Annotated in this window: 60 protein-coding genes, 1 tRNA gene and 2 pseudogenes (2 of these 63 cut by a window edge); 36 read left to right on the top strand and 27 right to left on the bottom strand. The window is 66.1% G+C overall.

Going from position 1 to position 54,133, the window contains the following annotated elements; translation table 11 throughout:
* Positions 1–309, top strand: partial view of a 30S ribosomal protein S3ae gene (locus NDI56_RS07175; RefSeq protein ID WP_310918755.1) — the 3' end only. The gene continues 333 nt to the left of window position 1, outside the view; the window shows 309 of its 642 coding nt (coding positions 334–642); its start codon lies beyond the left edge, outside the window; the stop codon is at positions 307–309.
* A 154-nt stretch (positions 310–463) separates the two neighbouring features.
* On the opposite strand, the gene NDI56_RS07170 is transcribed toward NDI56_RS07175, so the two are convergent.
* The 6 genes from NDI56_RS07170 to NDI56_RS07145 form a co-directional block, all read right to left on the bottom strand.
* Complete coding sequence (locus tag NDI56_RS07170) at positions 464–919, bottom strand: plastocyanin/azurin family copper-binding protein (protein ID WP_310918754.1); 456 nt, start codon at positions 917–919, stop codon at positions 464–466.
* A gap of 219 nt (positions 920–1,138) precedes the next feature.
* The gene (locus NDI56_RS07165; RefSeq protein WP_310918753.1) at positions 1,139–2,074 is read right to left on the bottom strand and encodes a methyl-accepting chemotaxis protein; all 936 of its coding nucleotides are present in this window, start codon (positions 2,072–2,074) and stop codon (positions 1,139–1,141) included.
* A 251-nt stretch (positions 2,075–2,325) separates the two neighbouring features.
* Entirely contained in the window at positions 2,326–2,859 is a 534-nt protein-coding gene (locus NDI56_RS07160; protein ID WP_310918752.1) for a heme NO-binding domain-containing protein, read from the bottom strand.
* Positions 2,860–3,015: 156 nt separating this feature from the next.
* On the bottom strand, positions 3,016–3,624 hold the full coding sequence (locus NDI56_RS07155; protein WP_310918751.1) for a pyridoxamine 5'-phosphate oxidase family protein: 609 nt from the start codon (positions 3,622–3,624) through the stop codon (positions 3,016–3,018).
* 238 nt (positions 3,625–3,862) lie between these two features.
* Positions 3,863–5,014, bottom strand: coding sequence for a 5-(carboxyamino)imidazole ribonucleotide synthase (locus tag NDI56_RS07150; protein WP_310918750.1), 1,152 nt, complete (start codon positions 5,012–5,014; stop codon positions 3,863–3,865).
* 46 nt (positions 5,015–5,060) lie between these two features.
* Complete coding sequence (locus NDI56_RS07145; RefSeq protein ID WP_310918749.1) at positions 5,061–7,001, bottom strand: flippase activity-associated protein Agl23; 1,941 nt, start codon at positions 6,999–7,001, stop codon at positions 5,061–5,063.
* Positions 7,002–7,091: 90 nt separating this feature from the next.
* Here NDI56_RS07145 and ribH point away from each other — a divergent pair, with 90 nt between their 5' ends.
* Both ribH and NDI56_RS07135 read left to right on the top strand, forming a co-directional pair.
* Positions 7,092–7,496, top strand: a complete 405-nt coding sequence (gene ribH, locus NDI56_RS07140; RefSeq protein WP_310918748.1) for a 6,7-dimethyl-8-ribityllumazine synthase — start codon at positions 7,092–7,094, stop codon at positions 7,494–7,496.
* The gene (locus NDI56_RS07135) at positions 7,493–8,653 is read left to right on the top strand and encodes a pyridoxal phosphate-dependent aminotransferase (protein WP_310918747.1); all 1,161 of its coding nucleotides are present in this window, start codon (positions 7,493–7,495) and stop codon (positions 8,651–8,653) included. Before ribH ends, NDI56_RS07135 begins: the two co-directional genes overlap by 4 nt.
* 8 nt (positions 8,654–8,661) lie before the next feature.
* On the opposite strand, the gene NDI56_RS07130 is transcribed toward NDI56_RS07135, so the two are convergent.
* Positions 8,662–9,408 carry a hypothetical protein gene (locus tag NDI56_RS07130; RefSeq protein WP_310918746.1) on the bottom strand — a complete coding sequence of 249 codons (747 nt, stop codon included), beginning with the start codon at positions 9,406–9,408 and terminating at the stop codon, positions 8,662–8,664.
* 230 nt (positions 9,409–9,638) lie between these two features.
* On the opposite strand from NDI56_RS07130, the gene NDI56_RS07125 reads away from it, so the two are divergent.
* The gene (locus tag NDI56_RS07125) at positions 9,639–10,133 is read left to right on the top strand and encodes a hypothetical protein (protein WP_310918745.1); all 495 of its coding nucleotides are present in this window, start codon (positions 9,639–9,641) and stop codon (positions 10,131–10,133) included.
* Here NDI56_RS07125 and NDI56_RS07120 read toward each other — a convergent pair.
* Positions 10,130–10,561: an FAD synthase family protein gene (locus NDI56_RS07120; RefSeq protein WP_310918744.1), complete on the bottom strand. Its 432-nt coding sequence runs from the start codon at positions 10,559–10,561 to the stop codon at positions 10,130–10,132. The two genes, NDI56_RS07125 and NDI56_RS07120, sit on opposite strands and share 4 nt — an antisense overlap.
* Entirely contained in the window at positions 10,558–11,055 is a 498-nt protein-coding gene (locus NDI56_RS07115; RefSeq protein ID WP_310918743.1) for a Mov34/MPN/PAD-1 family protein, read from the bottom strand. The genes NDI56_RS07120 and NDI56_RS07115 overlap by 4 nt, the downstream gene beginning before the upstream one ends.
* Positions 11,056–11,306: 251 nt before the next feature.
* Here NDI56_RS07115 and NDI56_RS07110 point away from each other — a divergent pair, with 251 nt between their 5' ends.
* Positions 11,307–13,220: a Hef-associated nuclease gene (locus NDI56_RS07110; protein WP_310918742.1), complete on the top strand. Its 1,914-nt coding sequence runs from the start codon at positions 11,307–11,309 to the stop codon at positions 13,218–13,220.
* Positions 13,221–13,235: 15 nt separating this feature from the next.
* Here NDI56_RS07110 and NDI56_RS07105 read toward each other — a convergent pair whose 3' ends face one another.
* Genes NDI56_RS07105 through NDI56_RS07095 form a run of 3 tightly spaced genes read right to left on the bottom strand, consistent with a single transcriptional unit; the run spans position 13,236 to position 16,713 of the window.
* The gene (locus NDI56_RS07105) at positions 13,236–14,912 is read right to left on the bottom strand and encodes a phospholipase D-like domain-containing protein (RefSeq protein ID WP_310918741.1); all 1,677 of its coding nucleotides are present in this window, start codon (positions 14,910–14,912) and stop codon (positions 13,236–13,238) included.
* A gap of 39 nt (positions 14,913–14,951) precedes the next feature.
* Positions 14,952–16,220 carry a HEAT repeat domain-containing protein gene (locus NDI56_RS07100; RefSeq protein WP_310918740.1) on the bottom strand — a complete coding sequence of 423 codons (1,269 nt, stop codon included), beginning with the start codon at positions 16,218–16,220 and terminating at the stop codon, positions 14,952–14,954.
* 46 nt (positions 16,221–16,266) lie between these two features.
* Positions 16,267–16,713 carry a hypothetical protein gene (locus tag NDI56_RS07095; RefSeq protein ID WP_310918739.1) on the bottom strand — a complete coding sequence of 149 codons (447 nt, stop codon included), beginning with the start codon at positions 16,711–16,713 and terminating at the stop codon, positions 16,267–16,269.
* A 93-nt stretch (positions 16,714–16,806) separates the two neighbouring features.
* On the opposite strand from NDI56_RS07095, the gene NDI56_RS07090 reads away from it, so the two are divergent.
* From NDI56_RS07090 to NDI56_RS07025, 14 genes and pseudogenes are all read left to right on the top strand, one after another.
* Complete coding sequence (locus NDI56_RS07090; protein WP_310918738.1) at positions 16,807–17,463, top strand: AIR carboxylase family protein; 657 nt, start codon at positions 16,807–16,809, stop codon at positions 17,461–17,463.
* 147 nt (positions 17,464–17,610) lie between these two features.
* A complete protein-coding gene (locus NDI56_RS07085; RefSeq protein ID WP_310918737.1) occupies positions 17,611–18,024 on the top strand; it encodes an NADH-quinone oxidoreductase subunit A in 414 nt (137 codons plus the stop codon).
* Positions 18,017–18,709 carry an NADH-quinone oxidoreductase subunit B gene (locus tag NDI56_RS07080; protein WP_310918736.1) on the top strand — a complete coding sequence of 231 codons (693 nt, stop codon included), beginning with the start codon at positions 18,017–18,019 and terminating at the stop codon, positions 18,707–18,709. The genes NDI56_RS07085 and NDI56_RS07080 overlap by 8 nt, the downstream gene beginning before the upstream one ends.
* A complete protein-coding gene (locus NDI56_RS07075) occupies positions 18,706–20,382 on the top strand; it encodes an NADH-quinone oxidoreductase subunit D (protein ID WP_310918735.1) in 1,677 nt (558 codons plus the stop codon). Before NDI56_RS07080 ends, NDI56_RS07075 begins: the two co-directional genes overlap by 4 nt.
* The gene (locus NDI56_RS07070) at positions 20,382–21,428 is read left to right on the top strand and encodes a complex I subunit 1/NuoH family protein (protein WP_310918734.1); all 1,047 of its coding nucleotides are present in this window, start codon (positions 20,382–20,384) and stop codon (positions 21,426–21,428) included. Before NDI56_RS07075 ends, NDI56_RS07070 begins: the two co-directional genes overlap by 1 nt.
* Before the next feature lie 40 nt (positions 21,429–21,468).
* On the top strand, positions 21,469–21,930 hold the full coding sequence (locus NDI56_RS07065) for a NuoI/complex I 23 kDa subunit family protein (protein ID WP_310918733.1): 462 nt from the start codon (positions 21,469–21,471) through the stop codon (positions 21,928–21,930).
* Between the two features lie 139 nt (positions 21,931–22,069).
* A pseudogene (locus NDI56_RS07060) lies at positions 22,070–22,153 on the top strand (NuoI/complex I 23 kDa subunit family protein); the annotation flags it as partial.
* 93 nt (positions 22,154–22,246) lie between these two features.
* The gene (locus tag NDI56_RS07055) at positions 22,247–22,429 is read left to right on the top strand and encodes a hypothetical protein (protein ID WP_310918732.1); all 183 of its coding nucleotides are present in this window, start codon (positions 22,247–22,249) and stop codon (positions 22,427–22,429) included.
* A gap of 192 nt (positions 22,430–22,621) precedes the next feature.
* Positions 22,622–22,891 carry an NADH-quinone oxidoreductase subunit J gene (locus tag NDI56_RS07050; RefSeq protein WP_310900844.1) on the top strand — a complete coding sequence of 90 codons (270 nt, stop codon included), beginning with the start codon at positions 22,622–22,624 and terminating at the stop codon, positions 22,889–22,891.
* Positions 22,888–23,292, top strand: a complete 405-nt coding sequence (locus NDI56_RS07045; protein ID WP_310918731.1) for a proton-conducting membrane transporter — start codon at positions 22,888–22,890, stop codon at positions 23,290–23,292. The genes NDI56_RS07050 and NDI56_RS07045 overlap by 4 nt, the downstream gene beginning before the upstream one ends.
* Entirely contained in the window at positions 23,292–23,597 is a 306-nt protein-coding gene (nuoK, locus tag NDI56_RS07040) for an NADH-quinone oxidoreductase subunit NuoK (RefSeq protein ID WP_310918730.1), read from the top strand. The genes NDI56_RS07045 and nuoK overlap by 1 nt, the downstream gene beginning before the upstream one ends.
* Before the next feature lie 2 nt (positions 23,598–23,599).
* A complete protein-coding gene (gene nuoL / locus NDI56_RS07035) occupies positions 23,600–25,705 on the top strand; it encodes an NADH-quinone oxidoreductase subunit L (RefSeq protein WP_310918729.1) in 2,106 nt (701 codons plus the stop codon).
* Positions 25,706–27,235: a complex I subunit 4 family protein gene (locus NDI56_RS07030; protein WP_310918728.1), complete on the top strand. Its 1,530-nt coding sequence runs from the start codon at positions 25,706–25,708 to the stop codon at positions 27,233–27,235.
* Positions 27,236–28,795 carry an NADH-quinone oxidoreductase subunit N gene (locus tag NDI56_RS07025; RefSeq protein ID WP_310918727.1) on the top strand — a complete coding sequence of 520 codons (1,560 nt, stop codon included), beginning with the start codon at positions 27,236–27,238 and terminating at the stop codon, positions 28,793–28,795. It begins immediately after the preceding gene.
* Here NDI56_RS07025 and NDI56_RS07020 read toward each other — a convergent pair.
* Complete coding sequence (locus NDI56_RS07020; protein ID WP_310918726.1) at positions 28,787–29,737, bottom strand: MBL fold metallo-hydrolase; 951 nt, start codon at positions 29,735–29,737, stop codon at positions 28,787–28,789. The genes NDI56_RS07025 and NDI56_RS07020 overlap by 9 nt on opposite strands.
* Positions 29,738–30,043: 306 nt before the next feature.
* Between NDI56_RS07020 and NDI56_RS07015 the strand changes: the two genes are divergently transcribed.
* A complete protein-coding gene (locus NDI56_RS07015) occupies positions 30,044–30,313 on the top strand; it encodes a DUF7553 family protein (RefSeq protein WP_310918725.1) in 270 nt (89 codons plus the stop codon).
* 46 nt (positions 30,314–30,359) lie between these two features.
* A tRNA-Val gene (locus tag NDI56_RS07010) sits at positions 30,360–30,434 on the top strand.
* Positions 30,435–30,843: 409 nt separating this feature from the next.
* Here the strand turns inward: NDI56_RS07010 and NDI56_RS07005 are convergent.
* Complete coding sequence (locus NDI56_RS07005; RefSeq protein ID WP_310918724.1) at positions 30,844–31,839, bottom strand: DNA methyltransferase; 996 nt, start codon at positions 31,837–31,839, stop codon at positions 30,844–30,846.
* Between the two features lie 97 nt (positions 31,840–31,936).
* Between NDI56_RS07005 and NDI56_RS07000 the strand changes: the two genes are divergently transcribed.
* The gene (locus NDI56_RS07000) at positions 31,937–32,500 is read left to right on the top strand and encodes a hypothetical protein (protein ID WP_310918723.1); all 564 of its coding nucleotides are present in this window, start codon (positions 31,937–31,939) and stop codon (positions 32,498–32,500) included.
* Here the strand turns inward: NDI56_RS07000 and NDI56_RS06995 are convergent.
* From NDI56_RS06995 to NDI56_RS06985, 3 genes are all read right to left on the bottom strand, one after another.
* A complete protein-coding gene (locus tag NDI56_RS06995) occupies positions 32,497–32,847 on the bottom strand; it encodes a TRAM domain-containing protein (protein WP_310918722.1) in 351 nt (116 codons plus the stop codon). The genes NDI56_RS07000 and NDI56_RS06995 overlap by 4 nt on opposite strands.
* Positions 32,848–32,899: 52 nt before the next feature.
* Positions 32,900–33,274, bottom strand: a complete 375-nt coding sequence (locus tag NDI56_RS06990) for a hypothetical protein (RefSeq protein WP_310918721.1) — start codon at positions 33,272–33,274, stop codon at positions 32,900–32,902.
* A gap of 63 nt (positions 33,275–33,337) precedes the next feature.
* Positions 33,338–34,384 (bottom strand): phytoene/squalene synthase family protein, encoded by a 1,047-nt coding sequence (locus NDI56_RS06985; RefSeq protein WP_310918720.1) that lies wholly within the window; start codon positions 34,382–34,384, stop codon positions 33,338–33,340.
* A 156-nt stretch (positions 34,385–34,540) separates the two neighbouring features.
* Here NDI56_RS06985 and NDI56_RS06980 point away from each other — a divergent pair, with 156 nt between their 5' ends.
* Positions 34,541–34,774, top strand: a complete 234-nt coding sequence (locus tag NDI56_RS06980; RefSeq protein ID WP_310918719.1) for a DUF7996 family protein — start codon at positions 34,541–34,543, stop codon at positions 34,772–34,774.
* 160 nt (positions 34,775–34,934) lie between these two features.
* On the opposite strand, the gene NDI56_RS06975 is transcribed toward NDI56_RS06980, so the two are convergent.
* Complete coding sequence (locus tag NDI56_RS06975) at positions 34,935–35,102, bottom strand: hypothetical protein (RefSeq protein ID WP_310918718.1); 168 nt, start codon at positions 35,100–35,102, stop codon at positions 34,935–34,937.
* Positions 35,103–35,136: 34 nt separating this feature from the next.
* Positions 35,137–36,228, bottom strand: coding sequence for a hypothetical protein (locus NDI56_RS06970; RefSeq protein WP_310918717.1), 1,092 nt, complete (start codon positions 36,226–36,228; stop codon positions 35,137–35,139).
* Between the two features lie 250 nt (positions 36,229–36,478).
* Between NDI56_RS06970 and NDI56_RS06965 the strand changes: the two genes are divergently transcribed.
* Together NDI56_RS06965 and NDI56_RS06960 are read left to right on the top strand one after the other, a co-directional pair.
* Positions 36,479–37,789, top strand: coding sequence for a glycoside hydrolase family 68 protein (locus tag NDI56_RS06965; protein ID WP_310918716.1), 1,311 nt, complete (start codon positions 36,479–36,481; stop codon positions 37,787–37,789).
* Between the two features lie 78 nt (positions 37,790–37,867).
* The gene (locus tag NDI56_RS06960) at positions 37,868–38,779 is read left to right on the top strand and encodes an FtsZ/tubulin family protein (RefSeq protein ID WP_310918715.1); all 912 of its coding nucleotides are present in this window, start codon (positions 37,868–37,870) and stop codon (positions 38,777–38,779) included.
* Between the two features lie 43 nt (positions 38,780–38,822).
* On the opposite strand, the gene NDI56_RS06955 is transcribed toward NDI56_RS06960, so the two are convergent.
* On the bottom strand, positions 38,823–38,957 hold the full coding sequence (locus NDI56_RS06955) for a hypothetical protein (protein WP_310918714.1): 135 nt from the start codon (positions 38,955–38,957) through the stop codon (positions 38,823–38,825).
* A 59-nt stretch (positions 38,958–39,016) separates the two neighbouring features.
* Positions 39,017–40,858, bottom strand: coding sequence for a hypothetical protein (locus NDI56_RS06950; RefSeq protein WP_310918713.1), 1,842 nt, complete (start codon positions 40,856–40,858; stop codon positions 39,017–39,019).
* Positions 40,859–41,071: 213 nt separating this feature from the next.
* Here NDI56_RS06950 and NDI56_RS06945 point away from each other — a divergent pair, with 213 nt between their 5' ends.
* Positions 41,072–41,251, top strand: coding sequence for a hypothetical protein (locus NDI56_RS06945; protein ID WP_310918712.1), 180 nt, complete (start codon positions 41,072–41,074; stop codon positions 41,249–41,251).
* A gap of 64 nt (positions 41,252–41,315) precedes the next feature.
* On the opposite strand, the gene NDI56_RS06940 is transcribed toward NDI56_RS06945, so the two are convergent.
* Positions 41,316–42,419 (bottom strand): hypothetical protein, encoded by a 1,104-nt coding sequence (locus NDI56_RS06940; protein ID WP_310918711.1) that lies wholly within the window; start codon positions 42,417–42,419, stop codon positions 41,316–41,318.
* An 81-nt stretch (positions 42,420–42,500) separates the two neighbouring features.
* Entirely contained in the window at positions 42,501–42,998 is a 498-nt protein-coding gene (locus NDI56_RS06935) for a FlaD/FlaE family flagellar protein (protein ID WP_310918710.1), read from the bottom strand.
* Positions 42,999–43,170: 172 nt separating this feature from the next.
* On the opposite strand from NDI56_RS06935, the gene NDI56_RS06930 reads away from it, so the two are divergent.
* The 6 genes and pseudogenes from NDI56_RS06930 (at position 43,171) to NDI56_RS06900 (ending at position 47,880) form a co-directional block, all read left to right on the top strand.
* Positions 43,171–44,064, top strand: coding sequence for a ParA family protein (locus NDI56_RS06930; RefSeq protein WP_310918709.1), 894 nt, complete (start codon positions 43,171–43,173; stop codon positions 44,062–44,064).
* Positions 44,061–45,179: a chemotaxis protein CheW gene (locus NDI56_RS06925; RefSeq protein WP_310918708.1), complete on the top strand. Its 1,119-nt coding sequence runs from the start codon at positions 44,061–44,063 to the stop codon at positions 45,177–45,179. Before NDI56_RS06930 ends, NDI56_RS06925 begins: the two co-directional genes overlap by 4 nt.
* 88 nt (positions 45,180–45,267) lie before the next feature.
* Positions 45,268–46,100: pseudogene (locus NDI56_RS06920) on the top strand (ion transporter).
* Between the two features lie 76 nt (positions 46,101–46,176).
* Positions 46,177–47,442 (top strand): cytochrome P450, encoded by a 1,266-nt coding sequence (locus NDI56_RS06910; protein WP_310918706.1) that lies wholly within the window; start codon positions 46,177–46,179, stop codon positions 47,440–47,442.
* Positions 47,443–47,479: 37 nt separating this feature from the next.
* Complete coding sequence (locus NDI56_RS06905) at positions 47,480–47,635, top strand: hypothetical protein (RefSeq protein ID WP_310918705.1); 156 nt, start codon at positions 47,480–47,482, stop codon at positions 47,633–47,635.
* Positions 47,635–47,880: a DUF7861 family protein gene (locus tag NDI56_RS06900; protein ID WP_310918704.1), complete on the top strand. Its 246-nt coding sequence runs from the start codon at positions 47,635–47,637 to the stop codon at positions 47,878–47,880. The genes NDI56_RS06905 and NDI56_RS06900 overlap by 1 nt, the downstream gene beginning before the upstream one ends.
* Position 47,881: 1 nt before the next feature.
* Here the strand turns inward: NDI56_RS06900 and NDI56_RS06895 are convergent, their stop codons facing one another.
* On the bottom strand, positions 47,882–48,409 hold the full coding sequence (locus NDI56_RS06895; RefSeq protein WP_310918703.1) for an HTH domain-containing protein: 528 nt from the start codon (positions 48,407–48,409) through the stop codon (positions 47,882–47,884).
* Between the two features lie 93 nt (positions 48,410–48,502).
* Here NDI56_RS06895 and NDI56_RS06890 point away from each other — a divergent pair, with 93 nt between their 5' ends.
* On the top strand, positions 48,503–48,859 hold the full coding sequence (locus NDI56_RS06890; RefSeq protein ID WP_310918702.1) for a DUF5658 family protein: 357 nt from the start codon (positions 48,503–48,505) through the stop codon (positions 48,857–48,859).
* A gap of 82 nt (positions 48,860–48,941) precedes the next feature.
* Positions 48,942–50,738 (top strand): L-aspartate oxidase, encoded by a 1,797-nt coding sequence (locus NDI56_RS06885; protein ID WP_310918701.1) that lies wholly within the window; start codon positions 48,942–48,944, stop codon positions 50,736–50,738.
* Positions 50,739–50,807: 69 nt separating this feature from the next.
* On the opposite strand, the gene NDI56_RS06880 is transcribed toward NDI56_RS06885, so the two are convergent.
* Positions 50,808–51,818 (bottom strand): hypothetical protein, encoded by a 1,011-nt coding sequence (locus tag NDI56_RS06880; RefSeq protein ID WP_310918700.1) that lies wholly within the window; start codon positions 51,816–51,818, stop codon positions 50,808–50,810.
* 187 nt (positions 51,819–52,005) lie between these two features.
* Between NDI56_RS06880 and NDI56_RS06875 the strand changes: the two genes are divergently transcribed.
* Positions 52,006–52,617, top strand: coding sequence for a translation initiation factor IF-2 subunit beta (locus NDI56_RS06875; RefSeq protein ID WP_310918699.1), 612 nt, complete (start codon positions 52,006–52,008; stop codon positions 52,615–52,617).
* 6 nt (positions 52,618–52,623) lie between these two features.
* On the opposite strand, the gene NDI56_RS06870 is transcribed toward NDI56_RS06875, so the two are convergent.
* Positions 52,624–53,331: an SOS response-associated peptidase gene (locus tag NDI56_RS06870; RefSeq protein ID WP_310918698.1), complete on the bottom strand. Its 708-nt coding sequence runs from the start codon at positions 53,329–53,331 to the stop codon at positions 52,624–52,626.
* 91 nt (positions 53,332–53,422) lie between these two features.
* Here NDI56_RS06870 and NDI56_RS06865 point away from each other — a divergent pair, with 91 nt between their 5' ends.
* A complete protein-coding gene (locus NDI56_RS06865; RefSeq protein ID WP_310918697.1) occupies positions 53,423–53,815 on the top strand; it encodes a hypothetical protein in 393 nt (130 codons plus the stop codon).
* 10 nt (positions 53,816–53,825) lie between these two features.
* Here the strand turns inward: NDI56_RS06865 and NDI56_RS06860 are convergent, their stop codons facing one another.
* A protein-coding gene (locus NDI56_RS06860) for an LLM class oxidoreductase (protein WP_310918696.1) crosses the window boundary here: on the bottom strand, positions 53,826–54,133 show its 3' end. Its footprint extends 616 nt past the window's final position; 308 of the gene's 924 nt are visible here — the last part of the coding sequence; the start codon falls outside the window, past its right edge — the gene reads right to left on this strand; the stop codon is at positions 53,826–53,828.

Raw genomic sequence — 54,133 nt, 5'->3', positions numbered from 1 at the left:
TACCGCGTCCAGATTCAGCCGGTCGCCGTCACGACCAAGAAGGCCGACGCCTCCCAGGAGAAGGCTATCCGCCGCACGATGATAGACCTCGTCAGGGAGACGGTCAAAGAGCGGACCTTCGAGGAAGTCGTCGACAGCGTCGTCGAGGGCCGCCTCTCCTCGGCCATCTACGGCGAGGCCAAGGACATCTACCCGCTCCGACGCGTCGAGATTCAGAAGACGACGCTCGAAGCGCGTCCCGCCGAAGTCGCCGCCGAAGAGGAGACGGCCGTCGATGTCGACGAGGAAGACGTCGACGTCGACGCCTGAGACGGAACGCCGTAGATTGTTTCCGGATTGCACCGGCCCCGGGTCGGTGTCCACCGGGACAGCACTACGACGCGCCGTCTGATTCGGACCACACGACTCACTTTTTGTGGCCGAACGATCGTCGAGCGGCCGCTGTGCCGGGTGACCAGCCGCGTTAGCTGGTGGTCGTCCCGGACTCGGCTGTCTCCGTCGCCGGTCCCTCGGTCACGACGACGGTCCCGACCATGCCGCCCGACTCGTGTGGGATACAGAAGTAGGGGTACTCCCCGGGCACCTCGAAGGTGTGTTCGTAGGTCTGGCCCTCGAACAGCGTCCCGCTCGTGCTGTTGGCCCACGACTCCCGGGCGGCCTGCTCGCTGTCGAAGCCGCCGGAGGCGAAGTATTCGGCCCCCTCGGGGAGGCTGCTCTCGTAGGCAGTCACCGAGTGGCCCTGCTTGTTGGTGTTGAGCCAGGTGACAGTCGTCCCGGCCGTGACCTCGAGGGTCTCGGGGCGGAACACCTTCGCACCCATGCCCACGTCGTAGTCGGTGGGCTCGCTGCTCCCGATACAACCCGCGAGTCCGACCGCGGCTGTCGGCACCGCCGCCCGGAGGAAGGCCCGTCGCTCCATATACCGCCCTGTCCGGGCTGGATAGACATAGACCGCTCGGTATCGACCGTCGCCGGTCTCTGAGCCGTCTGCGAGGACGGGTGTAGCACGCGCCCACGCCGACGGACGGCTCTGAGGTGTCTCCCGAGGTCTACACAGACTGTGCCCGTGGACGCAAAGACGCATCCGGGAGCGACTGGCCCTCGAACTTTCACCGGCGATTCCGAACGCAGCGCGTGGTCAGTCCCCCGTTCCGTCCGCTTCGTTGCCCGTGGCACTCCCGGCCGAGAAGACGAGTTCGTGTTCGGACTCGGTGTCGAACCGGTCGAGGATAGCGTGGAGCGGCTTGGCGTACCGCTGGAGGTCGGCCGCTCGGCTCGACATCTCGCCGAGCTCCGCCGCCTGCTCTTCGGTCGCGGCGCTGACGATAGTGGTCTCGGTCTGTATCGTCTCACTGGCCTGTGCGACGTCCCGAACCTCGCTGGCTTTCTCTTCGAGCTGGGCCACCTGTGGCTCGAAGTCCGCGCCGGGGTGGCTCGCGGCGAACTGTTCGAGCGTCGCTGCCACTCCCTCCATCGTCTCCGATATCGCCTGCAACTGCTCTCTCTGGGCCTCCGCGTCGGCGGAGATGTTCTGCATGGCGTCGACGACGTCGCTGCTGGCTCTCCGGACGGTGTCGGAGCTCCGCTCGACCCCGACACCGGCCGACTCGACCTCGTCGACGTAGGATTTGAGCTGGTCGGTCGTCTTCTCCAGCTCCGCGACCATGTCGTTGAACTCCACGGCGATTCTGTCCATCGCCTCGTCTTCGCCCGTCGCCTCCATCCGCGTGGTGAGGTCACCGGCCGCACACTGCTGCATGATGTCGGCGTACTCCTCGGCTTTCCGCCGGGGGGAGTCGCTCGTCCCCTCGGCCACGGCACGGGGGAGTTCCTGTGACTGCTCGGTGTCTGCCTGGCCCGGCTCCGCGCCGTTCTGTCTCTGTTCTGTGTCTTCCAGTCCCGGCTCTGTGCTGTCGCGTCTCTGCTCTGAATCGTCCTGTGACTGTGCCACACCGTCCTGTCCGGCGTTGTCCCCTGACTGCCCGGCGTCGCTGGGCTTCCCCGTGAAAGCGTCGCGAATCGACGCGAAGCTGCGAGTCAACACGTTCGGTTTCGACCCGTCCTCTTCAGCCATCGCAACTCACCTCGGTGCCGGCAAGCTGTTTCGCCCCGGCGATATGGAAAACGGTCGCCCGACCCGTGTTTCTTCCTTCCGTAGGAAACAGGGCTGTATGTTCCGTGCACATGGATTTATATAAATAACACTATCTATGAGAAAAAAACTACCGGTTGCTGCACCATCTGTCACAGAGATGTCTCAGGCAGCTATCGTGACCGGTATTACGGTCGCTCACAGAACACCGTTCCGACGACGGCACTCGCCGGTCAGTCCGCCTGCCGCACCTCGATGCGGCAGATGTCGGCGCCGTCTTTCATGCACTGTGGCTCCTCGATCGTCAGGTTCGTCCCGTAGTGAGCGGCGCTCCCCTGTATCAGACCTTTGCCGAACTCACAGAGGTGCCGGTCGGAGCTGTACAGGACAGCCAGCCCGTCCTCACCGAACGGTTCAGTCTCCAGTTCCGGTGGGGTGAACCCGCTGTCGTTGCGCTGTTTGAGCGACTGGTGAATCGTCTCCTCGACGTTGTCGATCAGGTCGAGTACCCCCCACTCGTCGTCGAAGTAAATCTGGCCGTACATGTCCGCCAACTTCTCGAAGAGGAACTGACCGAACGTTCGCTGGAGCTCCGCGTCGCTCACGCCGGCGTCTTCTAGAAGTACCTCATATATGCCCTGGAACTCCTCGTCCGGATAGTCTTCCATCCGCGTGTACCAGTCCGTGTCCACACCTGCGACTTCCTTGACCTGCTCCCACCTGTTGCGACTGTGCTCTTCGATAACGAACGTCCTCAGACCTGTCATCACGACTCCGTGCATCTGACTACGTTTATAAATCAACAGTAAATTTAAAAATTTTTCTATAGTATATCAAATAATTCCGCGTGCGAAGAGCGCACGTCGCGGGACTGACCCGGACCGCTTCAGGCGTCTATCCCACCTCGGTTCGGCCGTGGCGTCCTAATCGACGAAGTAGTTGGCCTTCTTCACCTCCAAGTCGTCTATCCCCCACGGGGGGTCGAACTCCTCGATAGCGAGTTTCGGGACGTGTTTCGCGCAGTGGATGTAGGCCTCCTCGACCTCTAGTTCCACCCACAGCTTCGTCTTGTCCACGTCCGTCGGGTCGACCGCTTCGGGGAGCTGTTCGCGGAGAGTGACCTCGCCGTTGACGTGCAGGCCGACAGTTGTCTCCCACCAGTCGACGAACAGAAACGTCGCCTGCGAGTTCTCCTGCATGTTACCCAGCGAGGCCTGGACACCGTTACCCCGATACTCGGGGTACGCGAGACGGTTCTCGTCGAGCACGTTCACGAACCCCTGTGGCCCAAACCGGGGCGAGCAGTCGGTTTCACCCGCTCCGTCCGCTGTGGAGAGAAAAAACATGATTCGCTCGTCGATGAACGAGATCATCCGGTCGTTCAAACTCTCCTGCATGGCCCCGTCGTAGAACTGAAGTGCCCGCTCTTTGGTATTTAGCTCCTCCTGAATCTCGTGTTCGCCTTCACTACCGGGCAGCTCCTCGTCTGAACGCGACTCCTCGGTGCCCCCGAAATGGTCTTTTCCAGACATACGGTTGGCTTGTCAGGCATCGCTCTTAATTTTATGGATGATAAACTATAAACAATACCGGTGAGAACTGAATATACCGCCGATTGGCGGTGTTTCGTACAGTTCGACAAAGCGTGTCGGACGGTCGTGGTCGGACTCTCGATTCCGGGTGGCACAGCCCGCGCGGTCTGCAAAGGTGAGTGGTCACACTGGCGGGTCCGATATCGAGTTCCACGGTCCGGCGTGGGTCCGCGACGACTCAGTCCGACCGAAACGTCAGCCCGTCGCGCAGTTCCCGGAGGTCGGCGAGCAGTTCGCCGCAGTCGTCGCCGGTCATCGTGACGTGGCCCATCTTCCGGAGCGGGTACACCTCGCGCTTGCCGTACCAGTGGAGGTGGGCCCGCTCCGTGGCGAACACCGACTCCTCACCGGCCATGGTCGCGGTCCGGCGCTCGTCGACGTCGCCGAGGATGTTCGCGGAAACCGTCGGGTCCCGCAGCTCCGTGGTCCCCAGCGGCTCGCCCAGCACCGCCCGGATATGCTGCTCGAACTGGGAGGTGTGACAGCCCTCGATGGTCCAGTGGCCGGAGTTGTGGGGGCGGGGCGCGATTTCGTTGAGCAGGATCTCGTCGTCGGCCGTCTGGAACAACTCGACGCCGAAGACGCCCCGTCCCTCCATCACGTCCAGCACGTCGAGTGCCACTTCGCGAGCGCGTTCGCTGACGGCCTCGCTCGCCCGTGCGGGGGCGACGCTCTCTCTGAGAATCTCCTCGCGGTGGATAGTTTCGGTCACGGGGAAGGTGTCCCGTTCGCCGTCGCCCAGACAGCCCATCACGGCCAGTTCCCGCTCGAAGTCGACCATCTCCTCGACCATCGCGGGGCCGGCGATGTCGTCCATCGCCGCCTCGACCTCGTCCGGGCCGGAGACGGGAACGTTGCCGCGGCCGTCGTAGCCGCCGGTGCGGGCTTTCAGCATCGCCGGGTAGCCGAGTTCCTCGCAGGCAGCCCGGAGTTCCGCGGCGGTGTCGACGCCGCGAAAGTCGGGGACCGGGACGCCCGCCGCCGCCAGCCGGCGCTTCTGGACCAGTTTGTCCTGAATCAGCCGCAGCGTCTCCGGGGCCGGGTGGACCGGGGTGTCCGTCTCCTCGGCGACGCGTTCGAGCACGTCGGGGTCGGCAAGCTCTATCTCGAAGGTGAGCACGTCGGCTCGCTCGGCCAGCGCCCGGAACGTCGATTCGTCCTCGAAGCCGCCCACGAGCTGGTCGCGGACGACCGGGGTCGCCGGGCAGTCCGGCGTCGGGTCGGCGACGACGAGTTCGACGCCGAGTGGTGCGGCCGCTTCGCCGAGCATGCGTCCGAGTTGCCCGCCACCGACCACGCCGACGGTCGGGCCGGGGGACGTTCGTGTCATATCCGGGCCTACCGCTGGGGTCCGCTTAAGCCTTTGAGTTCCCGACTCACTGGGCTGTTCCGTTGCCGACGTACGCCTCGTTCGTCCAGACGGTAAAGCGGTTCCGCTGCCCGGTGGTGCGCATCCGGTAGGTGTCCCCGTCGTAGTCCGCGGCCTCCAGTTGCGCACGTGGGACCGTCGGGTCGAAGTTCTGGGTGATGAGTACCGGCGGCGGGTCGTTTCGGACGATGGATTCCAGGTTCCGCTCGTTGTTCTCGCAGTTTACGTCCATATCGCCCGCGGCGAAGTACCACGGCAGCGGCAGGGAGTTGTACCACATCATGCAGGTCGGCTGGTTGTTCCACCACGACTCGTCCCACTCGTCCCGGTTCGGCCCGACGTAGGCGTTGACGTTGTCGTGCTGGCCCCCGCTCTCCCCGTAGTAGACCAGCACGTCGCTGTCCCCGCTGTGGGCCGCCGCGAGGCGGTTCATCTCCTCTAACTCGCCTTTCAGCTCTTCGTTCGGCTGGGCGTACTGGACCAGCGGGTTCCCGTCCTGTGTCGTGTTCGTGTACACGAGGCCCACGGCCGACTGGGCCACGAGCGCCGAGAGCAACACCAGCACGATGGTTGCGCTGCCGAGACGGTTGATATCGCCCGCAGCCAGCGCCTGCGACCCCCATCGGAAGACCGCGGCGAGTGCGACGGCCGCCGGCACCGCTAGCGGGACGATCGCGTGTGCGGCGATCCACGGGGCGCCGATGTCGGTCCCGAGCGGGTAGCCGAAGACGGAGACGAACCCGGCGTAGAAGGTGAACGGAATCAGATGCCGCGGGGGGGTGTAGCCAAGTCGGTCGAGGGCGTAGCCGAGGCCCGCGAGCACCGCCACGGCCCGTGACCCCACCAGCAGCGCGTCGACGAACACCCAGAAGTGGCTGAGGTAGCTGTCGAAGGATTTCCCTTCGGCGGGTTCGAGCCAGTTGCCCCACTGGTCGACGACACGCTCGGTCGTCGTCCCGAGCAGTTGCCCGAACAGCGACGGGTTCGTTATGCCCTCCCAGAAACCGACGTAGCCGGGCGCGGTGGCCGCGACCGGGGGGTGTTCGATGCCGGCGACGCCGGCTCCGCGCGGCGCGTAGAAGAACAGCGAGACGAACCCGAAACACAGGAGCGCGAGGACGATGTGGCCGACGTAGCCGCCGGCGACGCGCCAGGCGGCGTCGTGCCGGGCGCGAAACGAGCGGACGAGGCCGACGACGCGTTTCACGTCGCCTCTCACCCGACCGACGACGCGGTCGCGTATCGCCTCGGCCGAGGGCGTGTCCGTGATGAAGAGGATCGCGTCCCGGAACCCGTTGGGCAGTACCAGCAGCTTCGCCAGCAGGAGGCCGGTCGCGCCGAGCCAGGTCACGACGTAGACGAGCGCGTTCTCCTTCGATGCGAAACCGAGAGCGAGGAAGACGGCCGCGGCGTACATGTAGCGGGCGTTCCGCGTGTCGTAGAGGCGGACCAGCAGCCCGAACGCGGTGAACATGAACGCCGCGACGAGGACGTCGCTGCGCATGAACCGCGAGTAGTACAGCAGGACGGGGTCGGCGGTAAAGAGGACCGCCAGCGCGACGATCTCGCTCCGCGAGAGATGTCGCCGGAAGAGCAGCGCGGACAGCGGGAGCAGCCCGCCGACGACGGCGACCGGCAGCCGCATCGCGAAGTCGCTCGGGCCGATGAGGGCGAACACCCACCGGTCGACGTGCTGGATGAACGGTCCGTGGATGATGTATCGGTAGGCGAAACTGCCGGAATCCCCGAAGTGCCACGCCCAGTAGGCCACCCGGCCCTCGTCGAAGTGAGCGGGCCGGGCGCCGAGAAACAGGAGGCGCAAGACGAGGCCAAGCAGCGTGATACCGACGACGAGCTTGACCGTCGCGTACTCGTCGGTCCGGAGCCACGACTCGCCACGGCGACGGAACTGCTGGAGGGCGGGCACCACACCGCTCGACGTTGCCATGTCGGGTGCAAGACGAGCGGGGATTAGAATCTTTCTGGTTTCCCGACACGGAACGGTAGTTCTTTAGGTGCGAACGCCACCCACTCAGGTATGGTGCAGCTCGGACTGGTCGTCGCTCAGTACGACAAACACGGGGACGTCATCGACGCGATGTCGGAGTCAGCTCGCACGGCCGCGGCCGACGCGGGTGCGACAATCGCAGATACACTCTCGGTCCCCGGGGCCTACGACACCCCGCTCGCAGCCGACCGGCTGGCACGCCGGGACGACGTAGACGCCGTCGCGGTGCTCGGCGTGGTCATCGAAGGCGACACCGACCACGACAAGGTCATCACCGACGCCGCCGCGAGGGGGCTGACCGACGTCTCGCTCTCGCGTGATACGCCCGTCACGCTGGGCATCATCGGGCCGGGCATGAGCAAAGACGAAGCCGAGGCACGCACGCACAAGGGTGGCTCGGCCGTCACGAGCGCCATCGAACTCGCAAAACTATGACTATGGATTTCGCTTCACGGGTCGGACGAGTAGAGCCGAGCGCGACACTCGCGATCAGCAACAAGGCCGCCGAACTGGAGGCCGAGGGCGAGGACGTCGTCGACCTCTCCGTCGGCGAGCCGGACTTCGACACGCCGGAGAACATCAAACAGGCCGCCAAGGACGCCCTGGACGCCGGCCACACCGGCTACACCTCCTCGAACGGTATCCCGGAACTGAAGGAGGCTATCGCCGAGAAGCTCCACGACGACGGACTGACTCAGTACGAGGCCGACAACGTCATCGTCACGCCGGGCGGGAAACAGGCGCTGTACGAGATATTCCAGACCGTCATCGACGACGGCGACGAGGTCGCCCTGCTGGACCCGGCGTGGGTCTCCTACGAGGCGATGGTGAAACTCGCCGGCGGCTCGCTCACCCGCGTCGACACCGCGGCCCACGACTTCCAGCTCGAGGGCGCGCTCGACGAGCTCGCCGAGGCGGTCTCCGACGACACCGAACTGCTCGTCGTCAACTCCCCGGGGAACCCACACGGTGCGGTCTACTCCGAGGAAGCGCTCGAAGGGGTGCGCGACCTCGCCGTCGAGCACGATATCACTGTGATATCCGACGAGATTTACAAGGAGATAACCTACGACGGTGTCGAGGCCGTCTCGCTAGGCACGCTCGATGGAATGGAAGACCGCACGGTGACGCTCAACGGCTTCTCGAAGGCCTACTCGATGACCGGTTGGCGGCTCGGCTACTTCGCCGGGCCGGAGGAACTGGTCTCCCAGGCGGGCAAGGTCCACTCGCACTCGGTCTCCTGTGCGGTGAACTTCGTCCAGCACGCCGGCGTCGAGGCCATCACGAACACCGACGAGGCAGTCGAGGAGATGCGCCAGGCCTTCGCGGAACGGCGCGAGTTCCTCATCGGCCTGTTCGAGGAGCACGGCGTCCACGTCCCCGAACCGCAGGGCGCGTTCTACATGATGCCCGAAATCGCACCGGACGGTGACGACACCGAGTGGTGTGACAAGGCCATCTCGGAGGCACAGGTCGCGACCGTTCCGGGGTCGGCCTTTGGGACGCCCGGGTACGCCCGCATCTCCTACGCCAACAGCAAGGAACGCCTCGAAGAAGCGGTCGACCGGCTGGCCGAACACGACCTCATCTGACACCGCATTCAGACAGCCTGTTTTCGTTTGTACAGATACCACCCGCCAAACAGGAGATAGGTTGGGGGAAGGAGGAACATAGAGGCAAACGCCACTCCAAGCGTCAGGCCGGGGTTCGGGTGCCACGTACTGGAGTTCAGCCGGACGTAGCTCGAATCGCGGTAGATGGCGTACGGGAACGGGGCCAACAGGATGACGCCGAGGCTCGCAAGCAACAGCGTGATGGGAAACAGCGCGTGTGGATACCAGTACGCTGCTATCTCGATGCTCAGTCCAGTACCGATGAGCGGCGTCGACAGCACAAGACTCCCCGCGGCGACAGCGCCCCACCGTCCGGTATCGACCCAGTCGGCGACGTGTTCGTGACGCTTGTAGAGGTAGTAGAAGGCAAGCGGTGGAAAGAAAAATGTACCGAGCCCGAACATATTCGGGTCCGGTTGCCAGTCGATATCCGCTGTTTCGAGGGTCTTGGCATCGGAGTAGACGGCAATACCGGTGGTCAGTGCCCCAGCCCCAAGCAGTGCAATCGCGAGGAGGGGAAGTACAAATAAACTGAAGAACAAAATAGTTCCAAATCCGATATATATACCGCCTATCAAAACATCTGAACCGGTGATGTACCCCAACGTGATCAGACCCCCCATCAACAACAACGGTATGGAGACGAAGACGAGCAACGCGATCGGCGTCATCAGCGCCCACTCCAGCACACGGTAGGCCCGCGATTCAACGTCCTCGACCGTGGCTCGATTCATCGGTGTTTCCCTGCGATATTGCACATTATTTATACACTCGAAAAGATATATAAATAAAAATTCCGCTCGAAAAAGCCGCGTTACCGCAGCACTCGGTAGCGATGATAGGGAACTAGCCGCCGACGAACGGGGCAGGCACCGAGACGAAGAGCGCGGACAGCAGCGCGGCGTCCGAGCAGGATATTATAAGAAAGCTAACTGTTTTCACCGCGGGACACGGAACGGTTGGTATGCCAAGCAGACGTGCGGTGCTGTCTCTGGTCGTCGGTGGGGCGGTCAGCTCTCTCGCCGGCTGTGGCGGGTCCGCCGAGGGAACCGAACGCGAGTTCGGGCTGACGACCACCGGAGCCGAGGGAGTCCCCGGGCAGGCGGTCGGTGTCGAACTGACGGCCCGCGGCGTCGGTGTCGTCACGTACCGCGTCGACGCCCTCCCCGCTGGCTGGCAGGTGACACAGGGTGATTTCGACCCCGGGCCGACCTCGGTCCGGGAGGTGTATCCGCCGGAACTGCTCTGGGAGCCCCCAATAGGGACGGTGACGGGGTCGTTCATCGTCGAGATAGGCACGAAAGCCGCGCCCGGAGACTACTCGCTGCCCGTCGAAGCCCGGGCCGGCGAGTCCGACGAGACCGTCGTCTCGACGGCGGTTATCACCGTCGCGGGACCGACCGGGAGTCCCTCGCCACAGCAATCGACGGACCGCCAATCGACGCGCGGGACGGACTAGTCGCTCCGTTCGGCCAGTATCTGGTCGATAATTCGGCCGGTCGACAGCAGTCGGTCGGGGTCCGACCGGTCCAGCGGGCTGGCCCGCCGAATCGAACAGTCGATGCCCCGCTCACCCAGCGCCGCCTGCAGGCGCTCCTCGTCGTGGTGCTGGTCGTACCCCAGCGCGATGACGTCCGGGTCGATGCGCTCGATGGGGACGAAGATGTCTTCGGGGTGACCCAGATGGGCCTCGTCGACGGGCTTCAACGCCGCCACCATCTCGCGGCGCTGCTCGTCCGGCACCACTGGCGGCGCCTTGTGCGTGACGTTCTCCGAGCGGGCGATGATGACGTGAAGTTCGTCGCCCATCCCCGCGGCGTCCCGGAGATAGTGGACGTGGCCGGGGTGGAGCAGGTCGAAGGTCCCCTGCGCGACGACGCGTGTCACGAGTCGAACTCCTCCTCGCGTAGCTCCCGGTCGATGTCGTGCTGGTCGAAGTCGAAGAACGTCTCCTCGGGCGGGTCGATGTCGAGCACCGGCAGGTCGACGGGCTCGCCGTCGTTGTCGAAGGCCTGCCAGTCGTCGGGCCCGTACGGGTAGCCGACGATGATGTGAACGTCGCCGCGGCCGAAGGTGGCCAGGTCGGCGTCGCTGGGCCGGAGCACGCCGTTGGGGTGGGAGTGAATCGACCCCGCGGCCCGCATATCGTTCGGTATCATGCTGGTCTTGACCGTCGCGCTCACCGGGTTCGATTCCGTTCCCGGAATGACCAGCACGTCGGTCAGGACGGTGCCGTCGCGGTCGAGCCCGACCTTCCGGGCCTTGTCGCCGCGCAGCATGCCCATGTACTCGTTCGGATGTGAGTCCTCGGACGCGACACGTGCGAACTCGAGTGCCGACTCGGCGATGCCGAGTATCTCGCCCGAGCGAAACAGCCCCATGTTCGGAGGTGGGTCCGGCCCGGTTCTAAGAGTTCCGCTCTCGGATTCAAACAGGATACTGCTGATGGGCACCACTCTTCAGAGTATAACCGCGGGAGAGTCCGGCCCCTTTCAGTCCCGGCCATGCCGGCTGCGGGCGGGGCTTTCTGGCGGTCGGAATCACTGTCGAGTGTGGCTCCCGTTCTGTATTCGGTTTTAGCTAGCCAGCGATTTCGAAGAGTACAAACCGCCGAGTGTCGAAGTGACGGCAAATGTCTTCGCCAACTGGCACCAACGACGGTGCCGAGGCTCCCGACGGGGGAGCCATCGTCTACGATCTCGCGTCCGGCTGTACCGCTGATGATGTCGAAGTCGGAGCCCGCTATCGGGCGACGGTCAACGGCGTCGTCGACTACGGTGTCTTCGTCGACCTCTCCGATGCCGTCTCCGGTCTCGTCCACGACTCGAATCTCACTGGGTCCTACGACGAGGGTGACCAGCTCGTCGTCGAACTCGGCGAGGTCCGGTCCGACGGCGATATGAGTTTCGAGGAGGTCCAGGTGACCGAGTTCGAGACGGAGCACGTCCCCCACGGGACCGCCGCCGACGTCGACGACCTCGACGACTCGACCGGTGACACCGTCGTCGTCGAGGGACAGGTCGTCCAGATCAAACAGACCGGCGGCCCCACTATCTTTCAGGTCCGCGACGGCACCGGCGTCGTCCCGTGTGCCGCCTTCGAGGAGGCCGGCGTTCGCGCCCATCCCGACGTGGAGATAGACGACATCGTGCGCGTCTCCGGCCGCGCCGAGGAACGCAACGGCGGCGTCCAGGTCGAAGTTGACGCGCTGGCACGCCTCGACGGCGACGAGGCGGCCGGCGTGAAAACGGTCATCGACGACGCCCTCGAATCGGCGGCCGAACCCGCCGACATCGACCCGCTCGTCGAGTGGCCCGCCTTCGAGAAGCTGTGGGACGACCTCCGGCAGGTCGCCACCGAACTCCGCAAGACGGTGCTCGAAGGCCGTCCGATTCGGATGCGCCACCACGCCGACGGCGACGGGCTCTGTGCCAGCGTCCCGCTGCAGGTCGCACTCGAACGGTTCATCGCAGACTACTACGAGGACGACGACGCCCCCCAGCACCTCCTCAAGCGGTTGCCGAGCAAGGCCCCCTACTACGAGATGGAGGACGTGACCCGGGACCTGAACTTCGCGCTGGAGGACCGGACCCGGCACGGTCAGAAGCTCCCGATGGTCCTGATGCTCGACAACGGGTCGACCGAGGAGGACACGCCGGCCTACCGGAACCTGCGACACTACGACATCCCCGTGGTCGTCGTCGACCACCACCACCCCGACCCCGAGGCCGTCGAGCCGCTCATCACCGAGCACGTCAACCCCTACCTCCACGACGAGGACTACCGCATCACGACGGGGATGATGTGCGTCGAGCTCGCCCGGATGATCGCACCCGACCTCACCGAAGACCTCCAGCACGTCCCCGCCGTCGCCGGCCTCTCGGACCGGTCCGAGGGCGAGGCGATGTCCGACTACCTCGCGCTGGCCGACGAGAAGGGGTACGACGAGAGCGATCTCCGCGACATCGGCGAAGCGCTCGACTACGCGACCCACTGGCTGCGCTACAGCTCCGGCGAACAGCTCATCACCGACGTGTTGAACGTCGACTGCGACGACCGCGACCGCCACGGCGAACTCGTCGAGTTCCTGGCCGGGAAGGCCGAACGCGACGTGGACGAACAGCTCGACGCGGCGATGGACCACGTCGAACACGAGCGCCTGGACAACGGCGCACACCTCTATCAGATAGACGTCGAGAACCACGCCTACCGGTTCACCTACCCCGCGCCGGGGAAGACCACGGGCGAGATTCACGACGCGAAGGTGGCAGAGACCGGCGACCCCGTCATCACCATCGGCTACGGGCCGGACTTCGCGGTGTTGCGCTCGGACGGCGTCCGACTCGACATCCCGCGGTACGTCACCGAACTGACCGAGGAGGTCTCCGGCGGCGGCGTCTCCGGCGGCGGCCACCTCGTCGTCGGCTCCATCAAGTTCGTCTCCGGCATGCGCGAGACGGTCATCGACGCGCTGGTCGAGAAGATGGCCGACGCGGAAATCGACGAGGAGCTCGCGAGCTCGACGGCCCTGCCCGACGACATCTGAGGCGACTGCGGTTTCTCAGGACGCGAACCGTACCCGCCGAGCGGCCAGTCCGGCGACCACCAGTGCGCCGACGACTGCGGCGAGGAGGCCGACCGGCACGGCGGGCTGCCCACCGGACCAGTCCGCGTCGAACACGCGCCCGAAGTAGTCCGCCGCGGCGGTGCCCTGCAGGACGAGGAGCACCTCGCGGTTCACCGTGGCGGCCTGCTCGTTCCAGTTCAGACTCCCCACGATCACGCGGTCGTCGTCGACGACGGCGCCTTTGGCGTGTATCTTCCCGTACCGGTCGCCGGGGTCCGCCAGTTTCGCCGACAGCGGCGCGCCGGTCCGGTCGGCCCACGACCCGAAGCGCTCGACCACCCGCTGATTCTCCTCGCGGACGTACCACGCCGAACTCAGGAGCACCCGGACCTCGACGCCGCGCTTTGCGGCCCGCCGGAGCGCTCGCAGCAGGGGTTCGTCCCACCCACCGACGGTCGGCTGGACGACATCGACCGAGTCGGTCGCGGCGTCGAGTTCCCCGACGAGCGCGCTCTGGGCGTTGTCCGGGGTCACGAGCAGGTCCGTCCCCTCGACCGGTATCGTCGTCGCGTCGAACCGTGCGGGATAGCTGCCGTTGGCCCGCTCACCGCGCTGGAACGACCGGCCCGCACGGTAGCTCTGCCAGTCGATAGCGTCGCGCCAGCCGGCGTCGGCGCGGAACGTCGCCGCCAGCCCGTCGACGACCCGCGGCTGGCTCGTCGCCACGCCCCAGCCACGGCTGCTCCGGCCGCCTGTCCCCGCCGGCTTCCAGTTCTCCGTCATGACGACCCCCCGCTCGTCGGCGACGGCGTACTTCGCGTGATGGTAGCGGTAGCGGGCTCGCGGACCCGCGACGACGCGGACCTCGATGCCTGACCCGCGCAGCCGGTCGAGCGTGCGGGCCTCGGTGCGGGTTCGCCCGCCGACGGGCTCCCCTTCGAGCAGGACGCGAACGTCGGCGCCGCGGCGCTGTGCGGCGACCAGCGCGTCGGCGACACGCGACGAAGACAGCGTGTAACCGGCCAGATACACCCGGTCGCTGGCGTTGCGGACAGGTGCCAGGGGCGCCTGCGGGGCATCCGGAAGCGTGAACGCCCGAACCTCGCCGGCCCGCCCCGTGACGACGGGGCGGTCGGTCGCGCCGAGGGGTCGCCAGTGGACTGTCGACCCGTCGATGATTCCGAGTTCCCCCTCCTCGGTGTCCGCGTAGCGAACGCTCGCGACGGCGGAGCCGTTCCGGGTGAGTGTGACGGTGTCGCCGCCGTTGGCCAGTGCCGGCGCGCTGTCGAGGCCCACGACGGCGGCGTCAGTCAGGTTCCGGACCCCGTCGGGGGCGCCTGTCAGCGCGACGCGCCCGCTCGCCGTCCGGTTCGGAAGGCGGGCCGTCGTGTCGCCGTCCGTGAGCGCGTAGCGGCCCAGGGCGGTGCCGTTCGGCACGTCGATGACGACGAACTCGCCGCGGTCGCCGCCCCTGACGGGGTCGGGGTAGACGGCGTGGAGGGTCGGCTCGCTGGCGCGTGCGCCGGTCGCGGGGTCGGTGAGCGGCTGGGACTGAGCACCCGCCACCGGCTGTGACGGAACGGACTCGGGGGCCGTGGCTGGACCCAGCAGGCCCGCGGTGGCGACGCTACAGAGGACGAGCGAGACGACGAGGAGACGGGGCAACCGCATCGGCGGGGCTGGCCCCGCGTTCGTACAAAAGGGTTCGGCCTACGCGCCAGCGGCCTTCTCGGCCTCGGCCTGCACGAGGTACGCGCGGTCGTCGGTGTACTGTGCGGCCTCTTCGAGGGCGTCCGCGGTGCCGATCTGGCGGAGCGCCCACGCGGCCGACGCGCGGACCTCGTCGCTGTCGTCGCTCTCCAGTACGTCCGCGAGCGGCTCGACGGCGCGGGTATCGCCCAGCAGCCCGAGCGTGCGGGCGCCCACCGAGCGAACCTCGTCGTTCTCGGTGGCGAGCTTGTTCGCGACGGGCTGGACCGACTCTTCGCTGCCGATGGCGCCCAGTGAACGGAGCGTCACCTTCTGGAGCGCGGGGTCACCGTCGCCCTCGATGAACTCGTGGAGCGTTTCGGCGGCGCGTTCGTCGCCGATCTTCCCCAGCACCTTTATCGGCCCCTTGTTCCGCTTCTGGGCCAGCTCGTGCATCTCCTCGAAGACCGGCTGGGCGTCGCTGCCGAGGTGGTAGAAGATGTCGATTGTGTACTCCTCGTAGAACTCCGAGCCGAGCTTGTCGAAGGCGAAGGCGACCAGGTCGAGGTTCCCCGCCTCGGCATGGAGCTTGGCCGCGTTCCACTCTGGCGGGAAGTCCTTGCGGTTCTCGTTGGTCAGGATGTCGTAGAACCCCTTCGCGTCGAGCTGCTCGCGGACGGTGAGGTCGCTCCAGACCTCGGCGGCGTCGAGGTCGTCTTCGAGCGCTTTGGCCGCTTCGAGCAGCTCCGCGATGGCCTCGGCGTCAGCGTCGGCGTCGAGCGATTCGGACTCGATGGTGGCTGCGACCGTGCCGAGTGCGTCTGCCGCCTCGTCGAGGTCGTCCCCCGCGTCGGCGTCGGCGTAGTCGGTGACCCCGGCGAGGAACGTCTCGACGGCTGCCATGGCGTCTTCCTCACCGTCTTCGGTCCACTCGCTGTCGGTAAGCGTCCCCTGTGCGTCCTCGATGATGACGACGACGTCCTCGGCGTAGGGGCCACGCTGTTCTTCGAGGTCGTCCCGGAGGGCAGAGAGCCGGGACTCGATGTCGTCGGCCGGGTCCTCGGCCTCTTCGTCGTCCTCGTCGGGCTCGGGCAGGTCGGCGGCTTCGAGGTCGCTCTCGACGGCGTCCAGCCGCTCCTCGACGCCGTCCAGCGCGGCCTCGGTCTCGGCCGCTTCGAGTTCCTGTTCAGCCTCGTCGAGACGCTCCCGGAGCTCCTCGGCGCTCACGGTCGTCGCAGGCACGTCGCTGGTTTCGCCTGTGTCCGCCGGCTCGTCGTCCCCGTTGCTCATGTACGCAGGTGTGTGGACGCGGGCTAAGAGGGTTTTCCTTTCGGGGTCAGTCAGCGGGGTCGGCAGCTATCCCGGGGCCCCCCGGTCCACTGTGCCCGTCGAACCGGCGGATAACGGCCAGCATACCGACGGCCATGCTCGCAATCACGACGCCGAAAACGAACAGTCCGACCGCGGCGCCGAACCGGAACGAGCCGACTGCAGCGAACAGCCCCATCGTTCCGGTGACCCCCAGCGACGCGACACCCCCGCTGATACCGCCGACTTTCGCGCTTTCCCACTGGGGCTGCTGGGCTGTCCCGGCGCCCGAGCGGTTCAGTTGGCCGTGAACGGACGCGTACAGACCGACCGCGACCGTCCATACGGCGGCGTTGAACACCGTGACGAGCGCCGCCAGTCCGGCATCGACGACCGGCAGGACACCGATGTACGACACGACACCGACGACGGTCCCGGCGACCGGAGCCAGCAGGTACCGGTAGCTACGTCGCATGGACGGACGTTCCCGACCGCTCGACAAAATGATTCCCCATCGACACCAGTCCAAACCGCATACGCTTAGGACCGAGGCCGTGCAGGACCGACCATGACCGCAGACAGTGTGCAGTCGCTAATCGACCAGCTCCACGAAGAAGCCGAGATGGCTGTCCCGAACGACGAGACGCCCGACATCGGCATCGTCATGGGGTCGGACTCGGACCTGCCGACGATGGCCGGCGGCAAGGGGAAACGGCCCGGGGCCTACGCCGCGCTGGCCGACGAGCTCGACTTCGCGGAACAGACCGACTACACCGACGCGCCCGACGCCCGCTTCACCTTCGAGACGTTCGTCTGTTCGGCCCACCGCACGCCGGACCTGATGTACGCCTACGCCGAGACGGCCGAGGCCCGCGGGGTCGACGTCATCATCGCCGGCGCGGGCGGGAAGTCGGCCGACCTCCCGAACATGACCGCGAGCATCGCCTACCCGCTCCCGGTCATCGGCGTGCCCGTCCAGGAGAAGTCCGTCGACTCGGTCATCGGGATGCCACAGGGTGCGCCCATCACGGCCGTCGACGCTGGCAAGTCCTTCAACGCGGCATTGACTGCCGTTCAGATGCTGTCGCGCAAGCACGAGGAACTGCGTGACCGGCTGGTGACGTACCACCAGCGCCTCCAGGAGGAGGTCGGCGATGTCTCCCGAGACCTCCACGAACTGGGCACGCCCGGATTCAAAGACCAGTATTGGAGGGAGGAGGAATAAGTCCGGAGCCCCATCACTGAGGCTCCCATACGTGGGTGTTCGAGACGCCGCACAGATAAGGCCGAGCCGCCCGAATTCCGGCGCCGTGGTGGTTATCAACCCTTATATGCGAGTACTCCTAACGCTCGCACGATAGGAGATACCGGAATGAGTAATCCATGGATTGCCATCGGCGCGCTCGCTGTCGTGGCCCTCGCGATACCCATCACGATGATGGCCGTCTCGAGCCTGCTGCGACCGAGCGTTCCCGAACAAGGCAAAACCGCCACCTACGAGTCCGGTGAAGTGCCGACTGGCAGCAGCCAGAAGATCAAGTTCAATATCCAGTACTACATGGTCGCGCTGCTGTTCGTCGTCTTCGACATCGAGACCGTCCTCATCTTCCCGTGGACGGTCATCTACCGCGACGCCGTCGGCGCGGTCGGTATGACGAAGGCACTGCTGCCGATGGTCGCGTTCATCGGCGTGTTGGCTATCGGGCTCGGCTGGGCATGGCGCAACGGCGCAGTCAGATGGGTGCGCAGTCCGCGCGCCACGAAAGGGGCAGACACCTATGAGTAGTGACCAGACACCACCGGCAGTGAAGGACGTATCGACCCAGGAGGCCCGGATGGGTGAGGGGGCCGACGACCGGTTCAACTCGACGCTGCGTGAGGCCTTCGGCTCCACGCCGTTCATCCTGACCAAGTTCGACAAGTTCATGAACTGGGTCCGGGGCTCCTCGATGTTCATGCTGCAGTTCGGCATCGCCTGCTGTAGCATCGAGATGATCGCCACCTACGCGATCAAACACGACCTGGACCGCTTCGGGGCCGGCATCCCGCGGGCGTCGCCGCGACAGGCCGACGTCATCATCGTGCCGGGGACCATCGTCTCGAAGTTCGCCCCGCGCATGAAGCGCGTCTACGACCAGATGCCCGAGCCGAAGTTCGTCGTCTCGATGGGCTCGTGTACGATTTCGGGCGGGCCCTTCCAGGAAGGGTACAACGTCGTGAAAGGCGCCGAGGAGATAATCCCGGTCGACATCCACGTCCCCGGCTGCCCGCCACGCCCCGAAGCGCTGGTCTACGGCGTCGCCAAGCTCCAGGAGCGCATCGCCAACGGCGAGTCCTCGCCGGTGACGGTCAAGCCCTACGAGCTAGAGCAGTTCGGCGACCTCGACCAGGACGAAATCGTCCAGAAGCTCGCCGACGACATCGACGAGGACGACCTCGTGATGCGGTACAACTGGAACAACTCGCCATGAGTCTAGAGAAACCCTCCACACCGACCGAAATCGGCGTCACCGACGACGGCCTCGATTACGACGCGCTCGCCGACCTGCTGGGCGGCCACGTGCTCGACCGCGAGACCCACGTCAACGCCGAGGCGTTCGTCATCCGGCCCGACGAGGTGCAGGCCGTCCTCTCGACGCTGAAAGAACAGGCGGGCTTCGACCACTGTTCCTGCGTGACGGCCCAGGAGTACGACGACCGCTACGAATCTATCTACCACCTGCGCAAATACGACGACCCGACACAGGAGCTGTCGGTCGTCGTCCCCTCGCCGAAGGACGACCCGCACAACCAGTCGGGCGCCCGCGTCTACGACACCGCCTCCTGGCACGAGCGCGAGGCCTACGACCTGGTCGGTATCGACTACGACGACCACCCGGACCTGCGACGGATTCTCCTGCCCGAGACCTGGCAGGGCCACCCGCTCTCCCAGGACTACAATCAGGACCAGCCCCAGATTGTCACCCTCCGGGAGAACGCGAACCCGCTACAGGGTGACCAGCGCAGCGAGGACGACCCGGACACGATGTTCGTCAACATCGGGCCACACCACCCGGCCACGCACGGCGTCCTCCACGTGAAGACGGTGCTGGACGGCGAGCAGATAGCCGACCTCGAACCCGACATCGGCTATCTGCACCGCTGCGAGGAGCAGATGTGCCAGCAGGGCACCTACCGCCACCAGATTATGCCGTACCCCGACCGCTGGGACTACGTCTCGGCCGGCATCCTCAACGAGTGGGCCTACGCGCGGGCCGCCGAAGACCTCGCGGACATCGAGGTCCCCGAGTACGCGCAGGTCATCCGCACGATGTCCGCCGAGCTGTGTCGCATCGCCGCGCACATGCTCGCCCTGGGGACCTTCGCGCTGGACGTCTTCGGCGACTTCACGGCCATCTTCCAGTACGCGTTCCGCGACCGCGAGGTCGTCCAGAACATCCTCGAGGACCTCACCGGCCAGCGGCTCATGTTCAACTATCTCCGCCTCGGTGGCGTCGCCTGGGACCTGCCCGAGCCCCGCGAGGAGTTCTTCGAGAAGGTCCGGGACATGCTCGACGATCTCCCGTACAAGCTGGAGGAGTACCACGACCTCATCACGGGCAACGAGATATTCCAGATGCGGTGTGTCGACACCGGCGTCCTCTCGCCCGAGATGGCCAAGTCCTACGGCGCGACCGGACCCGTCGCCCGCGGCTCGGGCGTCGACTACGACCTCCGCCGCGACGACCCCTACGGCTACTACGACGAACTCGACTGGAACGTCGTCACCGAGACCGGCTGCGACAACTTCTCGCGCGTCCTCGTCCGGATGCGCGAGGTCGAGGAGTCGGCCCGCATCATCGAGCAGTGTGTCGACCTGCTCGAACAGTGGCCCGAGGACGACCGCGAGATCCAGTCCAACGTCCCCCGGACGCTGCGTCCGGACCCGGACGCGGAGATCTACCGCGCGGTCGAGGCCGCCAAGGGCGAACTGGGCATCTACATCCGCTCCGACGGCACGGACAAGCCGGCCCGGTTCAAGATTCGCAGCCCGTGTTTCTCGAACCTGCAGACGCTGCCCGAGATGTCCCAGGGCGAGTACATCCCTGACATGGTCGCCTCGCTGGGCAGCCTCGACATCGTGCTCGGGGAGGTGGACCGCTGATGGCGCCGGAGTCGGCCCCGCTCCCCGAGACGCTGGCGGAGCTCGCGGGTCTCGACCCCAACAGCGTTCCGGTGATGATCCTGACGAGCCTCGTCGGCGCGGCCCTCATCGGCACGCTGATGATGACCAACACGGCCCTCGCCGGTCCGTGGGCGAAACGGAAGATAACGGCCGCGTTCACCGACCGTATCGCCGTCGACCGTATCGGCCCGTTCGGGCTGCTCATCATCGTGGCTGACTCGGTACGGCTGCTCTCGAAGGAGCTCATCGTCCCCGACGGCGTCGACCGCCCCGCGTGGGACCTCGCACCGCTGCTCATCGCGAGTTCGGCGCTGCTTGGCTTCGCAGTCATCCCGATGGGGAACGGCCTCCATCTGGCCGACCCCGAAGTCGGACTGGCCTACGTGTTCGCGACGGCCTCGATGGCCTCTGTCGGGCTGGTGATGGCCGGCTACGCGTCGAACAACAAGTACTCGTTCCTCGGCGGGCTGCGCGCGGTCGCACAGAACGTCGCCTACGAGATTCCGCTCATCCTCACCGGCGCGTCGGTCGTCATCTTCGCCGGCTCGCTCCAGATGAGCGAGATCGTCGCGGCCCAGTCCCAGACCCTCGTCGGGCCGATTCCGTCGTGGTACGCCTTCGTCAACCCCTTCGCGTTCGTGCTGTTCATGATCGCGAACCTGGCGGAGGTCGGCCGCAACCCGTTCGACATCCCGGAGGCGCCGACGGAGATTGTCGCGGGGTATCAGACCGAGTACTCCTCGGTGTACTTCGTGCTCATCTACCTCGGCGAGTTCATCCACATCTTCCTCGGTGGCGCCATCATCGCCACCATCTTCCTCGGTGGACCGGCCGGCCCGGTGCTGCCGGGTATCGTCTGGTTCCTCATCAAAATCTGGGGCGTCTTCCTCTTTACCCAGTGGGCCCGCTCGGCGATTCCGCGCGTCCGAATCGACCAGCTCATCGAAATCGGCTGGAAGGGCATGCTCGTGCTCTCGCTGGCGAACCTGCTGTTGACGGCGGTCATCGTCGGGGTGGTCGCCTGATGACCGCACTCACGACCGCGACCGCTGGAGGTATCCGACAATGATTGGCATCATGAAATCCATGGCGACGACGATGAAACACGCCCTCGACGGGGAGACGTTCACGGTGGAGTACCCGGACGTCACACCCGAGGTGAGCCCCCGCTTCCGTGGCGTCCACAAGTTCAGCCAGGAGCGGTGTATCTGGTGTCGCCAGTGCGAGAACGTCTGCCCGAACAACACCATCCAGATCGTTCAGGACGACCAGCGCAACGGCGAGCAGTACAACCTCCACATCGGCCAGTGTATCTACTGCCGGCTGTGCGAGGAGGTCTGCCCGACGGACGCCATCCTGCTGACCCAGAACTTCGAGTTCACCGCGGACACGAAAGACGAGTTCGCCTACGACAAAGAGCAGCTCAAGAACGTCCCGTGGTACAAGGATATCGACCCGCTGGAGTCCCGAGAGCCGGACCGCGGTGCGTGGATCGGTGAGGGCGAAGGCGAGATCGACTACCAGTAGTGCGACGTACCGCGCCGGAGGCGCGGTTTCACCGGACTCGAACGCAGTGAGAGTCCGGCCTCTTTCATCCACGTTTTTCGAGGAGTGGTGCCCGCAGCGAGCCACTGGCTCGCGAGGTCACCCGCCGAAGAAAAAGGTGGAGGATAGTGACCCGCTGGAGTCCCGAGAGCCTGACCGCGGTGCGTCGATCGGTGAGGGCGAAGGCGAGATCGACTACCAGTAGCGGGCTGTTTGGCCGTTCGTTCGCTTTTCGCGTCAGTTTCCGCCGCGACTCTGCGGCCAACGCCTTGTGCCGCGCTGTCCGAAAACGCCCGGTATGCCTCCTTGTCCGGACTGTGATGTGCCGATGCAGGAGGCCGACCACCGGGCCTCCACACCCGGCGAACGGATACGAATCGACGCCACCGGCGGTATCCTTGGGGCGCTCAATCTCAAAGGCAGCTATCTGACCTGTGACGTCTGTCCGGAGTGTGGGCTGGCGCGCTTCTACGCCGAGTAGCACCCTCGTCGGTCCACGCGGCACACAGCCGACACTCGCGACCAGTGTCTGATGGCGCCGGTCGACTGCAGCGGGGACGCTCCGACCACCCCGTGAGTCAGATTCCGGCAACCAACTGGGGTGTTACGCGCTCGCTCGCGCGAGGCGAAAGAGGAATCTTCAAAGGGCCGCCGCCAAGAGTCTCCAAGTAAGATGGCACTGTACGAGTCAATCGCGTTCGCGCTGTTCGCTCTGGTGACGGTGGGGAGCGCGGCCGGCGTCGTGTTAGTCCGTGACGTCTGGCATTCAGCGCTGTTACTGGGCGTCTCGTTGGTCAGTGTCGCCGTGTTCTACGTGCTGAACATGGCGGCGTTCGTCGCAACGATGCAAATCCTCGTCTACGTCGGCGGCGTTCTCATCCTCATCACGTTCGCCGTGATGCTGACGCGTGAGGACGAATCCGCCATCGAGGTGACGCCATGACGAACAAACCACGGCTCAACACCGAGGGGAACTACGTCGCCGGACTCGCCGCTGTGGCGCTGTTCGTCGTCCTCGCTGCCGTGTTCGTGACAGCCTCTTTCCCCGCACCGGCGGGGTTTCCGGAGTCGTCCGCAGTCACGAAGAGCCTGGGTGCGGCGATGTTCGACATCGCACCCAGCGCCATTATGGACGACGGTGAGGCGGCCGTCCCCGGTGAGGGCTTCCTGGTCGCGTTCCTCCTGATAGGTGTCCTCCTCGATGCCGCGCTGGACGGTGCGGTGATGCTGGCAAAGCGAGAGGAGGCAGGTGAGAACGTCGGCCTCGGTACCCAGAGCGAGGGCACCGACGACGACGCCGTGGCAACCGATGGGGGCACCCCGTCCGACGGAGGTGACGAATAGTGGCTGTTCCCGCCGAAGCCTACCTGCTGCTCTCCGCGGCTATCTTCTGTATCGGCCTGTTCGGCGTGCTGACGCGGCGCAACGCGCTCATCTTCCTGATGTCGGTCGAGCTGATGCTGAACGCGGCCAACATCAACTTCGTGGCGTTCTCGCTCCAGCACGGCAATCTCACCGGTCAGGTGTTTGCCCTGTTCGGGATGGCCATCGCGGCCGCCGAGGTGGCGGTCGGTATCGGCATCATCCTCGTTCTGTACCGTAACTTCACCGACGTGGACGTGACGAAAGCGACGACGATGAGGTGGTAACGATGTCTGCATTCACATACGCTCCGGCGATTGTCCTGTTACCGTTCGTATCGTTCCTCGTGGCGCTGTTCGCGGGCAAGCGCATGCCGAAAGGCGGCGCGCTCGCGGGCATCGCCGCGACGGGTGGGTCGCTGTTGCTCTCCATCTGGGTCACACTGACCGTCGCCGGCTTCACCGGGACGAGCACGTCGTACAACGAGTTCGTCTACACGTGGGTCGCGGGCGTAGACTCTATCGCGCTCCGCTTTGGCCTGCTGCTCGACCCGCTGTCGGCGCTCATGCTCCTGATAGTCACCCTCATCTCCTTCCTGGTCCACATCTTCTCGCTGGGCTATATGAACGACGAGGGCGAGACCGGTCTCCCGCGTTACTACGCCGGCCTCGGACTGTTCACGGCGAGCATGCTCGGCTTCGTCGTGGCCAACAACCTCCTGATGGCCTTCATCTTCTTCGAGCTGGTGGGGCTGTGTTCGTACCTCCTCATCGGCTTCTGGTTCCGTGAAGAGGGCCCGCCCAGCGCCGCGAAGAAGGCGTTCCTGGTCACCCGATTCGGTGACTACTTCTTCCTCATCGGCGTCGTGGGCATCCTCGCGACGTTCGGGACCGGCCTGTTCGCCCCCATCACCGAGGGCGGTCAGGTCGTCGCCCAGAGCTTCCCGGCGCTGGCCGAGGAGGCGATCGTCGAGGGCGCGACCGAGAACATCGCGATGCTCGAAACCGTCGGCATGGGCGCCCAGCAGTGGTTCACGGTGCTCGGCCTGCTCGTCCTCGGCGGCGTCATCGGCAAGTCCGCGCAGTTCCCGCTGCACACGTGGCTCCCCGACGCGATGGAGGGTCCGACGCCCGTCTCGGCACTGATTCACGCGGCGACGATGGTCGCGGCCGGTGTCTATCTGGTCGCCCGGATGTACGGCTTCTACGCCATCTCCCCGACGGCGCTCGCGGTCATCGCGCTGGTCGGCGGGTTCACCGCGCTGTTCGCGGCGACGATGGGCGTCGTCAAACAGGAGATAAAACAGGTGCTCGCGTACTCCACCATCTCCCAGTACGGCTACATGATGCTCGCGCTGGGCTCGGGTGGCTACGTGGCCGCGGTCTTCCACCTGACCACGCACGCCGTGTTCAAGGCGCTTCTCTTCCTCGGCGCCGGGTCGGTCATCATCGCCATGCACCACAACGAGAACATGTGGGACATGGGTGGCCTGAAAGACCGGATGCCGGTGACCTACTGGACGTTCCTCTCCGGCTCGCTGGCACTCGCCGGCATCGTCCCCTTCGCCGGCTTCTGGTCGAAAGACGAGGTGCTGTACGAGGCGCTTATCCACGGACTCGGCAGCTCGGGCGGTCTCGGGCCGGTCTATCTCCTCGCGTACGCGATGGGGCTGCTGGCCGTCTTCATGACCGGCTTTTACACCTTCCGAATGGTGTATCTCACCTTCCACGGCGAGCCTCGGACCGACATCGCCCGTGACCCCGTCTCGGTCGGCTGGAACGTCAAGGGGCCGCTCTCTGTCCTCGGCGTGCTCGCCGCGACCGTCGGCCTCATCAACATGAAGCCGGTCGCGGAGCTCACCGACACGAACATCGACTTCCTGCACGCGTGGCTCCACGGGCCCGACGAGGGCGGCTGGCCCGCACAGCTCGGGACCGGCCTCGTCCGATACGAGGAGCTGCTCCACGATGTCGGGGGCGTCTCGGCGGGCGAACCGCTGGGCGCCATCGGCACGCTGCTGGCCTCGGCGGCCCTCTCGCTGGCGCTGGCAGTCGCCGGCCTGCTCGTCGCCCGCTCGCTGTACAGCGGTCCCGAGCCGGTCGAGCATACGGACAAACTCGGCGGTGTGAAGACGCTACTCATGCACAACTACTACCAGGACGAGTATCAGGTGTGGCTCGCGACCGGGTTCACGTACCCGATCGCTCGTGCGATGGACAAGTTCGACCAGGGCTTCGTCGACGGCGTGGTCAACGGTATCTCCAGCGTGAGTCTCTTCGGTGGCTCCCGCATCCGGCGTATCCAGTCCGGCGTCGTCAGCAACTACGCGACGCTGCTGACGCTGGGGCTCGTGCTACTGCTCGTCGTCTTCGGTATCGCTGGGGGGTGGTTCTGAATGCTGGTCGAGACACTCCTGCTCGTCACGCTGCTCGGAGCCGGCGTCGTCATGCTGGCCCCGGACCGCTACGCCGGGAAGCTCGCAGCCGGTATCAGCGTGATTCCGGTCGCGCTGACGACCTACATGTACTACGTCTTCCTGACGGACTACAACGGCGCGGGCAACGCACTGCTCTCGCCCGAAGGAGTCGCCTTCGGGACGCAGGTGCCGTGGCTGCAACTGGGCGACTACACCGTCCAGTACTACGTCGGACTCGACGGCGTGAGCATGCCGCTGCTCGCGCTGACGACCATCCTGACGACGCTGGCCATCGTCTCCGCGTGGACGCCCATCGACGAGCGCCAGTCCCAGTTCTACGGCCTGATGCTTCTGATGGAAGTGAGTCTCATCGGCGTCTTCACCGCGCTCGATTTCTTCCTCTGGTTCGTCTTCTGGGAGGGCGTGCTCATCCCGATGTACTTCCTCATCGGCGTGTGGGGCGGCCCGCGCCGGAAGTACGCGGCTATCAAGTTCTTCGTCTACACGAACGTCGCCTCCCTGGTGATGTTCGCCGGGCTGTTCGCCCTCGTGTTCGCGACGGACCTGACGACGCTGTCCCTGCCCGCGATGGCGACGGCGTTCCGCACCGCGACCGGGCTGCCGACCATCGCCGGCTACAGCCTGGCGACGATTTCCTTCGTCCTGATGTTCTTCGGCTTCGCGGTGAAGGTGCCAGTCTTCCCGCTGCACACGTGGCTGCCCGACGCCCACGTCGAGGCCCCGACGCCGGTGTCGGTGATGCTCGCCGGCGTCCTCCTGAAGATGGGGACCTACGCGCTGTTGCGGTTCAACTTCACGATGCTTGAAGAGACCGCTCGCGCACTCGCCGTGCCGCTGGCCATCGTCGGCGTCGTCTCGGTCATCTACGGGGCGATGCTCGCACTGGCCCAGCGTGACCTCAAGCGCATCGTCGCGTACTCCTCTATCTCGTCGATGGGGTACGTGATTCTGGGCCTGGTCGCGTTCACCCCGCTCGGGATGGGCGGTGCGACGTTCCAGATGGTCGCCCACGGCCTCATCTCCGGGCTGATGTTCATGACGGTCGGCGTCATCTACAACACGACCCACACCCGGATGGTCGGGGACATGTCCGGCCTCGCCGACCGGATGCCGTGGACGGTCGGCATCTTCGTCGCGGCCGCGTTCGGCTACATGGGGCTGCCCCTGATGGCCGGCTTCGCCGCCGAGTTCTTCATCTTCAAGGGCGCTTTCGACGCGGCCACGCTCGGCGCGAGCGCGCCGGTGCTTACGTCACTGGCGATGTTCGGCATCGTCATCGTCGCCGGCTACCTGCTGTGGGCGATGCAGCGGACCCTCTTTGGCGCCTTCCGTCTGGAGACCGACTACGAGGTCGGCCCCGCCGCGTTCCACGACGTGGCGCCCCTCGCGGTCCTGCTCTTGCTCGTCATCGCGCTCGGTGTCGCACCCGACCTCTCACTCGATATGATCCAACACGCCGTTGCCCCGCTCACCGGAGGTGGTGCATAGATGGTCGACCCGACGTGGCTGGCGACTGCGCCAGCGCTGGCCTTTGGCGCGGCAGCGCTGGTGCTGTTGCTCGCCGACAGCGTCGACCCGGACAGCACGAACACGACGGTGCTGGGCGGTATCGCCGTCACGGGTTCGCTCGTCTCGCTGGCCGCCGCGGTGTACCTGATATACGGCGGCACCGGTATTCCCACGGCGCAGGGCGGGTCCGGCAGCGCCGTCCTCTTTGGCGGCCAGCTGGTCGTCGACCAGATGGCGCTGTTCTTCATGGCCATCACCGCGAGCGTCACCACCCTGGTGACGCTGGCCAGCATGGACTACGTCCGCGAGCACGCCTACCAGGCGGAGTTCTACTCGCTGGTCCTGCTGTCGGCGACGGGGATGAGCCTGCTCGCTGCGGCCAACAGCCTGGCGACGGCCTTCGTCGCCTTCGAGCTCATCTCCCTGCCGTCGTACGCGCTCGTGGCGTTCCTGAAGAAGAACCGGGGAAGCGTCGAGGCCGGCCTGAAGTACTTCCTCATCGGCGCTGTCTCCTCGGCCGTGTTCGCCTACGGTATCTCGCTGGTGTACGCCGCGACCGGCGTCCTGCGGTTCGACGCCGTCGCGACGGCTATCCGCTCTGGAACGGTCCAGACAATCGTCGACGGGTCCGTCGAGGCACAGGCGAGTGGCGCTTCGGTGCCGATGTCCATCCTCGGCGTCGGTATCCTGATGATTATCGGCGGACTGGCGTTCAAGATGGCCGCCGTGCCGTTCCAGTTCTGGGCCCCGGAGGCCTACGAGGGCGCGCCGGCACCCATCTCGGCGTTCCTCTCGTCGGCGTCGAAGGCCGCCGGCTTCGTCATCGCCTTCCGCGCGTTCGCCGTCGCCTTCCCCATCGGTGCGCTCGTCGAGACCGGCGGCGCCATCGACTGGTTCGTCGTCTTCCAGGTGCTCGCTATCGCGACGATGTTCGTCGGGAACTTCGCCGCGGCAACCCAGGAGAAAGTCAAGCGGATGCTGGCCTACTCCAGCATCGGGCACGCTGGCTACGTCCTCATCGGACTGGCCGCACTGACCGCCACCGGTGACGGGATGGCCCTCTCGATGAGCGCCGGGATGGCCCACCTGCTCGTCTACGGCTTCATGAACACCGGCGCGTTCCTCTTTATCGCCCTCGCCGAGTACTGGGGCGTCGGCCGACGCTTCGAGGACTACAACGGACTGGGCAAGCAGGCACCGGTCGCCTGTGCGGCGATGACGGTCTTCCTGTTCAGTCTGGCCGGCCTGCCCATCGGCGGCGGGTTCTTCTCGAAGTTCTACCTGTTCTCGGCGACGCTGAACGTCGGCGCGTGGTCGCTCGCGGCCGCGCTGATCATCAACAGCGCGCTCAGCCTGTTCTACTACTCCAGAGTGGTCAAGGCGATGTGGATCGAGGAGCCCACGGGCGAACGCACCATCGAGTCGTACCCGACGGGGCTGTACACCGCTATCGTCGCCGCAGCGGTCGTGACCGTCCTCCTGATTCCCGGCTTCAGCTACGTCTCCGAGGTCGCCTTCCGCGCCGTCGAGCTACTGTAGCTCGTAGACGAACACGCCGCCGCTCGACCGTTTTTCGACTCGCTCTCGCGCTTCCAGCACGTCCAGATGGCCGACGGCCTCGCTCATGCCCGCGAAGTACTCCGTCGCCGGGAGGTCGCCAAACAGCGCGGTCATCACGTCCACCGGCGTCGTCGCGCCCTCCCCGACGATGTCGGCCACTTCGTCGCTTCGCTGGTCGTGCTCCGTGAGGATGGCGTCGATGCGCGCCTGCGGTGACTCCACTGGCTCGCGGTGGCCCGTCAGAAACCGGTCGTGGCCCTGTTCGCGGAGCCAACGCAGCGACTCGTTGAACGCCGGGAGCACCCGGGGTCGCTCGCTGCCCGCGGTCGGTGGCGGCTGGAGGAACGGGTTCGGCGTGATGTCGCCGAGCACTGTGTCGCCGACGATGGCCTCCCGGCCACCCTCGTGGTCGTAGGAGAATATCAGTTCGCCGACGGCGTGGCCCGCGACGCTGTCGACGGTCAGGGGTTCGTCGTCCACTGTGACGGTGTCACCGGCGTTCAGTTCTCGGTCTGTCTCGACGCTCTCGGCGTACGGTAGAAACGCCTCTGGGAGCTGTGTGACGGCACTGGCGGTCTCCCTGGAGATGCCACAGCGCTCGAAGAAGTCCACGAAGTAGGACTGCTCGTAGCGCAGTCGGGCGCCGAAGTCCCGCATGATGGCTGCCCCGCCGGAACTGGCCAGCACCCGTGCGCCGGCGTCCCGGAACCGGTGGGCCAGCCCGAAGTGGTCCGGGTGGGGGTGGGTGACGACCACCTGTGAGATATCGCTCGGCGCGAGCTCGCGGGCTTCGAGCGCTTCGAGCAGTCGGGACCAGGCCTCCTCGCTGTCGGGACCCGGGTCCACGACGGTCCGGCCCGCGAGGTACGCATTGACCGCACCGACCTGGAACGGCGTCGGAATCGACACCCGTGTGAACATACGCCGAGCTATCGGTTGGTCGGTGAAAACAGTTCGTGCACCGGCGACGGTAGCGCGAGTAGTTTACACGACACCGGGGTCCGTCGAATTCCACGTCACCGGGACGCCTATCACACACGGGTCAGGGCTCGACGTGCTCCGGTATGATGACACCGTCCATACGCACGTTCCCACACTCGAAATCTATCTGGAGTACACTGAGGCGTGGTTACGCCCCGTCTGCTACGTGATTTGGGTTTGTTTGCCTGATAGCTGGTAACAAACCACGCCACAAAGGCTATATCTGTTCTCTGCGAAAGGACAGATATGAACAAACACTTCGAAGACGCTCGGTACTACCTCAAGCGCGCCGGCGAGACTGCGGGCAAAGGGCTCAAAGAGGAACTCGAACCGGTCGAGGCGCGGTTCCGGAAACTCACCGGCGCCGAGGAAGAGCCGGAACCGAGCCGGCTGGAGGCCGTGAAAGCCGACCTGAAGACCCTCCAGGAGCGAGCCGAGGGCGAGGCCGAGACCGCCATCGGACAGGCCCGCGAACGGATTGGGAACTACCGCGGGAAACAGCCCGCCGAGGCGTAGCCGGAACGCAATTCTTAAAGTATCCGCTCGAATAGCTACGGGTGCTGGGTTGGTGATCTAGTCCGGTTATGATACCTCCTTCACACGGAGGAAGTCGGCGGTTCAACTCCGCCCCAACCCATTTCTGACGCCGTCTGCGACGAACGGAGTGAGGAGCCAGCGGCGTCTGTATGGTGAACAAGGAGTTGAACCCCGGAAGACGAGCGTAGCGAGTCTTCAGTCGGTTCAACTCCGCCCCAACCCACTGAATTCTCGCGGCGCTCACCTGCGAGCGGCGCGTAGGCGAAGCGTTGTGGCGGAGTTGAGCCCTGCGAGACGAACGCAGTGAGTCTCGCTCCGGTTCAACTCCGCCCCAACCCATTTCTGACGCCGCCTGCGACGAACGAAGTGAGGAGCCAGCGGTGTCTGTATGGCGAACAGGGAGTTGAACCCTATCAGTCGCGCACAGCGAACGGAGTGAGCGAGCACGTCTGATTTCGGTTCAACTTCTCCCCAACCCATTCCTGCCGCCAGATACGGCTCACGTACCCCTACTCGTTTCTGAAGACCAGAATATTCTGGTGGACCATCGACGGGATAAAGGAGAACGGGTAGCCGTACACGTGGAGGTCCTTCGAGGGGTCGTACCAGATGAGATCGGCCTTCATCGTGTATCCGGCATCGACGATGCGCGAGGCGAGTTCGGAGGACAGCATATTGTAGGACTGCTCGCGGTACATATCGCCGATGAACACGGCGACGTAGCCATCGTCTTTCACCACGCGACGGAACTGCTCGAATTTCCGGCCCATATCGTCCAGCCAGGCCGCTTTGTCCTGCAGGCCGTCCCCGTCGAACGCCTCCAGCTTGCTGGAGCGCGTCTCGGTCTCGTTGCGGGTCTGTTCCACCTTGTCCATATCCCAGTAGGGCACGTCGGTCAGCAGGAAATCGACGGCGTCGGTCGCGAGTTCGTCCACCAGGTCGAGACAGTCGCCCCGGCGCATGTCCTGGTCGGCGAGGGGACCCTCACCACGGTCAGCCCGGTCTTCGTTTTCGGCTTCGAGCACCTCGTGATAGAGGTCGACCCATTCGCCGTTCCGCTCGAACCCGATCGCGTCGCGACGGCCCGAGCCCTCGTACTCGGCGAGGGACGCACCGAGAAGTGTCCCGCCGACGCCGGCGAACGGGTCGAGAATCAGGTCGCCCGACGTGCTGAACCGCCGAATCAGCTCCAGACACAGGCGGGGCGGCTTCTGGCCGCCGTGCTGGCTCCGCAGGTCGTGCTGGAAATCGGGGGGGTACTGCTCCGGGAGGACGGACTTGGTCGCGAACTTCCACTCCCGACCCGTCAGGTCGTTCACGTCGTTGCGTTCGTCGTAGATACCGCGCCCCTCGACGTACCGCTGGTGGTCGGAGAGTTCGTCCGTATCGACGACGTCACCGTCCTCGATGGGCAGCGCGTCCGCCTTCGCGCGGCGCTCGTCGAACTCCCCCTCGTCGGTCGTGAAGAGACGGCTTTGCCTGTAGTTCGACGACTCCTCGGTCATGTGAGGTGGTTTCAGCCCCCAGCAGTTTCAATATAGCCATCGAGACAGCGGTTGAGATCGCCACAAGACGTAATTTCCCGGCACCGGCAGGTCCCGTATGGACGAACAGCCGTTACACGAGCGGATGGACGAATACGAGGAACTGGCGAGCGGGGCGGCCGACGCGGCCCGCAGGCGCGACGAGGCGGCGACCGAAATCGGAGACCGGCTCGCAGCGGCCATCACCGATGCCGTCGAACGGGAGGGTGCAAACGTCGTCCAGAGCGCCCACTCGACGGACGGGCATCGGTACCGGTTCACCGCGCGGCTGGACCGGGCGGCGCTGGTGGCGGCGCTGACCGAGACGCTGCCCGACGGCTTCGTCGTCTCACACGTCAACGACGACGGGACGATGAGCGTCGAGTGGACCGGGAGCGGCCGCACGCCGTCGAAGCGCGAGCGCGGCGCGGTTCTGAAAGCTATCGTCGCGGAGGAACTGGTGCTCGACAGCGACGGCCTCGTCGAGTCCGTGCCGACCAGAGAGCGGGTGCTGGCTCGGGCGGTCGAGCTGGGTCTGGAGGCGGACGAGGCTGCCAGTCGGCTGAGCCGACTGGCGACGCTCGACGTTATCGACATCGCCGATGGCCGTATCTACCCTGACGAGAACTTTTCGCGGTACTAGACTGAGCCGACGTACGTCGCGTCGGCGGAGGTGTGCTCGCGGTTGAACGAGGTGACCTTGGCGCGTATCGCGTCGCCTTCCACACAGGACGACGGCACGTCCTCGGTGAAGAGGACGAATCCTTCGACCTTGCCGACCGCGACGCGGTCGCCGGAGTGGTGGTCGGTGAACTCGGTGATACCGAACTCGTAGGTCGAACCGATTTCGACGGGCGGGTCGCGCTCCCGTGCCTCGTTGTGGGCGCGTTCCGACGCGCGGGCGTCCGCCGAACCCCGGCGCCACACCAGCAGTCCCACCAGCAACAGGACGAGGACGCCAGCGCCACCGGCGAGCCAGATGAGTTCCATACGACGGCCCACACCGCCGGGGTCCTAATAGGTTGCAGAGTCGCGGTCGCGCCTACAGTCCCAGTCGGTCCCTGAGACCGCCGCTGTCGTCGCCCGTGTCCTCGGGCTCCCAGTCGGTCGGGAGCTTCGCCGCGAGATGTGCGAGCTCGTCGTCGTCGAATCGCGGGTCGTCAGCGGCCGCGTCGAGCCAGTCGCCCCACTCCTCGGGCGAGAGGAGGCCGCGGGACTCCGGTTCCCACTGGTCGACCAGCGCCTCGCGGTCACGGAAGGGGATATCCATGCCGCTGTCGCCCCAGTACAGCGGGCAGAGCTCGAAGGCGTGCGTGTCGTCGTCGAGCCACACCAGCCGGTAGGGGTAGTCGTTGTACAGGAAGACGTCGTCGGGCGTTACCTCGTCCCCGTTGGGCAGGTCGAGCGAGCCAGCCATGCAGGGGAGTTACAGCAGGCGAGGCTTCAGCGTTGTGTCCGTGGGAATGTCCGCGGGGTGTCGTCAGTACTCGTGGAGCGGCTGGCGGCGAATCCGGGCGCGGAGGTCACCGATGGCCGGCGAGCCGTCGCCGATGAACTGCTGGCAGACCGCGTGGACTTCGTCGCGCGTTATCTTGACGTTGCCCTGCTCGATGACGTCGGCGGGCCGTTCCCGGAGCTCGCGGATGGTGCCGACGGCGAGCAGGAACGGGATGGCCCACGCCGACAGCGTGTTGCCCCGCGTCTCCGGCATGGCTTCGAGCCACGTCTGGGCCCCGTCGAGATACCCCTCGGCTCGGGCAGTGACGCGATCGATGACGGGGACCAGCGACTCGACGTTCTCGGGGTCGCCGACGTCGCTGTGGTCCAGCCCCTCCTCGTCGAGCAGTTCGAGCGGTAGATAGACGTTGTTCTCCTCCTCCATATCGGTCGCGGCGTCCTTGGCGACGTTGACGAGCTGGAGCAAGAGCGCGAACGCGCGGGCGTTCTCCCGCATCTGTCGGGCCTGTTCCTCCGTCGCCTCGCGCGAGACCAGTCCCGTCACGAGCGTCCCGACGGTGCCTGCGGCGTACCAGCAGTACTCTTCGAGTTCGTCGAGCGTCTTGATGCGCAGGCCGCCGTCGTCGGCGTACCGGTCCACGAACATCGCCATTCCGTCGACGAGTTCGCGCACCGGACCGCGGATGCTCTCTAACGCGTGGTTGTCCAGCGAGCGGAAGACGCCGACCGCGCGGCCGGCGTTGTCGACGACTTCCCAGTCGTCGGTGAGTGTGGCCGGGAGCCACTCCGCGACGGCCTCGTCGAACGCCCTGACGGACGCCTCGGCGTCCGGGTCGAGCGTCCGGCTGTAGAGCCGGAGCAGCTCCGACTGGGCCGCCGGCGGGATGTGTCCCGCGTCCTCGATTGTGTCGGCGACACGGCAGAGAAGATAGCCGACACAGATATCGCGCGCCATCGGCTCGTCGAGTTCCGCAATTGTCAAGCTAAACGTCCGCGACACCCTGTGGACGGCGTCGTAGCACCACGCAATGTCTTCTTGTGACGACCGGCCAGTGTGGTTCTGAGACATTCCCGTCATCCGGGCTAGGGCATACTGTGATAAAAATGGGTTGGCTACGGAGTCGCCGAGGTAACCCGCCCCTCCCTGTGCGGGAAACGCCATGCCTAAACCCGTCAGGACCGTAGCTTCCAGCATGAGCACCGGGCGCGCGACGGGGGGAGAGCGATGAACCGCAACGACACGATCGCCCTCGGGTTGACTATCGCCGCGGTCGTCATCGTCCCCGGCCTGGCAAACGCGTATCTGAGCCAGTGGGGGTATCCGTGGGTCGGGAGCGCCGTCTGGGCGACGGGGTACGGGCTCGGCGTCCTCTACATCTGGTACGAGTGGATTCGACCGATCGACATCACCGGCCCGGAGGGCGTGGGATACGAGCAGGACGAGTCGACGGAGGAGTAGGCGCACTCGTGGCCCCTGGCGGGGACCCGCTGGGAAGCCTCGCACGGGTCTCCCCCGGACCAGTCCAGTGAGTCTGTCAGGTAGGCGCTGGCTTTTCAGACGCTCGTTTAGGGAATCCCGGTGGGTCTCCGACCGTCTGCCGGCGGCAATATTCTCCGGCTCACCTCGAAAGACGCACTACTGCAGCGGCGATGGCCGCACCGACAACCAGTGCGATGAACGTGTCAGCTACTACCCAGTCCGACAGCGGGACTCTGGGTAACACGACGAAGAGAAGCACGGTAAAGCTGCCAAACCAGACCGCCACGAAAAACGGCCAGTTTCTCATCGACGGATCTCCGGGTTCATGTCTATGGAACTATCTATTGGGGGATAACATTTACGTAATCGAAATCGAATCCCCCGGGCGCGCCGCTGTTCTCGAACGACACCTGTGCAGCTGCCGTCGTGGCTGCCGCTGCTTTCGCGAAGAAACGGATGCCGACATCGTATCGTCCGGGTGTGACGTCCTCGGTCAATTCCGCGTTCCAGGTCCGGTCGACGGCCCACCCGTCCACCAGACCCAGTCCTCTATCGATACCCCACTCGTTGTCCATGTCCGAATACATACTCCCGGAACGGCCCTCACGGATGAAGATGCCGCCGGTCACGCGACCGCCGCCCGCAGCGGACGAACAGACGCCTTCCACGTGGCCGTTGCCGATGACTTCCACTTCCCCGTCGTGGTCGATATACACGTTGTCGTAGAGCTCCCACCCGAGTTTGACGTCTGCAGCACCGAAGACGAGCATCCCGAGCGTCGCCTCTGTACTGGTGTGGTCCATGGTTGCCCGTGCGACCCCTTCCCACCAGTCGTGCCCGTCTTTCTTGCTCTTTGGGGCGCTCTGTATGACTGTGTGGTCGGACATGGCCGGCGTGAAACTGCCGCTGTGCTCGTTCGATATCGTATACTGCTCACCGGAACTGACTCGCCCTGAGCGGGCCCGGTGACTGTGGATAGTTTCCGGCCCCTGGCTCTCCGCAGGAGCGCTATCCTCGGGTTTTTGTCGCTTCTCTTTCGCATCCTTTAGCTCTCCTTTCACCACCTTGTACTCCGTCGTGTAGATCTTCCCATCGAATCTGAACTCGGGGTTCCCCTTATCTTCCTGTTGATAGCAGATGTACTTCGTCGGTTCACCGCCCCCGAACCTGACTTCGTCGTAGATAACCGTGTCCCAGTCGTCCAGCTCCGGAATCTCCGATTTCGTGTCTTCGGTCTCCGACTGGATGATCTCACCGTCGGATTTCACCAGTCGCCGCTCTCTGTCGGCATCGCCGTCTTTCTTCTCTCTCTTTTCGTAATCTTTCTCCAGATGTTTGAATTTTCTAACGTCTTTTTTCGCAGCGGCATTACCGGGATATGCGGCGGCTGCAGTCAGTAGTACGCCAGTTTTCACGAATTGTCTTCGGTCCACATGTATCCTGTACTTGATATTGTATTAAACTTATCGGCGAGTAATATAATTCGAGTGTACTGTCTGGGGCCGCCCGAAAAGCCCCGGCCATCTGTCACGCATAGATATTACCGATCAGCATAACTGAGCTGAAACGTCCGTCTCGACGCTCAGAGGCCGCTGAAACGGGAACGCGATACGGAAAAATTCTTTTACAACATACGTTGTACCTACTACCAAGCCTTATAACGGTCCTGCTCCATGCGGATTTATGGACGAGCAGTTACTCGACGAGGGCGCCCCCGGGTTCCGCGCCCGCGCCGGCTGGACACGCGAGCAGGCCAGCGGTATCGAACGGACGGCAGAGACGGTGGCGCCGGTGTTCTACCCGCCGGAGACCGACCAGATGCCCCATCTGCACATCTGGGACACGTGGCTCCTCCGCGAGCGGGACGGGACGCCGGCGACGGTCGACGGCTATCGCGTCTGCTTCTCGCTGACTGCGCCCTCCGAGACGCTCCCGGGCGCGCGACACGACGTCGCGACGATTCGGCTGTTCTACTCGGCCGACGGGCGGAACTGGACCGACGGCGGCCCGGTGTTCGAGTCGGCGCTGGGGCAGCGCCAGTGGGCGGGCTCAGCGCTGTACGACGACGGCGACGTCTACCTGTTCTACACCGCCGCCGGGGACGAGGCGGCCGGCGAGCTGACCTACACGCAGCGTATCGTCGGCGCGACCGGCGGGCGTATCGACACCGACGACGGGTTCGAGCTGGCCGGCCCCTGGACCCACCACGAACTGCTTTCGCCCGACGGGGAGCGCTACGAACGCGAGGACCAGTCGCGGGCGATGACCTACACCTTCCGTGACCCGTGGTTCTTCGAGGACCCCGAGACCGGTGAGACGTGGCTGCTCTTCGAGGCGAACTCACCCGTCCCCGAGGGGAGCGCAGCCTGCGGCGGCGACGCAACACAGCAGGGGTTCAACGGCAGCGTCGGTATCGCCCGCTCGCCCACGGGGGACCCCCTCGACTGGGAGCTCGCGGACCCGTTGCTGGACGCCGTCGGAGTCAACCAGGAGCTGGAACGGCCCCACATCGTCTACCGCGACGGGCTGTACTACCTCTTTGTCTCCAGCCACCTCCACACCTTCGGGCCGGGCCTCACCGGGTTCGACGGGCTCTACGGCTTCGTCGCCGAGGAGCTCAGGGGCGACTACGTCCCGCTCAACGACACCGGACTGGTCGTGACCAACCCCGCGAACGCCCCGTTCCAGGCGTACTCCTGGATGGTCTTTCCCCACGACGGGGAGTTGCTGGTCCAGAACTTCTTCAACTACTTCGATTTCGCCGGGGAGACGCTGGACGAAATCGCCGAGCTCCCGGAGTCGGAGCAGCTCCGTCGCTTCGGCGGGACGCTCGCCCCGACGCTCCGACTCGGCGTCGAGGGCTCCCGGACCCGGATGCTGGGCAAACTCGGGCACTGGGAGATTCCGATGGCCGACGAGTCGCTTCCACCGACCGAACGGGAGCTGTTGTCGCGGGCGGCTACGGACGACAGTTCCGGGTACGGCCTTAACTGAGCGCGTGGCTACCGCGGGTGAGTTCCGCGCTCTGGCCCGTGTAACTTTAGTCCTCAGGCGTTATACGATGAGTAACCCGTGTCTATTCGAGGAGATACCGTCACGTTTCTGGGCCACCACCACTCGGTCGTCATCGGTCACGGCGGGCTCGCGGCCGTCGGGGAGAGCCTGGGGCAGGTCCCGGGTATCACCGCGCTGTCCGAGCCTCCGACGGAGCCGCGTGACCGGTCGGCCATCACGGTGTTCGCGACGGACTTTGGCAACGGAACCGTGCCGCCGGCAGAGTGGCTCGACCGGCTGGCGACGCGCGAGGGGCTGACAATCGCCGTCGTCGGCGCACCGGCGACCGCGGCGGACCTGGACCCCACGACGGCCCGGGAAATCGCCCGGCTCCGCTCGGCCGTGGACGCGACCGTCGTCATCCCGCCAGAGCATCACCGTCAGGGCGTCCGCTCGGTGGTGACGACGCTGCACGAGATCGTCGCCCGACCCGGCGTCATCAACCTCGACCCCGCGGACATCAGGACGGTGCTCGACCACGGCGAGGCCGCCGCGATAACGACCGGTAAGGCGACGAGTACCGGCGACGTGGCCGCGGACACGCTTCACGCGGTCGAGGACGCGCTCGATTCGGCCTACGCGGACATCGACGGGCTCAGCGCCGTACTGGTCAACGTCGTCGGCGACGACGACCTCACGCTCGAATCGGCAGTCGACGCCGTGGACGGTATCCAGGCCACGCTCCCGGACGACGCCGTGCTCATCTGGGGCGTCGCCGTCGAGGACTCCGTCTCGGCGGTCCACGCGCAGGTCGTCGCGGGCTCGACGCGAACGCCGGTGTTCGACCGCGTCGTCCGGGACGCGCGCCAGCCGTCGGCGGGCGACAACTGCCCCCGGTGTGGCGGCCACGTGGCGGTCTACACGCTGGGCGAGCGAGAGACGGCAGCCTGTGACGACTGTGGCTACGCCGGGACCAGCACGACGCTGTGACGCTCGAAAAAACAGGGCTGTCGACACGCAGGGGGCGACCGAGCTACGCGAGCCGGACGTTCCGGGCCTCGGGCTTCCAGTCGATGACCGTCTCGTGACAGCGCGGGCAGACGAACTCGGTCAGTTTCGTTGTCTCGTCGTTGTACGTCATTCTGGCGCCACAGCGCGTACAGTTCATTATAGTTGATTATACTCTCTCGGTGAGAATAAAGCTTCGGCGTCCGGTGCTAGCGCGTCTCACTCGACCGGTGTCGGGACCGTCAGCCCCTGGGTGTCGACGATGGCGGCCAGCGACTCGCGCCCCAGGAGTCGGGCGTCGCGCTCGGCCGCGAACTCCTCGACCGGCGTCGGAATCGTCGCGGTGGTCGCGAGCATCACGGCGTCGGTGCCGGCCGCGCCGGTGACGCCGGCACACTGGTCGACGACATCGGCGGTGAGTTCGCTGTCTGCGGCCGTGACGAAGACGCCCATCCGTTCCGTGCCGCGTGTGGCAAGCAGGTCGAACGGCATCCGCGGGCTGGCGGCCCGGGTCGACCAGTCCGTCGCGTCCAGCGCGTCGCTGACGACCCGCGTCACGCCGGCGCCGTCGAGCCGCTGGAGACGCTCGGCGGTCGACTCCGGTAACTCCGCCAGCGCCGCGTCCGTCGTCAGCGGTGCGATGGCGTCCGCTATCGCGGTCGGGCCGTCCACCTCCCCGAGCGTCGCCGACAGCTCGTATTCGGGCTCGTCGTCGGCCTGAATGCGGTCCTCGCCGGGGTCCTCGCCGTTCAGGGCCGCTTGCGCGCGGTCGATGCGCTGCTGGAGCGCCGCGCGGTCGGCCTCCAGATGCGGGACCGCGTCGGGGTAGCTCTCCGTGGCGGTCGCCAGCGCGGCGTCGAAGGCCTCGGCGGCCGCCGCGAACTCTTCCAGTGCCGCCTCGTACTGTTCGGCGTCGGCGTACCAGTCGCCGGCCCCCATGGCGTCGTCGGCGACGGTCCGCCGGGCCGCGGTGAGGCTCCGGGCGACGGTCCCGATGCGGTCCCGTATCTGCTCGGGGTCGCTCCCGAAGAGGACGTCGTCCGGCTCGTCGGCGTCGAGCGCCGACCGATAGCGTGCCAGCGCCGTCTCCCACTGCGTGGCCGCCGTCGCGGGGTCGTCGGCCGCGACGGCCGCCCTGTCTGCCGTGATAGCGTCCGGGAGGGGCGAGTCGCGGATTCTCTCGGCGATAGCGGCCGCCTTGTCGCGTTCTGCCCGTATCTGCTTGTGGTCGTCGAGCCCTCCCGCTTCGACGGTCAGCGCCGAGTCGTACGCTTCGCGGGCCCGCTCGTACGCTTCCTGGGCCGCCTCGTAGTCGCTGTCCCCGAAGCGCTGCTCCCCAATCGTGGCCGCGTCTCTGGCCCGGGCGACGTGGACGGCGGCCACGGTCGCTCGCTGGCGCGCCTCGGCCGCCTTGGGTCGTTCGTGTAACGCGTTCCCCGGATGTTCAGTGCTAAACCGCATCGCCATCGACCGGGCGGCCTCGATGTCGTCCTGTGTCCCGCGCGCCGTCGAGAGAGCGCGGTCGTACTCCCCGGTCTCGGACAGTCTGGTCGCCAGAGAGAGGTCCGCGTCCACCGACGCCAGCAGGTCCTCGACGTGTCGCCACGCGTCGGCCGCGTCGCGGAGGTAGCCGGCGACGGCGTCGAGCCCGTCGGCGTCGGTCGGTATCCGCCACGTGGTGTCGTCGGCCCGACTGACCGTGAGCCGGCCGTTCCGGCGTCCCACGCTCACTTCGACGCCAGTGACCTCGGCCAGTTCGATAGTGGTGCGCTCGTCCCCCGCCTCGCGTCCGACGAGCACCAGTAGCCTGCGGTCGGTGGCCACGACGACCGTCCGGTGGCGGCTGTCCGGTTTCACGTGATACGTCGAGTCCGCCGATTCGACCTCGACACCGCTCTTTCGGTTCGTAAGCACGTACTGCATCGTCTCGGCGTCCTCGACCAGCGCTACCGCCGGCTGGTCGGCGAGATACCCCCTGGACAGTAACCCACCCCCTCCGGTCCGCGTGAGTGCGCCGGGTAACCCCTCTTCCCAGCTATTTAAATCGATAATTTGACCCATTAGTTGCGATTACATCACCGATTGGTATGATATTCACCTATCTATTCTGAGAGGTGGCTGTAAAAATAGCACCGGCGGTGATTAATATTGCGGCCGTTGGGGGAGAGAGGGTTCGCGTTGTGCGATTACCCGGGTGCGAAGAATAAACGGCCCGGGGACCGGCAGACGCGCGTCTGACTTGGCTTTAGGTATCATGGCTACAAACGCTGGACCATGGCAGGCGTACGACAGGGGCGTTCACACGATGAGGAGTCGGCCAGCGGTGGCCGGACCGAACCGGGCGCGGCCGTCCGTATCGACACCGACGTTTTCGCCACGCTCACCGCGACAGGTGGGGACAGCGGTGACAGCGGGCCGAAGATAGCGCGGTGGCTCGACTGCTGGCGTCGGTAGGGTCACCGCTGCAAATCGACGGACCCGACCGCACGACAGCGCCGCGGTCGGTCTGTGAACCGTCTCAACCGCTGTTCTCGACGAGCCGTGCCGCGATTCGCTGAGCGCCGATAGTGGGCGCCACGTCGGGCTGGTCGGCCGCAGTCGCCTCGACTTCCCGGTTTAGCTCCTCGCTGAGTCGCTTCTCGAACTCCGCGACGATACCGGGGATGCAGGCCATCCCCCCGGTGATGACGATGGGGCGGTCCAGCGCCAGCTGGTACACCTTCATGTAATCGTTGGCCAGCTCCGGGAGGAAGGTGTTGGCGAGTTCGTCGACCGCGTCGTCGAGGTACTCGTCGACGGCGTCCATCACCGAGCGCTCGATGGTGAACTCGTGGGTCCCGCCGCCGGGCTGCTGGATGATGTCGGTAAAGGGCTCGAAATCGAGGAAGTCCGCGTGGCCCTCCTTGTACTCGCGGGCGGTCTGGGTGTCGATGTTGACCCGTCCCTGGGTCTCCTCTTCGACGTAGTTCGCTATCATGCGGTCGACTTCGTTACCGGTCACCGCGCCGGTCGTGAAGGGCGCGAGCTGCTCGCCGCGCCGGTACGCCGAGGCTTCGAGGTTCGTCGACCCCATGTTCACCGAGATGAATATCTCGTCGATGGCTTCGAGCTCGTCACCGAAAGCCGGAATGGAGCCACACAGCGACTCCGGATAGCTCTCCATGAGGCTGATTCCGATGCCCGAGTCCTCGATGACCGCTTTCAGATTCTCCAGACCGGCCGGGTTGTCGATGGTCGGGATGGCGTAGACGACGCCGCTGTTTGCCGGGATGTCGTTCTCCTCGATGAGCGCCTCGAAGAACGTCTTGGTCATCTCCGCACGGTCCTCGTCCTCGGGGAGCCCGGACCGGAGCATGTACTGGACGCGGTCGGGGTACTCCCGGGCGGCCTCTTCGCCGTAGAGCACCTTCTCCTCGCCCGTCAACGCGTCTTCGTAGGTCGCCATGCAGGTCAGCGTCTTGATGATGTGGTTCTCGGTGCCGTGGCTGTCGGGCAGGGCGATAACTGTCCGAGTGCTACCGAGTTTCACACCGACCGGAACCGTCCCCCCGTTCGTGCCGTCGTCCTCGGAGGTCGCCGGCGCGTCCTCGTCGGCGGCCTCCGCCGCGTCGTCGTCACTCATGTACGATGCCCAGTTGTCGCTGCCCGGCTATATAACCTCACGTCAAGAATCAGCAGTGATAGTGGTCCACGAATGACCTTGCTATGTCATGGCAGTCAGCTTCGCGATGTAGACGAGACTCAGCATGTGGTCGTCGACGCTGAGGTCGTTCCCGTCGTTCGTGGCCGATTCGTCGATGCCGAGCAGGTAGTCCGAGAGGTCCGACTGGACCGCCTCGGTAATCCAGTCGATGGACTCGTAGTAGGCCAGCGCCTCGTCGGCCCCCTGATAGCCCGAGTGCATCAGCAGGAACTCCAGCCACTCGAAGACGACGAACTCCGCCGCGTACGTCTCCGGTAGGGCTCCGAGATACGGTTTCTCCCGGCTCTCTCCCGAGAGGAAGGGGAGCAGCTCCCGATACAGCCCCGACCGGAAGGAACTGCCCGCCAGCATCTCCTCGTCTCCCTCCTCCATTCCCATATCCAGGTTCGCCGGGTCGGGGACATCGTCGCCGTCGGCCAGCCCGCCCGAGCGCTCGCCGCGCTGGCGGGCCATCTTCCGCAGCTCGTCGAGGTCGTAGTCGCGCGGGTTGATAGTCATGGTCTCCCTGTTTCAACTACGCGAAGTTAAATCTTGCACTCGGTCTGACGGTCGTCTGACGACGGCTCACGGCCGCATGCGCGTAAATCGCCCGAACACGCACAGTTACGACTTTGATAATCGGGGGCGTATTTTTATACCGGGCGACGACCGAGATTGGGACAGTTCGACGATGAACCGGGGCTCGACGACCGGCCCCGCCCGGATCTGCGTGACCAACGCGAAGGGCGGGACCGGCAAGACGACTGTAGCTATCAACGTAGCCGGTGCGTTGAGTGACCGGGGCCGGGACGTCCTCTTCGTGGACCTGGACCCGCAGGGCAACGCGACCGAGGGACTGGGGCTCGGCGAGGCTTACGACGCGCAGCCGCCGACGCTGTTCGACGCGCTCACCGGCGACCCCGCGGTGGTGTCCGACCTCGTGGTCGAACACGAGGAGATGGACGTGGTCCCCTCGAACATCGACATGCTGCAGGCGGAACACGAACTGACCATCGCCGACCTCATGGCCCGCATCAACGCCCGCGGGCTCGACGTCGACCCGGCGGTGCTCTCGCAGTTCGCTGTCAACGTCACGCCGGGGATGGTCCGGGGCGAGCACGCGCTGGACACGCTGGACCGGGCGCTGTCGACGCTGTCGGGGTACGATTACGTCATCATCGACTCCCCGCCGTTCTACGGGAACCTGACCGACACCGGGGTCTTCGCCGCCCAGCACGTCCTCGTGCCGGCGCTGGCGGAGGCGACCTCCGAGCGGGCCATCGAACTGCTGATGGACCAGATGGTCGCGCTCGAACAGCAGACCGGCATCACCGTCGAGATGCTCGGTGTCGTCGCCAACCGTATCGAGACGACGTCGGAAGCGAAGACGATGCTGAAGTGGTTCAAAGCGGCGTTTCCGGACAGCCCGGTGTGGCAGGTCCGGAAACGGGTGGCCCTCCAGCGGGCCTACACCGAGGGCAACTCCCTCTTCGGCGTCGACGAGCAGTGTGACATGGCCGAGGTGTTCGGCGACATCGCCGCGGAGTTCGACAGGAAGTTCGGTTACAACGAGGTGACAGCATGAGCGACGACCGTATGGACAGAGCAGCGCGCATCCGCAACATGCGCGAAGGCAACAGGGGTACCGACGACGAAACGGCGGAGTCCGACGCGACCGCGGAGGCCGAGACAGCGGCGTCGACCGATGTCTCCGAACCGGCGGCGTCGGACAGCGACTCCGGCCATCCGAGCTCGGGCAACGACGCAGCGTCGACGGAGTCGCCCGGCGAACCCGCGACGGACGGGAGTGAGAACGACGGCGCGACCGAGCGCGCGACGACTGGGAGTGACGCTGCCACGGCGTCGGGGACCGGCACGACGGCGTCGGAACCGCCGGAGCGCTCACAGCCCGCGTCGACACGGACGGACGCGACCGACTCCCGGTCGGACGCGTCGAACTCGCCCGCGGCGGCCGACGAGGCCGAGGCCATCGCCCAGCGAGCCGCCGCGTCGGCGGCGGAAGTGATGGGAACGGACGCCGGTGAGACGGCCGAGGCGGGGACCGACAGCGAGGCAGCGACCGAGACGGACAGTCCGTCGGTCCCGGCGGACGTGACCGGTGCCTCGACGGTGCCCGGGGACGTGACCGGCGTCGAGCTCCCGGACCGGGAGCTGCTGGAGGCGGCGATGGCCACCTCCTCGGTCGAGTCCACCGAGGGCGGGGCGCGAGCCGCGATGGAGGAGGGGTCGACCCAGTCCGAGGAGGTGGTGCGCGTCCTCGAGTTCGCGCTCGGCGAGGAGTACTACTGTCTGGACATCGAGTACGTCGAGGAGATCGTCAAACGGAGCGCGGTCACGCGGGTGCCCAACACGCCAGATTTCGTCGACGGTGTCGTCGACCTGCGGGGCCAGATTACGACCATCCTCGAACCCAAGGAGATGATGAACATCGAGAGCGAGGGCGAACAGAACCTCATCATCGTCTTCGACCCGGAGCAGTTCGAGGAGCAGGGCGCGGTCGGCTGGGTCGTCGACGAGGTCCGACAGGTCGTCCCGGTCGCCGAGTCCGACGTCAACCGCCCGCCGGTCGACGCCGAGTACATCAACGGCGTCGTCGACCGGGCGGAGTACGACCAGTTCGTCATCTGGGTCGAACCCGAGGACGCGCTGTCGCAGGCGACGGCGACCGAGGACGAATAGTCGCCCCGTCTTTTTCTCGGGGTACCGTTCGACACCGAGCCGGAACCCGAGCGCCTACGTAGCTGCCTGTCAGTAGGGCGTGTGTGTGATGGCAGACTCGTCGGAGAAGGGCGACTTCCGCCAACAGGTCCGTTTCTATCTGCTGGACCACCAGACAGCGCTGGGTAAAGCAGTCGACATCGGCCTGCTCGCGCTGAACCTCGTCTTCGTCGCGGTGTACGTCGCCCAGACCTACCCGGTGTCGGCCGGGACCGCGGCGCTGCTCTGGCGGCTCGAAGTCGCTATCGGGGTCGTCTTCGCGGTGGAGTACGCGTTGCGTCTCTACGGCGCCACCGACCGTCTCGCGGAGGCGCTCAACGGCTACACCGTCGTCGACCTCGTCGCTATCCTCCCGACCTTCGTCCTCGTCGTCCTGCCGGTCACTGCGGTCCCGTTCAACGTCGGCTTCCTGCGGGTCCTGCGCGTGATCCGGGTCCTGCGGTTCTATCGGTTCACGGACGACGCGGAGTTCTTCTTCGGGACGATAGACGACAACACGCTGCGAGCGATGAAGCTCCTACTGACGGTACTGGTGCTCTTTTTCGTCTCCTCGGGCTGTTCTACAGCGTCGAGCACGCCGCCAACCCCGGCGTCGCGAACTTCGGTGACGCCTTCTACTACGTCGTCGTCACCGTCTCGACGGTCGGCTTCGGCGATATCATTCCCGTGACGGCGGCCGGCCGCTGGGTCACCGTCGCCGCGATTCTGACCGGCATCATCGTCATCCCCTGGCAGGCGGGGAAGATAGTCAAGGAGTGGCGCTCCAGAGAGAAGGTCGCCGTCACCTGCCCGAACTGCGGGCTCTCCCACCACGACGCCGACGCGTCCCACTGCAAGGCCTGTGGCCACGTCATCTATCAGGAGTTCGACTCCCGACAGTAGCCAGTTCGCACGCAGTTACGAACGGCTTGCCGACCCGCGACCTGACGTTGATAGTTGTCGGATTACTAACTAGTGTATGAGCGCACCCACCGACGAGGGGGACGCACAGTCACTCGAACGCGTGCCCAGCGCGCTGTCGACCCGCGAGGCGTGGCTGGACCCGTTCGACTGGTACGCCGAGATGCGCGAGGACCACCCGGTCCGCTACGACGACCACCGGGAGTGCTGGGACGTGTTCCGCTACGACGACGTCGACCGGATTCTCGACGACCCCGAGACCTTCTCGTCGGACCCGCGGCTGGCAAGCACCATCGACCTGCCCCCCGAGGACGAACAGAGTCCCATCATGGAGACGATGCTCCTGACCGACGGGGACCGACACGACAGGCTGCGCGGCGTCGTCGAGGACTGGTTCCGACCGCGGGCTATCGCGGGGCGGGCCGCACGCTTCGAGGAGATCGCCGCCGACCTGCTCGACGACGCCGTCGAGGGCGGCCGAATGGACGTCATCGACGACTTCGCGTACCCCTTCCCCGTCATCGTCATCGCGGAGCTACTCGGCGTACCGAGCGAGGACCGCCCGCAGTTCCGCAGGTGGTCCGAGACGCTCGTCGAGACGCCGACCGACACCAGCGAGGCGGCGACGGAGGCCTACCAGGAGCGCCAGCAAGAGGCCAGCGAAGAGCTGGCCGAGTACTTCGAGGAGAAACTCGACGCCAGAGCGCGGGAGCCGCGGGACGACCTCATCACGGTCATCGCGGAGGCCGCAAGCGAGGACCGACTCACCCACGAGGAGGCCCTCGGGTTCTGTATGCTGTTGCTCGTCGCCGGCAACATCACCACGACCAACCTCATCGGTAACGCGATGCGCTGTCTGACCGCCCATCCGACGGCGCTAGAGCGGGTGCGGGACGGCTCGGTGTCCATCGAGAGCGCGGTCGAGGAGGTGCTCCGGTACCGCTCGCCGGTGCAGGCGCTGGCCCGAATCGCCACGGAGCCGGTCGAGCTCCGGGGGACCGAAATCGAGGCGGGCGACGTCGTCGTCCCGTGGCTCGGCGCGGCGAACCGCGACGGCGACGTCTTCGCGGACCCCGGCGAGTTCCGCATCGACCGCGCGCCCAACCCCCACTTCGGCTTCGGCCGGGGGACCCACTACTGTCTGGGCGCGCCGCTCGCACGGATGGAGGCCCGAATCGGGCTCAACGCGCTGTTCGAGCGCGCGGCGGACATCGAGCGGAGGGGCGAGACACTCCAGCCGGTCAGGAGCGCGTTCATCTACGGCGTCGAGGAGTTCCCCATCGAGTTCCGCCCCCGCCGCGACGCGGCGTCCCCCTCGTCCTGAGAGGAACTTCTTTCAGTCCGCTCGCCGACAGTCACCCATGGCACTCAGCGATTATCTCGACGAGGTCGAGCCGGTGACGATGATGCTCGTCGGCTTCCTCCTGTTCGTGTTCCCCGAACCAGCCACGTCGGCGCTCGGCGCCGGGCTCCTCCTGCTGGGCAGCGCCTGGTGGTTCTACGAGTGGGGCCGGTAGTGACACACGACCGCATCCACGCCCGCGAACCGAGCCACCACGTCGACCGGTGGTCCGTGGGAACTATCGCCGCCATCGGCGAACGCGACGGCCACTGCGTCGTGACCGTCGAACCACGCGACGGCGAGTCGGTCGAACTGACAGTGACGCTCGCGGTCAGGGACCTGTTTCTGGGTCGCCTGGACATCGACGCCGACGAGTCACCCGTCGGAGAGCGCGTCTGGTACCGAAAACACGGCGGGTAGCCTACTCGGGCGGTTCGACCGGGGCTTCCAGCTGTGCGACGTCGAGAATCAGCGTGTTCGTCGTGTCGTCGATGGCCTCGATGGTGCCGGCGACGACCAGCCCGGAGAGCGGCGTCGGTCCGGCGGCGACGGCCTGCCCGACGCTGAAGCCGTCGACGGACTGCTGGAGGTGGAGCTCGACGCGGCAGTTCTCGGGGTGGTGGACGCTCTTGAAGCGTATCTGGTCGATGGTCACGTCGAGCCGGTCGTAGTCGTGGGCGACGGTGACGGCCGCGGTCTCGTCGAGCGGCTCGCGGCCCAGAGCCTGAAACGCCATCTCCGTGGGCTCGTACCCGCCGGCGGGGCCGGAGACGCCCTCGACGACGCCGAGCTGTGAGAGGCGCTGCATCTGGTTCTGGATAGTGCCGAGGCTCCGGTCGACCTCGTCGGCGACGGTCTGTGCCTTGACCGGCCCCTCCCCCGGGCGGTGCTGATTGACCAGCGCAGTCAGGGTCTGCTCCTGACTGGTGGTCAGGTCGATCTGGACCATACAGCGGGTAGCGGGCAAGCGCCCATATGTGTGTGGATACGGGCCGAGCTTGCGCCCGAGCGTTCATACCGTTCGAGTCCCTGACTCACCACGATGGCGCTGGTGTCCACCGCCGAGGCAGACGACGCGCTGTTGACAGTGCGCCGGGAGCGACGGATGACGCGGACTCACCTCGTTCTCTGGGCCGTCATCCTCGCGACGACGGTCGCCGACATCCTCCTGACGATGGTCGGGCTGGCCGCGGGCTACCGCGAGGGGAACGCCGTCGTCGCGGCGCTACTCGCGGAGTTCGGGCTGGTGGGTCTGTGGCTCGTGAAGTTCGGCGCGATGGTGTGGCTGGTCTGTGGGTGGCTGCTGCTCGACGACCGGAACGCGGCCGTCTTCCTCGCGCTTTTCGGGGCTGTCACCGGCGCGGCCGTCGTCTCGAACGCGCTGTTGCTGTTCGCCTGACGCCGCCAGCCGTCCCGAGGCCAGCCGACAATTCGCGCGCATGCGCGCGACCCTTAACCGTCTCCAGACCCTACTTTGTGGTATGCGAGACCGACTGCAGACCGCCGGAGCGACGGCTGAGAGCGACGAGACCATCGACTACGAGACCGTGTCGGTTCCGGTACTGGTCGTCGGTGCGGGCGCCGCGGGTGCCCGCGTCGCAATCGCGCTCGCAGACCGGGGCGTCGAACCGCTGGTCATCGGCAAGAGCGACCACGGTGACGCCCACACCACGTGGGCGGCCGGCGGTATCAACGCCGCACTTGGGTCGCTCGACCCCGAAGACGACTGGACTATCCACGCGGCCGACACGTTCGACGAGGGCCACTACATCAACGACCCCGAGGCGGTGGAGCTGACGGCGAAACACATGCCCGACCGCATCCGCGAGCTGGCCGACTGGGGGATGCCGTTCGACCGGACCGAGGACGGGAAGATAAACCAGCGCTACTTCGGTGCCCAGTCGTTTCGCCGGACCTGCTTCGTGGGCGACCGGACCGGCGAAGCAATGCTCGACACGCTCGTCGCGAAAGCCCGGGACATGGAGATTCCCTACCGGGACAACGTGATGGTGACCCGCCTGCTGACCGACGGTGACCGCGTCGCCGGGGCCCTCGGCTTCGACATGGAGTCCGGTGAGTTTCTGCTCTTTCGCTCGGACCACGTAGTGCTCGCGGCCGGGGGGTCGTCGGCGCTGTACACTCGCCACTCCTCCCGGGAGGACGAGAACAACGGCGACGGGCCGGCGCTGGCGATGGGGGCCGGCGCGCGGCTCGTGGACATCGAGTTCGTCCAGTTCCACCCGACCGGCATGGTCGGCGACCGCTACGGCGACGAGTGGGACGGCAGACTCGTCACCGAGGCCGTCCGGGGCGAGGGCGGCCGGCTGTTCAACAGCGAGGGCGAGCGGTTCATGGAGCGGTACTCGCCCGACCAGATGGAGCTGGACGCCCGCGACGTCGTCGCTCGCGCCATCGCACAGGAGATACGCGAGGGACGGGGCACCGAGCACGGCGGCGTCTATCTGGACATCTCCCACCGCGACGACGAGTACATCAGGGACCGGCTCCCGAGCATGGTCGAGCGGTTCGGGTCGCTCGGGGTGGATATCACCGAGGAACCGATGGAGGTGGCGCCGACCGCCCACTACTCGATGGGCGGAGTCGACATCGACTTCTCGACCGGCGAGACCGGCGTCGACGGGCTCTACGCCGTCGGCGAGACGGTCGCGGGGGTCCACGGCGCGAACCGCCTCGGGGGGAACTCGCTGGCCGAGACGGTCGCCATCGGCAAGCTCGTCGGCGAACACGTCGCCGAGCGCGCCGACGACGAGCCCCCGACGCTCACCGACGGCCAGCGCGCCCTCGCCGAGCGGGAGTTCAGCGCGCTGGCCGAGCTCGAAGCCAGCGACGGCGGCGCGACGCCACGGGCGTTGCTGACCGAACTCGGGGAGATTCTCTGGCACCACGCCGGCATCCTCCGGGACGAGTCGTCGCTCCGCGAGGGACTGGCCGAACTCGACGCGCTCCGGTCGCGGACGACGGACCTGCGTGTCGAGGGCGACCGGACGAGCAGGGCGTTCGAGTTCGCCGTCGACCTCTCCTTTAGCCTCCCGATCGCCCAGGCCATGCTGGAGGCGGCGCTCGAACGGACCGAATCCCGCGGCGCGCACTACCGGACGGACTACACCGGAACCGACGCCGACTGGCGCAAGAACATCCTCGTCAGCGAGGGGACGGCGGGCCTCTCCCTGCGGAGCCGCGGCGTGGCCGAACCCGGTCCCGAGGTCCAGGAAGCCCTGGACAACGGCTACGAGCTGGACTACCACCACCTCGAATAATCGGCCCGGCGTGTACGGGCGCGTTCGACCCGGTTGGGACTCCGCGGGGTAGCTGAGAACGCGGGGCTCTCAGTCGCCGTCGGTGTCCGTCGCTACACGCTCCGTCTCTTTCTCAGTGGTTTCATCGTCCGTCTCAGTCGCCGTAGCCTCTTCCTCGGCCGTTTCCGGCTCGCTATCCGCGTCCTCGGTCGCCGCGGGCTCGCACTCTCCCCCGTCGTAGCTTCCGGTCCGAAGGGTCAGCGTCTCCTCGGGGTCCAGCTCGGTTCGCTCTGGGTCGTCGGTGTCGCCGGACAGCAGCGTCCACGTGGTTATCTCACCGTGGTCCGGGTCCTCGTACAGCGCGGCGGCCTCGTTGAACGCCATCTCGATTTCGAGGGCGAGGTCGTCCATCGCGAGCCCGCGGAGCGCGCCCCCGTCGGTCCTCCCCTCGGTCCACCACCAGTCGATCTCGTCGGTGCGCTCGTCAGCGTCGTCGGTCGCCTCTTCACCGTCCGCCGGTGTTCCCTCGTCTTCGGTCGACTCTTCGTCGTCCATTGGCGTTCCCTCGTCGGTCGACTCTTCGTCGTCCATTGGCGTTCCCTCGTCGGTCGACTCCTCGTCGTCCGTCGAATCTTGGTCGTCGACTGGCACGGCCTCGATATCTCCGTCTTCGGTCTCGTTCGCCTCGACGACCGTCCCGTCGAGCTCCCACCGGTCGACGTTGGTAGGGGCGTCGTACAGGTCGTCCTTGACGACCCACGTCGCGCCGTCCGGGACGCCCTCGACAGTGACCGAGGCGGCACCGCCCGGGGTGCCGTCGTCCGCTCTGTCGTGGATCAGGACGAGGCTGAGCCCGTCGGGTCCCCGGTAGAGAAACAGGAGACTCGTTTCGGACCGCTGGAGCTCCCCGGTGCCCTCCGAACTCCAGGAGCGTTCCTCCCTGCCCCAGTCGTAGAACTCCTCGACGGGCACGTCCCCAGTCAACGGCACCACCGGGAGACACTCGCCGTCCTGCTCGGCCACGAACGAGCGCTCTCGGTCGTCGGCATCAGTGGTCGCTGCGAGCCCGATACCGCCGAGCACGGCCGCCGTCGCGGTCACGAACCGTCGTCGTCTCCATCGCGAGAACATACCGCTGGTAACCGAGACGAGCGGTTTGTAATCGTGAACTTACGTTCGGTGGCCTCGTCTTACCGGACCGATCGCCCGGCAGCGCAGGACTCTCGGGCTCCCCGCTGCCAGCGACTATCACGGAACGACTATAGGTCCGAACCCACTTCTGTGGGGTATGAACTACGAATCCGCACTCGACAGAGCGTACGACGTACTCCCGGACCAGCCCCGGGAGGCCGGTGAGCGCCTCTCCATCCCGGACCCGGAGGGCCAGACGGACGGCGCGTTCACACGCCTGACGAACCTCGAAGCCATCGCCGACGCGCTCTCGCGTGACGCCCAGCACCTCCACAGCTCCATCCAGCGGGAGTTCGGGACCAACGGCCAGTTCGACGGCGGGGAGGCCCGCTACAACGGCTCGTTCGACGTCGCCGACTTCGAGGCCGCCGTCGACGCCTACGTCGCCGAGTACGTCACCTGCTCGGAGTGTGGCCTGCCCGACACCGTCCTCAAGACCGAAGACGGCGTGGACATGCTCCGCTGTCAGGCCTGTGGTGCCTTCCGCCCGGTCTCGAAGGGCGCGAGCAACACGACCCAGCAGAACACCCCGACCCTCGAAGAGGGCGAGACCTACGAGGTCAAGATCACCGGCACCGGCCGCGAGGGCGACGGCGTCGCCGAGAAGGGCAAGTACACCATCTTCGTCTCGGGCGCCCGCGAAGGGCAGGTCGTCAACGCCTACATCGAATCTATCAGCGGTACGCTGGCGTTCGGTCGCGTCCAGTAGGCGACGCTACAGCTCTATCTCTTCTATAATCCCCGGCGAGTCGTTACTGGGGCTGTTGACGGCCGTCGAGACGGGGTAGGTTCGCATCGGGCCGCCGTAGGGGTCGAGAAGCCCTTCGACCGTGTCCCTGTCGCCGGTCAGCCACATCGACTCCTCCTCGGGGTCGAGAATAACGGCCATCCGGTGATGGAGGTCCCCGACGGTGTCGTTTGGCTCGGTGGTGACGATGGTGAACGTCTCGACGACCTCGTCCTGTCCGCCGCTGTCGTCGCCCGCGCTCTCGCCGAACTCCCCGAGCCCGGTCTGGCGCTGTGGCGGCTCCCATCGCTCGTAGAGCCCGGCCATCGCGAAGAGTTCGTCGTCGGGCAATGCCACGCGGTAGGGCTGTTTGCCCGCGCCCTCCTCGACCCACTCGTACATCCCGTCGGCCGGCACGAGACATCTGCGGGAGTCGTAGGCGTCGGCGAACGAGCGCTTCTGACCCAGCGTCTCGGCGCGGGCGTTGATGTAGCCGTGGTCCGTCCTGTCGTCGGCGAACGACGGAATCAGTCCCCACTCCATGCGCTGGATGGTGTCCGGGTCACCGTCGGTGATGACCGGCAGGGACTGGCTGGGCGCGGCGTTGTAGCGGGCCTCGAAGTCGAAATCGAACGTCGCGTCGAAGCGGGCCTCGATCTCCCCGGGCGGCGCGAAGAGGCTGTAGCGACCACACATACTCCCCGACAGGAGCCCGGCGGGCAAAAGCTCTCGGCGTCGCCGCCCGCGGCTTTAAACGGTGTCCGGACGTATCGGCCCACGAACGCAGATGACGAGCGACCCCTCGTTCTCGATACCGGCCCGGCCGACGCGCCGGTTCCCACACGGCAGCGGAGTCGAGTACGAGGGCGGTACGGAGTTCGAGCTGATACCCGACGCCGAGCGGACGGAGCCGGAGTTGGCGACAGTCGTGACCGACATCCTCGCGGCCGGCCCGTACCGCTACGGCGACTTCCACGACCTGCCGATGCCGCTGTGGCTGGTTCGCGACGAGGACACCGCCGACGTGTTCCGCGTCGCGGTGCGGGACGGGACCGTTCGGTTGCACGTCCTACCGACGACGGACGAAGCTGGACTCAGGCGGTTTTACGAGCGGCTTTGTGCGGACGACCCGTCGCTGTCGTGGGCCGTCGACCGTCGTGTCGACGGCGGCGGCCAGTGAGCCAGCGCGCTCACAGCTCGTCGATGACGTCGGTGGCGAAGGCCGTCAGCGCCCGCCGGGGCTCTGCGGCGTCGAGTCCGACGATGACGTGGTCGAGCCCGTGCGATTCGAGCCGGCGGAAGTAGTCCCGGAACCACTCGACACCGGCGCGGTACCCCTGATGAAGCGGTTCGGGGTCGGCCGTCGGGTCGTCGGCGAGGTCGACACGCACGACCATGACGAAGGGCTCGTGGCTCGTTCGCTCGCGCCAGTCGTCGAGGTAGGACCGCAGCGTCTTCTCCGGGAGGTGGTAGAAAATCCAGCCGTCACCGTGTTCGG

Source organism: Halomicroarcula saliterrae, from assembly GCF_031624395.1.
Lineage (GTDB): Archaea > Halobacteriota > Halobacteria > Halobacteriales > Haloarculaceae > Haloarcula > Haloarcula saliterrae.
This window is presented reverse-complemented; position numbering and strand designations above follow the sequence as displayed.

Excerpts from the sequence above, each read along its gene's own strand:
- NDI56_RS07170 (WP_310918754.1), bottom strand. The coding sequence starts at position 919 with ATGGAGCGACGGGCCTTCCTCCGGGCGGCGGTGCCGACAGCCGCGGTC.
- NDI56_RS07165 (WP_310918753.1), bottom strand. The coding sequence starts at position 2,074 with ATGGCTGAAGAGGACGGGTCGAAACCGAACGTGTTGACTCGCAGCTTC.
- NDI56_RS07160 (WP_310918752.1), bottom strand. The coding sequence starts at position 2,859 with ATGACAGGTCTGAGGACGTTCGTTATCGAAGAGCACAGTCGCAACAGG.
- NDI56_RS07155 (WP_310918751.1), bottom strand. The coding sequence starts at position 3,624 with ATGTCTGGAAAAGACCATTTCGGGGGCACCGAGGAGTCGCGTTCAGAC.
- NDI56_RS07150 (WP_310918750.1), bottom strand. The coding sequence starts at position 5,014 with ATGACACGAACGTCCCCCGGCCCGACCGTCGGCGTGGTCGGTGGCGGG.
- NDI56_RS07145 (WP_310918749.1), bottom strand. The coding sequence starts at position 7,001 with ATGGCAACGTCGAGCGGTGTGGTGCCCGCCCTCCAGCAGTTCCGTCGC.
- ribH (WP_310918748.1), top strand. The coding sequence starts at position 7,092 with ATGGTGCAGCTCGGACTGGTCGTCGCTCAGTACGACAAACACGGGGAC.
- NDI56_RS07135 (WP_310918747.1), top strand. The coding sequence starts at position 7,493 with ATGACTATGGATTTCGCTTCACGGGTCGGACGAGTAGAGCCGAGCGCG.
- NDI56_RS07130 (WP_310918746.1), bottom strand. The coding sequence starts at position 9,408 with ATGAATCGAGCCACGGTCGAGGACGTTGAATCGCGGGCCTACCGTGTG.
- NDI56_RS07125 (WP_310918745.1), top strand. The coding sequence starts at position 9,639 with ATGCCAAGCAGACGTGCGGTGCTGTCTCTGGTCGTCGGTGGGGCGGTC.
- NDI56_RS07115 (WP_310918743.1), bottom strand. The coding sequence starts at position 11,055 with ATGGGGCTGTTTCGCTCGGGCGAGATACTCGGCATCGCCGAGTCGGCA.
- NDI56_RS07110 (WP_310918742.1), top strand. The coding sequence starts at position 11,307 with ATGTCTTCGCCAACTGGCACCAACGACGGTGCCGAGGCTCCCGACGGG.
- NDI56_RS07105 (WP_310918741.1), bottom strand. The coding sequence starts at position 14,912 with ATGCGGTTGCCCCGTCTCCTCGTCGTCTCGCTCGTCCTCTGTAGCGTC.
- NDI56_RS07100 (WP_310918740.1), bottom strand. The coding sequence starts at position 16,220 with ATGAGCAACGGGGACGACGAGCCGGCGGACACAGGCGAAACCAGCGAC.
- NDI56_RS07095 (WP_310918739.1), bottom strand. The coding sequence starts at position 16,713 with ATGCGACGTAGCTACCGGTACCTGCTGGCTCCGGTCGCCGGGACCGTC.
- NDI56_RS07090 (WP_310918738.1), top strand. The coding sequence starts at position 16,807 with ATGACCGCAGACAGTGTGCAGTCGCTAATCGACCAGCTCCACGAAGAA.
- NDI56_RS07085 (WP_310918737.1), top strand. The coding sequence starts at position 17,611 with ATGAGTAATCCATGGATTGCCATCGGCGCGCTCGCTGTCGTGGCCCTC.
- NDI56_RS07080 (WP_310918736.1), top strand. The coding sequence starts at position 18,017 with ATGAGTAGTGACCAGACACCACCGGCAGTGAAGGACGTATCGACCCAG.
- NDI56_RS07075 (WP_310918735.1), top strand. The coding sequence starts at position 18,706 with ATGAGTCTAGAGAAACCCTCCACACCGACCGAAATCGGCGTCACCGAC.
- NDI56_RS07070 (WP_310918734.1), top strand. The coding sequence starts at position 20,382 with ATGGCGCCGGAGTCGGCCCCGCTCCCCGAGACGCTGGCGGAGCTCGCG.
- NDI56_RS07065 (WP_310918733.1), top strand. The coding sequence starts at position 21,469 with ATGATTGGCATCATGAAATCCATGGCGACGACGATGAAACACGCCCTC.
- NDI56_RS07055 (WP_310918732.1), top strand. The coding sequence starts at position 22,247 with ATGCCTCCTTGTCCGGACTGTGATGTGCCGATGCAGGAGGCCGACCAC.
- NDI56_RS07050 (WP_310900844.1), top strand. The coding sequence starts at position 22,622 with ATGGCACTGTACGAGTCAATCGCGTTCGCGCTGTTCGCTCTGGTGACG.
- NDI56_RS07045 (WP_310918731.1), top strand. The coding sequence starts at position 22,888 with ATGACGAACAAACCACGGCTCAACACCGAGGGGAACTACGTCGCCGGA.
- nuoL (WP_310918729.1), top strand. The coding sequence starts at position 23,600 with ATGTCTGCATTCACATACGCTCCGGCGATTGTCCTGTTACCGTTCGTA.
- NDI56_RS07030 (WP_310918728.1), top strand. The coding sequence starts at position 25,706 with ATGCTGGTCGAGACACTCCTGCTCGTCACGCTGCTCGGAGCCGGCGTC.
- NDI56_RS07025 (WP_310918727.1), top strand. The coding sequence starts at position 27,236 with ATGGTCGACCCGACGTGGCTGGCGACTGCGCCAGCGCTGGCCTTTGGC.
- NDI56_RS07020 (WP_310918726.1), bottom strand. The coding sequence starts at position 29,737 with ATGTTCACACGGGTGTCGATTCCGACGCCGTTCCAGGTCGGTGCGGTC.
- NDI56_RS07015 (WP_310918725.1), top strand. The coding sequence starts at position 30,044 with ATGAACAAACACTTCGAAGACGCTCGGTACTACCTCAAGCGCGCCGGC.
- NDI56_RS07005 (WP_310918724.1), bottom strand. The coding sequence starts at position 31,839 with ATGACCGAGGAGTCGTCGAACTACAGGCAAAGCCGTCTCTTCACGACC.
- NDI56_RS07000 (WP_310918723.1), top strand. The coding sequence starts at position 31,937 with ATGGACGAACAGCCGTTACACGAGCGGATGGACGAATACGAGGAACTG.
- NDI56_RS06995 (WP_310918722.1), bottom strand. The coding sequence starts at position 32,847 with ATGGAACTCATCTGGCTCGCCGGTGGCGCTGGCGTCCTCGTCCTGTTG.
- NDI56_RS06990 (WP_310918721.1), bottom strand. The coding sequence starts at position 33,274 with ATGGCTGGCTCGCTCGACCTGCCCAACGGGGACGAGGTAACGCCCGAC.
- NDI56_RS06985 (WP_310918720.1), bottom strand. The coding sequence starts at position 34,384 with ATGTCTCAGAACCACACTGGCCGGTCGTCACAAGAAGACATTGCGTGG.
- NDI56_RS06980 (WP_310918719.1), top strand. The coding sequence starts at position 34,541 with ATGAACCGCAACGACACGATCGCCCTCGGGTTGACTATCGCCGCGGTC.
- NDI56_RS06975 (WP_310918718.1), bottom strand. The coding sequence starts at position 35,102 with ATGAGAAACTGGCCGTTTTTCGTGGCGGTCTGGTTTGGCAGCTTTACC.
- NDI56_RS06965 (WP_310918716.1), top strand. The coding sequence starts at position 36,479 with ATGGACGAGCAGTTACTCGACGAGGGCGCCCCCGGGTTCCGCGCCCGC.
- NDI56_RS06955 (WP_310918714.1), bottom strand. The coding sequence starts at position 38,957 with ATGAACTGTACGCGCTGTGGCGCCAGAATGACGTACAACGACGAGACA.
- NDI56_RS06950 (WP_310918713.1), bottom strand. The coding sequence starts at position 40,858 with ATGGGTCAAATTATCGATTTAAATAGCTGGGAAGAGGGGTTACCCGGC.
- NDI56_RS06945 (WP_310918712.1), top strand. The coding sequence starts at position 41,072 with ATGGCAGGCGTACGACAGGGGCGTTCACACGATGAGGAGTCGGCCAGC.
- NDI56_RS06940 (WP_310918711.1), bottom strand. The coding sequence starts at position 42,419 with ATGAGTGACGACGACGCGGCGGAGGCCGCCGACGAGGACGCGCCGGCG.
- NDI56_RS06935 (WP_310918710.1), bottom strand. The coding sequence starts at position 42,998 with ATGACTATCAACCCGCGCGACTACGACCTCGACGAGCTGCGGAAGATG.
- NDI56_RS06930 (WP_310918709.1), top strand. The coding sequence starts at position 43,171 with ATGAACCGGGGCTCGACGACCGGCCCCGCCCGGATCTGCGTGACCAAC.
- NDI56_RS06925 (WP_310918708.1), top strand. The coding sequence starts at position 44,061 with ATGAGCGACGACCGTATGGACAGAGCAGCGCGCATCCGCAACATGCGC.
- NDI56_RS06910 (WP_310918706.1), top strand. The coding sequence starts at position 46,177 with ATGAGCGCACCCACCGACGAGGGGGACGCACAGTCACTCGAACGCGTG.
- NDI56_RS06905 (WP_310918705.1), top strand. The coding sequence starts at position 47,480 with ATGGCACTCAGCGATTATCTCGACGAGGTCGAGCCGGTGACGATGATG.
- NDI56_RS06895 (WP_310918703.1), bottom strand. The coding sequence starts at position 48,409 with ATGGTCCAGATCGACCTGACCACCAGTCAGGAGCAGACCCTGACTGCG.
- NDI56_RS06890 (WP_310918702.1), top strand. The coding sequence starts at position 48,503 with ATGGCGCTGGTGTCCACCGCCGAGGCAGACGACGCGCTGTTGACAGTG.
- NDI56_RS06885 (WP_310918701.1), top strand. The coding sequence starts at position 48,942 with ATGCGAGACCGACTGCAGACCGCCGGAGCGACGGCTGAGAGCGACGAG.
- NDI56_RS06875 (WP_310918699.1), top strand. The coding sequence starts at position 52,006 with ATGAACTACGAATCCGCACTCGACAGAGCGTACGACGTACTCCCGGAC.
- NDI56_RS06870 (WP_310918698.1), bottom strand. The coding sequence starts at position 53,331 with ATGTGTGGTCGCTACAGCCTCTTCGCGCCGCCCGGGGAGATCGAGGCC.
- NDI56_RS06865 (WP_310918697.1), top strand. The coding sequence starts at position 53,423 with ATGACGAGCGACCCCTCGTTCTCGATACCGGCCCGGCCGACGCGCCGG.